The organism is Mesorhizobium sp. M1C.F.Ca.ET.210.01.1.1 (assembly GCF_004791585.1).
GTDB lineage: Bacteria > Pseudomonadota > Alphaproteobacteria > Rhizobiales > Rhizobiaceae > Mesorhizobium.
Window position 1 is genome coordinate 111,131 of sequence record NZ_SRUU01000006.1, and the last position, 55,624, is coordinate 166,754.

Below are 55,624 nucleotides of genomic sequence, written 5' to 3' on the forward strand. Positions count from 1 at the left end.
CGGCCGCCGCGCGGTCGAGACCTACGACATCGCCAGCGTGCTGATGCATCTCGAAAACGGCGTCGCCGGCACGCTCTTGGTCAACCGCTCGGCCTGGGGCCGCAAAGGCCGCATCGCCATCCAGATCTTCGGCTCGAAGGGGTCGATCCTCTACGACCAGGAGCGGATGAACGAGTTCCAGCTCTACCTCACCGCCGACCGCCCGACCGAGCAGGGCTACCGCACCATCCTGGTGGCGCCGCACCACAAGCCCTATGATTCCTTTCTGCCGGCGCCCGGCCATGGCCTCGGCTTCAACGACCTCAAGATGATCGAATGCCGCGAGCTGTTGATGCGTATCGCCGGCAAGCCGGCACGGATCATCGATTTCGACGAAGGTCTGGAGATCGAGCGCACGGTGCATGCGATGGCGCGCTCATTCCAGGAACAGCGCTGGGTGGATGTGCGGTAGGCTGGCTCCGACGATTTAGACGAACATTGCAGCCGACCTAACACCCTCCTTCCCCAGGCAACGATACTAGCGTTCCTGCATAAATGAATATTATACTTAGGACGCCGGGTCGCAATGGAGCGACAGGGCAGAGCATCGCAAGCTAGACAAATATTACGGCCAGGCCGACGCATGACAAGAATCTCAGCAAAATCAGCGTCATGGGCACTGATTTTCATCCTTTATATGTCGGTCGCTTTTACTGCAACGATTTCGCACGCTGAAGACGTCAAGACCAATCCCAAGCATACCGCCGCAGAATATCTTTCATCTCTGGATAAATATGAACCAATTCTTGTGTGGCCTACTATGTCACGGCCATATGAGGTAGTCGGCAAAAACTCCGAAATAGCTGGCTCGGTCGCTTCGTACATAGAAAACCGGCGAAATACATTCCATCTTGTCCAGTGGCCCGTCACCACTCAAATTTCTATTGTCGAAGTGAATTACACCACATTTTCGAACGACATCGTTCACATTTTAGATAATTCTCACCTACTGCCATCATATAAGTCTTTCGCTTATAAAGCGGCTCTCAGCAGGGATGGCTGCACCGCATACAAGTTTATTGACCGAGGGACTTGGGTTTCGGTCGGCTTGATTTTTGTTGATCAAGCCAAATTCGGGATAGGCAATGAGGTGGAGACTAATTCGTGCGTCTTTGGAGCACTTGACTACGTTAACGGCTTTCCAACCAAAGATACGTATTTCGAGTACATGTCGCTCCCCAAAGAGCCTGTTAGAGCGCTCATTTTAGACGCTATTTATCGCTGCGCTGCTGAAGGCGACAATAAATCCCGACAGGACGAAACAACGATGGATGGAATCACTCCACTGCCATCATTGGAGTGCGTAGCAGCTAAAATAGGGCAATAGAGCGTCTCACGGGCCGGTAACCGGAGCATTAGTCTTCCAGCCGTCGACCCAGATCTGCCGCAGTCGATCGCCTTCGCCCTTGAACGACAGGCCGGCCGGCTGACACTCCTCGATGCGGTCGCTGCGGAAATTGCGGATCGCCTGGCGCAGTTCGCACCAGGCGACGATGTTGGCGGTCTCGGCATAGTAGATCAGCGCGATCGGCCGGATGACGCGCTGCGTGTCACGCCCCGCTTCGTCGCGATAAGCAAGATCGAGCTTCTCCTCGTCGCGGATGGCGCGGCGCACCAGGGCGAGATCGACCGCGGAAGCCGAAGGTGCGGCAAAACCCCATGCATGCAGAGCGTTGGCGTCGAGCGTCTGGCGCAAGGGCGGCGGCACTCCACCGGCAATCTTGGCGCCGACGCGTTTTGCGGCCCGCTTGAGCTCGTCGTCGCCGGTGCGCTCGAGCAGCGCCAGCGACAGCACGATCGCCTCCATCTCCTCGATCGAAAACATCAGCGGCGGCAGGTCGAAGCCGGGCCGCAGGATATAGCCGATGCCGCGCCCGCCCTCGATCGGCACGCGCATCGCCTGCAGCGCGGCTATGTCTCGATAGACCGAGCGCACCGTCACTTCCAGCTGCTCGGCGATCGTCGCCGCCGTCACCGGCTTTTTGGCCAGCCGCAGGATCTGGATGATCTCGAACAGGCGCGAGGCCTTGCGCATTTCCTCACCCGGCTGAAACGCAACTGACACACCCTCGTCAGTTGGGATGCCCTATAGGGCCGCCTAGCGGTTTGAAAATCAACAGATTCCTGAACTCCTTGGCCGACGGAGCGACAAGCAACTGACATGAGCTATAGCGAAAACCTCTGGCTCTTCTTCATCCTGCTGTTCGGCATCATCGCCGTGCCCGGCATGGACATGCTGTTCGTGCTGGCCAATGCGCTGACCGGCGGACGCGACAGAGGACTGGCGGCGACCGGCGGCATCATGCTTGGCGGCGCGGTGCATACGCTGAACGGCGCCATCGGCGTCGGCCTGCTGATGCATTTCGTGCCGGTCCTGTTCAAGCCGCTGCTGATCGCCGGCGCCGCCTATATGGCCTATATCGGGATTTCGCTGATGCGCAGCTCGATCACAGTCGGCCATGACGGGCCCGTGGGCAGCCGCTCTGCCTGGAAGGCGTTTCGGCAAGGATTGGTCACCTGCCTGATCAACCCGAAGGCCTATCTGTTCATCATTGCCGTCTATCCCCAGTTCCTGAAGCCGGCTTACGGTCCGATCTGGATGCAGGCGACCGTGATGGGATTGCTGACGATCGCCACCCAGGCGGGAATCTATGGCGGGCTCGCCATCACCGCCGGCCGCAGCCGGGAGCTGCTTATCGACAACCCCCGAGCGACGATCCTTGCGGGGCGCGCGGCCGGGCTGCTTTTGTTCGCGGTTTCTGTGTTCACCGCCTGGGAGGGGCTGAGGGCGGCGTAACTGCCGCCCTCAGCCGACTCATGCCGCGCCCTGTCGAGAGGCGAGCATTTCGCGTTTCACCGACCGGCGCCATTCGACGGCGCCGGCAAGACCGTGCAGCACCGTCTCGGTGGTCGCCCAGTCGATGCAGCCGTCGGTGATGCTCTGACCATAGACGAGCGGCTTGCCCGGCACGACATCCTGGCGACCGGCGACGAGATTGCTCTCGATCATGACGCCGATGATACGCTCGTCGCCCGCGGCCACCTGGCCCGCCACATCGTGCGCGACTTTCGGCTGGTTCTCCGGCTTCTTGCCGCTGTTGGCGTGGCTGACGTCGATCATCAGCCGCGGCGCGACGCCGATGCGGGCGAGTTCCGTCGCGGCGGCGTCAACGCTCGCCGCATCGAAGTTGGGCACAACGCCGCCGCGCAGGATGACGTGGCAGTCCTCGTTGCCGGTGGTCGCGGCAATCGCGCTGCGTCCGCCCTTGGTCACCGCCATGAAATGATGCGGCTGGGCAGCCGACTTGACCGCCTCGGCGGCGATTCTCAGATTGCCGTCGGTGCCGTTCTTGAAGCCGACCGGGCAGGACAGGCCCGAGGCCAGCTCCCGATGGATCTGGCTTTCGGTCGTGCGCGCGCCGATGGCGCCCCAGGCGACGAGGTCGGCAATGTATTGCGGGGTCGTCATGTCGAGGAACTCGGTCGCCGCCGGCAGGCCGAGATTGTTGACGGCGGAAAGCACGTTGCGCGCCATGCGCAACCCCTTGTCGATGTTGAAGCTGCCGTCGAGATCGGGATCGTTGATCAGGCCTTTCCAGCCGACCGTGGTGCGCGGCTTCTCGAAATAGACACGCATGACGATCTCGAGCCGGTCGGCCAGGGCCTCGCGCAGCGCCGCCAGACGGCTGGCGTAGTCCACGGCGGCGACCGGATCGTGGATGGAACAAGGGCCGACGATGACTACCAGTCGATCGTCGGCCCCTGCCAGGATCGAATGGATGGCGTTGCGTGACGCGGCAACGGTGCGCGTCGCCGTGAGCGAGCGCGGTATCTCGCGCATCACCTCTTCCGGCGTGCTCAGGACTTTGAGTTCCTTGACCCGAAGGTCGTCTGTGGTGGTCAACACGGCTTTCTGCTCCTGGTTAGGAGACCTGCCGGCTGAAACGAAAAAGCCGCCAGGTCTGGCGGCTTTTCGGATTTAGGTGCTACAATCTTCAGATCGAGCGCAATCCTCCCGCCGCCAGCGAGCTGTCGTAATAAAAGTACCAAAACGAGGCGGTCAGGTGGATCATGCGGCTCATATAGTCGATGCCAGGGCGCTTGTCACGTGGAGAGATTCTACTCCCCGACAACACCGGCTATGTTCTGGTCGTAGTCGACCAGCGAGCCGGTCATGACGCCGGCTTGCGGGCTCAGCATATAGGTGATCAGCCGGGCGAGCTGCGCCGGCTTGACCAACTGGCCCATCGGCTGCGCGGCCTCGGCCTTTTCCAGCCAGTCGTCCGGCGCGTCGTGCCACTTCTTCTGCACGATCGCCTCGCCTTCGGTGTCCATCCAGCCGGGCAGCACGGCGTTGCAGCGGATGCGGTTGCGCCGATAGGAGCTGGCGACATTCTTGGTCAGCGTCATCAGCGCGCCCTTGCTGGTCGAATAGGGCGTCAGGAAGGACTGGCCGGCATGCGCCGACATCGACAGCACGTTGACGATCGAGCCCGGCGCCCTGCGTTCGAGCAGATGCGCGACAAGGCCCTGCATCAGGAAGAAGGGCCCGCGCACATTGGTGTCGAAGATCTGATCGAAGACCTCCTCGGTGGTTTCGATCAGCGAGCCGCGCGCCGAGGTGGCGGCGGCGTTGACCAGCGCGTTGAGCGTGCCGAAATGCTTGATCGCGGTTTCGACGGCGCGCTTGCAGTCGGCGACCTTGGCGAAGTCGGCGCTGATGAAGATGGCGTCGACGCCGCTCTTCTTCAACGCGGCGACCGCTCTGTCGCCCTTCTCCTGCGAGCGGCCGACGAGCGCCAGCGCGCGGCAGCCCTCGTCGGCCAGCGCCTCCGCAACCGCGAAGCCGATGCCCTGCGCGCCGCCGGTGACGATGGTGCGCGTTTCTGAATTGCGACCGGCCAAACCGCTCATCGCTCTGCTCCTGTAGTCGAATCCAAACAGTTCAGTCGACGCGGACGGCTTTGCCGGTCTTGGCCGATTGCAGCGCCGCGTCGGCCAGCTTCAGGGCGACCAGCCCATCCTTGCCGCTCGGTGCCGCCTTCTTGCCCGCGGTCGCAGCGGCGATGAAAGCCGCGATCTCGTTGGCATAGGCGTCGATGTAGCGGGTCATGAAGAAGTCGTGCAGCGGCGGGCGGGTGTAGCCCTTGTCGTTGGCGAGCTCGATCGACACCGGCCGCTGGTTCTCGGCCGCGACCATGCCCTTCGAGCCGTGCACCTCGATGCGCTGGTCGTAGCCATAGGTGGCGCGGCGCGAGTTGGAGATGACGGCCTGCTTGCCGGACGCGGTTTCCAGGATGACGCTGACCGAGTCGAAATCGCCGGCTTCGCCGATCTTCTTGTCGACCAGCACCGAGGCATGGGCGCTGACCGCGACAGGCTCCTCGCCAAGCAGGAAGCGCGCCATGTCGAAATCATGGATGGTCATGTCGCGAAAAATGCCGCCCGAGCGGGCGATGTAGTCGAGCGGCGGGGCGCCCGGATCGCGCGAGGTGATGGTGACCATCTCGACCGTGCCGATGGCGCCGTCGTCGATCGCCTTGCGGACGGCGGCAAAATGCGGGTCGAAGCGGCGGTTGAAGCCGACCATCAGCGTTGCGCCGGCCTTCTCGACGACCGCCAGGCACTTCTCGACGCGCTGGACGTCGAGGTCGATCGGTTTCTCGCAGAAGATCGCCTTGCCGGCGTTGGCGAAGCGCTCGATGAGATCGGCATGGGTGTCGGTCGGCGTGCAGATGATGACGGCATCGATGTCTTTGGCCTGCTCGATCGCATCGGTCGTGCGCACTTCGGCGCCGTAGGCGGTGGCCAACTCCGTCGCGGCTTTCTCGAAGGCGTCGGCCACGGCCACCAGTTTGGCCTGCGGGTTGGAGGCAACGGCGCGGGCATGCACCTTGCCGATACGGCCGGCGCCGAGAAGAGCGAAGCGGAGAGTCATGGAAGGTCCTTTGAGGGTGGTTCAGAATGCTGTCCGCGCCTTCCGGCGCGGACGATTGGTTGGTCCCGTCGTGGCGCCCGTCAGGCGGCCTGGAGTTCGGCCTGTCCGGTCTTGGCGCCGGTGATGTAGGCGACGATGTCGTTGCCGTCGGTGTCCTGCTTGCGCAAATTGGCGACGATGCGGCCGCGCCGGAAGACGACGATGCGGTCGACCAGGTCGAACACCTGGCGCATGTTGTGGCTGATCAGGATCAGCGGCTCGCCGTTCTCCTTCAGCGTGCGGATGATGTTTTCGACCTGCGCCGTCTCTTGCACGCCGAGGGCCGCCGTCGGCTCGTCCATGATGATCAGCTTGGAGGCGAAGGTCGCGGTCCTGGCGATCGCCACGCATTGACGCTGGCCGCCAGACATGTGGCGGATGGTGCTTGAAAGGTTGGGGATCTTCACCGCGGTGCGGACAAGCGCCGCCTCGGTCGCCTTGCGCATCGCCTTGCGGTCGAGGATCGAGAACGGGCCGAGGTTGAACAGCACCTTCTCGCGGCCGAGGAAGAGGTTCGACGGCACGTCGAGATCGTCGGCCAGAGCGAGGTTCTGGAACACGGTCTCGATGCCCGCCTCGCGCGCCTCGATCGGGCCGGCGAAGTTCACTTCCTTGCCGTCGAACCAGATCTTGCCGTCGGTGCGCTGCTCGACGCCGGTGATCTGGCGTACGAAAGTCGACTTGCCGGCGCCGTTGTCGCCCATGATGGCGACATGCTCGCCCTTGCGCAGCTCGAAGTTCGCCTCCTGCAGCGCGTGCACGCCGCCGTAATGCTTGGTGAGGTTTTCGGTCTTCAGAACGATGTCCGACATGGTCAAGCTCCTATCGCCCGGCGGCGCTGGCGCCATTGATCGAGAACGACTGCGCCGACGATGATCACGCCCTTGACCATCTCCTGGTAGTAGGCGTCGAGGCGCAGGAAGGTGAAGCCGGAGATGATGACGCCGAAGATCAGCGAGCCGATCACGGTGCCGATGATAGACCCGCGGCCGCCCGAGAGCGAGACGCCGCCGATGACCGCCATGGCGATGGCGTCGAGCTCGTACATGACGCCCATGCCGGCCTGGGCAGTGAGGTTCTTGGAGGAGAGCACCACCGCGGCGATCGAGGCGAGGATGCCGGCAATCACATAGACCAGCACCTTGTGGTTGGCGATCTTGATGCCGGACATGCGCGCGGCATCCTCGTTGGAGCCGATGGCGTAGCAGTGCTTGCCGTATCTGGTGTAGCTCAGGATGAGTTGGAACAGGATCGCCAGCGAGATGAAGATGATGACCGGCATCAGCCCCTTGCCGATTGCGGCGAAGCTGTCGGTCGGGAACGAGATCGGCTGGCCCTTCGACCACCATTTGGCGATGCCGCGCGCGGTGACCATCATGCCCAGCGTGGCGATGAAGGGTGGAATACGAGTGAAGGCTATCAATGATCCATTGATGAGACCGGCCAAAAGCCCGCAGCCGACGGCGACCAGCAGCGGCACGATGACCGGCAGGTCGGTCCAGCCATAGGCGATGAACATCGCCTTGGGGTTGGGATTGCCGTTGACGGTCGCGACTTGCGCGAAGCTCATGGCGATCATGGCGGTGGCGCCGACGATCGAGCCTGAGGACAGGTCGATGCCGCCGCAGATGATGACCTGGGTGACGCCGATGGCGATGATGCCAACGATCGAGACCTGCAGGATGATGATCTGCAGCCGCTGCTCGTTGAAGATCGCGTCGACGTTTTCGCGGGTGTTGAACAGGAAGCTGTCGCCGAGGAAGACGCGGCCGATCAGCTCGAACGCGCCGACCAGGATGACGAGCGCAAGGAACACGTTGAACTCGGCCGGCCAGGGGCGCTTCTTGGCGTCATAGCTCAGTCCGCCAATGCCATGCGATGTTTGTGACACGTCTTCTTCCTCCGAATGACCGCGCCCGCTCTCCCGCCCGGTGGGGGCGGGAGAAAGAAGGGAGCGACGCCGCTCAATCAGCAGCCGATTTCAGCCAGTCCGATTCATCGGAGCGCCGCTCCTCGAGAAGCGCAGCCTCAGTTCTTCTTCAAGAACTTGTCGATGTTCGCCGGCGTGACGAGCTGGAACGGGATATAGACCTTGTGTTCCACCTTCTCGCCCTTGGCGAGCTTCAGCGCCGCATCGAGCGCGCCGGCGCCCTGGCCGGCAGCATCCTGGAAGACGCTAACGTCGAGATCGCCCGCCTGCATCGCGGCCAACGCGTCCTGGGTGGCGTCGACGCCGCCGACCACGACCGACTTCATGTCGATGTTGGCGGCCTTCATCGCCTGGATGGCGCCGATGGCGCTTTCGTCGTTGTTGGCAATAACGCCGTCGAACGGCTTGCCGGACGACAGCCAGTTGGTCATCAGGTTCTGCGCTTCGTCACGCTTCCAGTTCGAGGTCTGCTTGTCGATGATCTTGATGAAGCTGCAGTCCGGCGTGGCGATCACTTCCTCGATGTCCTTGGTGCGCTGCACCGCGGCCTGGTTGGAAAGCTCGCCCATGATCACGTAGACGTTGGCTTCCTTCTTGCCGGCTTCCTTGAAGAGGCGGCAGGCTTCCTTGGTCTCGAGCGTGCCGGATTCAGCCTCGTTCGAAGCGACGAAGGCCTGGTTGTCGGGCAGCGAGTCGACATTGACCGGCTCGCGGTTGACATAAACCAGCGGGATCTTGGCCGCGGCGGCCGCGTCCGACATCGCCTGGGTGGCCGAGGTGTCGACCGGGTTGACGATGATGGCATCGACGCCCGAAGCGGCGAAGTTCTTGATCTGGTCGAGCTGCTTGGCGACGTCGTTCTGGGCGTCCTCAACCTGCAGCTCTACGCCATCCATGCCCTTGGCCTGGGCGATCATGCCGTTGCGCAGCACGGTCAGGAAGTTGTCGTCGAAAAGAGCCATCGAGACGCCGATCTTGGCGGCGAAGGCGGACGAACTCATCAGCGCCGAAAGCGCGACGCCCAAAAGCAGTTTCTTCATTTTAGTTTCTCCTCCACTTGGTGTCCGGTTGCACCGAATTGAACCGGAATCCCCGATCTGTCCGGGGAAACTCTCCCTTCGGCCGTTCCGACGGCGCTTCCCTTGCGCAAATGGAACGCCTGGTCCTCTGTTTGAAACAGACGTTCCGGAACGAAAGAACCAAAATACCCAGTTGGTGAAATATTTATTCCATTTCGCTTGGTGACGTCAAGGGAGATTCGGAACGGACATGCCGGATTTTCATTCACGGCTGCGCTGGGACGGAGGCATGGCCGGAGGATCGCAGGGCTTTGGGTCGCATTTTGGCCGCGGCTGCAACCATGACAAAATCTTATCAGCCTGATGGATCACATCATCTCGGGCGGAAGCCGCCTAAAGCGTGTCGCGATCTTTCAGATTCGCTCCATGCGCTTTAGGTTTTGATTTAGGCATGTCTTTGTCCCGCAACCGGTTCCCACTTTCGGGAGACATGCTTTAGATGTTCTCGGGCAGATAGATGTCGAAGGGCAGGAAGGTCTGCCCGGGCGCATTGGCGGCGCCGCTCTCGATGGCATGCGCCATGAGCGCCACGAGCTCGCGGCAAAGCGCTGCGAGCGGCGTCGAGATCACCATGGTGAGGATGTTGTCGGCGAGGGCTGCGCGCGACTCGGCGTTGATCTCGTTGCACACGACCGCGGGCATGTTCGCCGGCTTCGCTTCCCTCAACGCCGCGACCGCGCCTTCCATGCCGCCGCCGGCGACATAGCAGCCGGCAAGATCCGGATGCCGCGCCAGGAGCTCGAGCATCGCATTGTGCGTCACCTGGTTGGCTTCCAGATTGACCAGCGTCTCCAGCACGGTGAAGTCCGGCGCGTGCTCGCGAAAATAGGAGCGGAAGCCGATCTCCCGCAGCTCGTGGCCATGGAAGCGGTGGCTGCCGACGAAGAGCGCGACCTTGCCCGGCTTCCTGGCGGCCGTGGCGATCATCCAGGCCGCGGTGCGACCGACCTTGCGGTTGTCCAGCCCGACATAGCCCTCGCGGATGCCGGCGGCGAAGTCGGACAGCAGCGAAAAGACCGGCTGCCCCCTCGCCTTCAGCGTCTCGACCACCGCCGTCAGCGTCGGGTGGTCCGGGCCGACAACGGCGATGGCCCTGGATTTCGCCGCCAGCCTGCGCATCTGGGCGGCGATCTCGTCAGGCGCCAGCGAGGCGGCGAAATCGATCGTCGCGGCGCCACGGAAGCGTTGCGACTGCGAGACCGCCAGTTCCAATTCGCGCGCGAAGTCGCCGTAGAAGACATCATTGCCCCGCAGAAGCAGGAAGCCGAGGCGGTATTCCGGCAATTCCTGGCGCATGCGCTGCTTGATCAGCCCGGCGGCGTGGTAGCCGATATCGGTCGCCGCCTCGTAGACCCGGCGCGCCGTTTCCTCGCGCACGGGCAAGCGATTGTTCAGCACCCTGTCGACGGTGGCGACGCTGACGCCGGAAACGCGCGCAAGATCAGTGATTGTCGGCCGCTTTGCCATGAATGCTCCCATTGCCTGTCCGGCTCAGAATAGCTCACTCTGATATGAAATGATAGAATCTATCTTTGTGATGTTGAGGCTATCATGGCTTGGAGCTATGGTGAAGTGGAAGTCAGCCATGCGCGAGCCCGGCATTGCCGAGGACCGCTCGCCGGGTGGCGACGGAGGAACCCGCAATGACGGCAATCATGTCTCCGGCACTGTCCGGACGCGACTACAGCCTGACCGGCCGCGACGCCAAGCTCGCGGTCGAGAACGGGCTGGCGGCGGCCGAGTGGTACCACACCGAGATCCCGCGCAAGCAGATGAAGGAGCTGATGCAGCGCTCCGACCAGCCGGCGATCCGCGACACCGCCATCTGGCTCGGCGCGCTGATCCTCAGCGGCGCGGGCGGCGCCTGGTTCTGGGGCAGCTGGTGGTGCGTCCCTTCCTTCTTCGTCTATGGCACGCTCTACGGCTCGTCGACAGATTCCCGCTGGCACGAATGCGGCCACGGCACGGCCTTCCGCACGCAGTGGATGAACGACGCCGTCTACCAGCTCGCCTGTTTCATGATCATGCGCAATCCGGTGACCTGGCGCTGGAGCCATACGCGCCACCACACCGATACCATCATCGTCGGCCGCGACCCGGAGATCGCCGTCATGCGGCCGCCGGACCTTGTGCGCCTAGTCCTGAACTTCTTCGGCATCCTCGACGCGTGGCACGCGATGGCCGACATGGTGCGCAATGCCGCTGGCGTCATCAGCGCCGCCGAAAAGACCTTCATCCCGCCACAGGAGCAGCCCAGGGCCATCCGCGCCGCACGCATCTGGCTGGCCATCTACATCGCGACCATCGCCCTGGCGCTCTACCTGCACTCATGGCTGCCGCCGATGCTCGTCGGCCTGCCCCGCCTCTATGGCGCCTGGCATCATGTCATGACCGGACTGCTGCAACATGGCGGCCTTGCCGAGAATGTCATCGACCACCGCCTCAACAGCCGCACCGTCTACATGAATCCGATCAGCCGGTTCATCTACTGGAACATGAACTACCATGTGGAGCACCACATGTTCCCGATGGTGCCCTATCATGCGCTGCCGAAGCTGCATGAGCTGATCAAGCACGATCTGCCGGCGCCGACGCCGTCGATCCTCGCCGGCTACCGCGAGATGATCCCCGCCTTCCTGCGCCAGTTGCGCAACGAGGACTATTTCATCAAGCGTGAGCTGCCGCCGACGGCGAAGCCCTATCGGGAAGAGCTGCACAATCCGGTGCCGGCCGCGGCCGAATGACCGGTAGCGACATACCATACAACTAAGAATTTCGCCGGAGGACGACATGAGCGACTGGGTCGAGGCCTGCGCGGCCGAGGACATCGACGAAGAGGACGTGATGCGGTTCGATCACGCCGGCCGCACCTACGCCATCTACCGCAGCCCGGACGACGAGTATTTCGCGACCGACGGCCTGTGCTCGCATGAGAAGGTGCATCTGGCCGACGGGCTGGTGATGGATGACATCATCGAATGCCCGAAGCATAACGGCCGCTTCAACTACAAGACCGGCGACGCACGCGGTGCGCCGGTTTGCGTCAACCTCAAGACCTATCCGGTCAAGGTCGACGCCGGCAAGGTCCTTATTCAGCTCGGGTGACGGCGATGGCGGGAGGAATGGTCATTATCGGCGCCGGCGAGTGCGGCGGGCGCGCCGCGCTCACCCTGCGCGACCTCGGTTTCGAAGGACCGGTGACGCTGGTCGGCGACGAGCCGCATCTGCCCTACGAACGGCCGCCGCTGTCAAAGGAAGCGATGACCAGCGAGGCGCCATTCATCAAGGCGATCGCCAGCGACGAGCTTTTGGCCGAGCGCTCGATCCGCCATATCCATTCCCTTCGCGTCGTTGCCATCGACCGGGTCGCGCATATCGTGAGCCTGTCCGACGGCTCTTCGCTTGCCTATGACAAGCTGTTGCTTGCCACGGGGTCCGTGCCGCGCAAGCTGCCGATGCCGGGCCTTGGGGGGCGCTGCGTATATCTGAGGACCTTCAACGATGCGCTCGCCATCCGCGCTCATCTCAGCGCTGGCAACCGGGTCGCCATCATCGGTGGCGGCTTCATCGGCCTCGAGCTTGCCGCCTCGGCGCGCAAGCTCGGCGCCGCGGTCACGGTCATCGAGGCACAGCCGCGCATCCTGATGCGCGGCGTGCCGGCAGAGATCGCCGAGATCATCCACAAGGCGCATGAAGCGGAAAGCGTGAGGGTGCTCACCGGCCAGGGCATCGCTTCGATTGCCGACGATGGCGCCGAGGTTCGCATCACGCTTGCCGACGGGCAGCAGGTCGTCGCCGATCTGGCGGTGATCGGCATCGGCGCCGTGCCGGTGACGACGCTCGCCGCCGAGGCGGGGCTGGCGATCGACAACGGCATCGCCGTCGACGGGCACCTGCGCACCGAAGATCCCGACATCTTCGCCGCCGGCGACTGCTGCTCGTTCCCGCTCGCCATCTATGGCGGGCGGCGCGTGCGGCTCGAGGCCTGGCGCAACGCGCAGGAGCAGGGCGCGCTCGCCGCAAGGAACATGCTCGGCGCCGACGAGGCGCATGCCGCGGTGCCATGGTTCTGGTCGGACCAGTACGGGCTCACACTGCAGATCGCCGGGCTTTCCGACGAAGGCAAAAGCATCGTCCGGCGCGACCTCGACGACGGTGCCTTCATCCTGTTCCACCTGGCCGAGGACGGCAGGCTGGTCGCCGCCAGCGGCATCGGTCCCGGCAATGCGGTGGCGCGCGACATCCGGCTGGCCGAGATGCTGATCGCCAAGCGGGCAAGGCCGGCGCCGGAGGCGCTCGGCTCGCAAGCGGTCAAGCTGAAGTCGCTGCTGGCGGCATAGGCTGCTCGGTCATGCAATCAAGGTTTTGAGGGGACGAAGATGGCACGCAGCAGACCGACCGTCGCCGATTTGCAGTCGCTGAAGGGCAAGCGCCAGCTTTCCAAGCTGCGCGTCTTCTCGCTGGAAGAGGCCGAGGCCGCCGAGCGGGCCGGCATCGACCTCATCTCGGTCCCCTATGACGTGATGTTCGATCCGCGCTTTCGCGACGCCGCGCCCACCTGCTTTGCCATTCCCGGCGACGAACGAATAAAGCTGGGGGCCACCACCGACGAGATTTTGCGCATGGCGGTGAAGCTGCGCGCGGCAAGCGCCGACGCCATGTATTGCTCGGCCAGCCTGCAGACGATCCGCCGCCTGCGCGACGAGCACATCCCGGTCTGCGGTCATGTCGGCCTGATCCCGGCGCATGCGACCTGGACAGGCGGCTTCAAGGCTGTCGGCAAGACCGCCGAGAGCGCTGCCTTCGTGTGGAAGCAGGTCAAGGACCTCGAAGCCGCCGGCGCCTTCGCCGCCGAGATCGAGGTGGTGCCGGCGGCCGTCGCCGGCGCAATCTCGCGCCGCACGCCGCTGATCATGATCTCGATGGGCGCCGGTGCCGGCTGCGACGCGCAATATCTGTTCTCGGAGGACCTGCTCGGCAGCAATCGCGGCCATTATCCGCGCCACGCCAAGCGCTACCGCGACTTCGCGGCGGAACTCGACCGCCTCCAGAACGAGCGCATCGCCGCCTTCCGCGAATATGCCGACGACATCCAGTCAGGCGCCTATCCTGAGCCGCGCCACATGGTCGAGGCAGACCCCGAGGAAATGCGCAAGTTCGAGGCGTTTCTCGCCTCGGAGGGTTAGTGATCGACCTGATTGGAGCCGCTAGAACAGCGCCTTCAACTCGTCCAGCTTGTCGTTGACCAGCCAGCCGTAATAGTTCTCCTCGGGCAGCTTCTCCGGTTCCCCGGCGGCGCGCCGCTTCCCATTCTCTGCCTTCAGCGCATAGGCACGCTGCTCGGGATTGCCGACATTGTAGAGCGTGGCGGTCAGCCCTGGATTTTCCGAGATGTCGAAGCCGGCGATGTTCCGGTAGGCATCGATCGACTTCCTGATCGTGGCGGCGACGTAAGGCAGCGTCAGGTCCGGATCCATGATGGTCTTGTAGACCGTGTTCGGATCCTTGACGTCGAGCTCGGGCAGGCCGGAGACCTTGTGCACGATGTCGCTCATCTGCAGCGCCGTCAGCGGGTTGAGCTGGCCCAGCCCGAATGTCTGGCCGGCGTAGTAGGGCTGGAAGAAGGTGGCGCCGAAACGGTCATTGGGAAAGCTTGTGCCGCCGACGGTCTTGCCGCGGAAGGAATGGTTCCACACCTGCTCGCGGCACTCCCAAAGATCGTAGCTGTCGTCCAGGCCCGCACATTTCTTGAACTCCGGCCGCTGGACGAAATCGCTGACGTCCTCGCCTTCATAGGCGAAGGTGAGCCTGCTCGAGAGATACGACATCGCCTTGACGTAATAGGTCTGCAGCCGGTCGTAGGCATCGACATTGTAGGTATGCTCGCCGACGATGGCGCCGACGATGTGCATCGGATCGATGCCATAGGCAGCAGCCGCTTTCCTTATCTTGGCGCGCAGCTCGGCATCGTTCTGCAGCAGCGCATAGACCTTGCGATACTTGGCCTGGAAGGTGGTGCTGGTGGCCTGGGTGCGCCGGCTGGAGGCGCCGGGTATGTCGGGCTGCATGCCGTTGCGATTGCCCGGCGGCACCATGGTTGCAGCATCGGCCATCGTTATGGCCGATGCCAAAGCCAGGCCGAGAAAGAGGAATATGCGCTTCTTCATGCACCGCCGCCCTGGACCGGCCCAGCTGTCGCTGATCCGCTCCAACCACTTATTTTTACACAATTTCGGACGGAAAACCGCTGCGCACTTTTCCTGAAATTGCTGGTCGAAATCGGCGGCAACCTAGGTAAAGGCGGCAGGAGAGTCGAGAGAAGGCAGCGGCCTGCCGCCAAGAATGGTGGCCGGTTGCTTCCATTTGGCCACACTTTGGATTTCGGGCCGACACATGTGCCGGCCCGAGATGCACGGCCGTTAGCTTTCACCGTTTCACGGAAACGTCGAACCGCTCTATCTTTTTGTTTTGACGCAATTCCGGACGGAAAACCGAGTCGCACTTTTCCTGGAATTGCTCTAAAGGATGAACCGCGACAGGTCCGTGTTGCGCGACAGGTCGCCGACATGCTTCTGCACATAGTCGGCATCGATGGTGACCTTCGTGCCGTTGCGGTCCGGCGCGTCGTAGGAGATTTCGTCCAGCACGCGCTCCATCACCGTCTGCAGGCGCCTGGCGCCGATGTTCTCGACACTGGCGTTGAGGTCGACGGCGATGCCGGCCAGCGAATCGATGGCGTCGTCGGTGAAGGTGAGATCGACGCCTTCGGTCTTCATCAGCGCGATATACTGCTTGATCAGGCTGGCCTCGGTCTCGGTGAGGATGCGGACGAAATCCTCCTTCTCCAGCGCACGCAGCTCGACGCGGATCGGCAGGCGGCCCTGCAGCTCCGGCAGCAGGTCCGACGGCTTGGAGACATGGAATGCGCCCGAAGCGATGAACAGGATGTGGTCGGTCTTGATCGGCCCGTATTTGGTCGCGACCGTCGTGCCCTCGACCAGCGGCAGCAGGTCGCGCTGCACGCCTTCACGGGAAACGCCTGCGCCGACGCCGCCTTCGCGCGAGGCGATCTTGTCGATCTCGTCGATGAAGACGATGCCGTCATTCTCGGCCGATTCAAGCGCCCGGCGCACCACCTCGTCCTGGTCGAGCAGCTTGTCGGACTCGTCGTTGACCAGGAGCTCGTAGGAATCGCGCACCGTGGTCTTGCGGCTCTTGGTCCTGCGGCCGCCCATGGCCTTCGACAGCATGTCGTTGATGTTGAGCACACCGATGTTGGCGCCGGGCATGCCGGGGATCTCGAAGCCGGGCATGCCGCCGGTGCCGGTGTCGGCCACCTCGATCTCTATCTCCTTGTCGTCGAGCTCGCCGTCGCGCAGCCTCTTGCGGAAACTATCGCGGGTGGCCGGGCTGGCGGTCTTGCCGACGAGCGCCTCCAGCACGCGCTCCTCGGCGTTGACCTGGGCGCGCGCGCTGACGTCCTCGCGCATCTTCTCGCGCGTCAGGCCGATGGCGACCTCGACGAGGTCGCGCACGATCTGCTCGACGTCGCGGCCGACATAGCCGACCTCGGTGAACTTGGTGGCCTCGACCTTGACGAAGGGCGCGCCGGCGAGCCGCGCCAGACGGCGCGAAATCTCGGTCTTGCCGACGCCGGTCGGGCCGATCATCAGGATGTTCTTCGGCATCACCTCTTCGCGCATCTGGCCTTCCAGCTGCTGGCGGCGCCAGCGGTTGCGCAAGGCGATCGCCACGGCGCGCTTGGCGTCCTTCTGGCCGATGATGAAGCGGTCGAGTTCCGAAACGATTTCGCGGGGAGAGAAGGTGCTCATAATACTCAAATTCCACTTTGCCACTGCTTGATGGACTCGAACGGATGCAGCAGCATGATCACGTTGAGCGTCAGATTGTCCCGGATGATGTAGCCCGTGCCGAACTCGAAGATGAGCGCCAGGGCCACGATCACCCATATAGGGAGCTTTCGCGCCATCACAAATCCCAGCGCCATGAACAGCGTGTCGGACACCGAGTTGATGATCGAGTCGCCGTAATAATTGAGCGAGATGGTGCCGGCGCGGTAGCGGTCGATGATGAAGGGGCTGTTTTCCAGGAGCTCCCAGCCGCCTTCGATGAGAACGGCGAAAGCCAGCCTCAGCCCGACCGGCGAGCGCGGGAACAGGAACGCGGCCAGCGCATAGAACAGGAAACCGTGGATGATGTGCGAGAAGGTGTACCAGTCGGCGATGTGCTGTGAATTCTCCGAACTGTTCACCACGCCGTGCCAGAGCTTGACGTAGCCGCAGGTGCAGATCGGCGGATGGCCCATGCCATAGAGGGCGCCGGCCTGGAAAATGACCAAGGCGAGCACCAGAAGCAGCCCCATGCGCCAGCTGTCTTCATAGGCGGAAAGCGTCTTGTCCTCTTCGGGCGCAATCATCCGTTCAGTCCCCCTCTTCCATATCGTCCTCGGCCGCATCGACGGCCATCAGCACGACGTCCCCATATTGCGATTGCCGGCGGCCGCTCGGCCTGAAACCGGCCTTTTCATAGGCGCGGATGGCGCGGCCATTGTCCGGATGCGGATCGATGATGACGCGCGGCGCGCCTTCCTCGAACAGCGCCTCGACGAACTGGCGCACGATCGCCGAGCCATGACCGATGCCGACCAGGTCCGCTGGGCCGATCGACAGATCGATGCCCAGCGTGCCGAATGGCTGGTCGGCATAGGGATGGTCGTCTTCCAAATGCGGATCGTAGCTCTGCAGATAGGCGATCGGCCTGCCGTCCAGTTCGACGATCAGCGGCTCCACCGAAACCGAATCGAGATGCTCGCGGATTTCGGCGATCTCCTTTTGCGGATCGTCCCACCATTCGGCGACATGCGGCTCGGCAAGCCAGCGGGCGATCATCGGCAGGTCCTTTTCGGTGACCGGCCGAAAATCGTAGCTGTCTTCCCGTTCGACCATGATCTTTTCCAAAAACCGGCTCCCACCTTTGGGACCATGGTCAGGCTTCGCCTCAGGCGGCATCGAGCATTTCGACGACGAAGTTGCCGTTGGTGTAGACGCAGATATCGGCCGCGATCTGCATCGCCTTGCGGGCGATCTCCTCGGCGTCCTTGTCGGTATCCATCAGCGCGCGGGCAGCCGCCAGCGCATAGTTGCCGCCGGAACCGATGGCCATGACGCCATGTTCGGGCTCGAGCACGTCGCCGGTGCCGGTCAATGCCAGCGAGACCGACTTGTCAGCCACCAGCATCATCGCTTCCAGCCGGCGCAGATAGCGGTCGGTGCGCCAGTCCTTGGCAAGCTCGACGCAGGCGCGCGTCAGCTGGTCCGGATATTGTTCGAGCTTGGCTTCGAGGCGTTCGAGCAGGGTGAAGGCATCGGCAGTGGCGCCGGCAAAACCGGCAATGACGCTGCCGCCCTTGCCGATGCGGCGCACCTTGCGCGCGTTGCCCTTCATGATGGTCTGGCCAAGGCTGACCTGGCCGTCGCCGGCGATCACAACCTTGTTGCCCTTGCGCACGCTGACGATGGTGGTGGCGTGCATGGTCAGTTCATTCGACATTTACGGCTCCGATTCGCGCTATCCCTTGGAAAGGCGATTGGCGCGGTACGAGTGACTTTTGATTGCCATATGTATGCATGAGGCGAGTGAATGCAAACCGCCTCCGGCAAGGCCGATACCGCCTGGAATGGCAACTGGCAATCGCCGGATCATGCTGATAGAAGGCTCTCGTTTTCAAGCCCGTGCCCCTGAACAGGACTGACTGATGCCGCCCCGTTCCGCCGAAATCAGCCGCAAGACCAAGGAAACCGAGATTTCGGTGTCGATCCATGTCGACGGCAAGGGTAAATCCGACATCGCGACGGGCGTCGGCTTCTTCGACCATATGCTCGACCAGCTGTCGCGCCATTCGCTGATCGACATGACGATCAAGGCCAAAGGCGATCTGCACATCGACGACCACCACACGGTCGAGGACACCGGCATCGCGATCGGCCAGGCGCTGGGCAAGGCTCTGGGCGAGCGGCGCGGCATCATGCGCTACGCCTCGATCGACCTTGCCATGGACGAGACGCTGACACGGGCGGCGATCGATGTTTCCGGCCGGCCCTTCCTGGTCTGGAACGTCGCCTTCTCATCGCCGAAGATCGGCACCTTCGACACCGAGCTGGTGCGTGAGTTCTTCCAGGCCCTGGCACAGAATGCCGGCATCACGCTGCATGTGACCAATCACTGCGGCGCCAACAACCATCATATCGCGGAAACCTGCTTCAAGGCGGTGGCACGAGCGCTGCGCGCGGCGCTGGAGCCCGACCCGCGCCAGCCTGACGCGGTGCCGTCCACCAAGGGATCCCTGAAAGGATAGCCCTATGGCCATCTATGTTGTGATGGAGCCGCCTGCGGGCGGCAACAAGGCCGACGATGCGATGCTGGTGCGCGACGGCTTCACCTGGCTCGGTTTCCTGTTCCCGCCGGTCTGGCTCGCCTGGCACCGGCTGTGGATCGAGGCCTTGCTGACCTTTGCGGTCACGGCGATCCTGTCCGCGCTCGGCGAAAAGCTCGGCCTTGGATGGGCCGGATCGGCCCTGTCGCTCTTGGTGTCGCTCTATATCGGGCTCGAAGGGCAAGACCTGCGGATATCGGCGCTGCGCCGCCGCGGCTGGCGGGAATGGGGCGTGGTCGAGGCCGGCAATCTTGGCGGCGCCGAGGCGCGCTACGTGCTGGAAGCCGACGGACGCGAGGAAGAGCCGGCACCCATGCCGCGCATCGTTCCCGACACGAACCTGGCGCGGCCCGCCCAGACAGGCATGGCGCTGGGGCTGACGCATACGCCGGGAAGGCCCTGACATGCGGGTAGCAATCATCGACTATGGCTCGGGCAATCTGCGCTCGGCCACCAAGGCCTTCGAGCGCGCCGCGCATGAGGCAGGCATCGCGGCGACCATCGATCTCACCGCCGATGCCGAGCGGGTGCGCAGCGCCGACCGCATCGTGCTGCCGGGCGTCGGCGCCTATGCCGACTGCGCCGCCGGCCTCAATGCCGTCCCCGGCATGTGGGAAGCGGTGGAAGAGGCGGCGCTTCGCAAGGCGCGTCCCTTCCTCGGCATCTGCGTCGGCATGCAGTTGATGTCGGAACGCGGGCTGGAAAAGACGATCACCAAGGGGTTCGGCTGGATCGCCGGCGACGTCAAGGAGATCACGCCGACCGATCCGGCGCTGAAGATCCCCCAGATCGGCTGGAACACGATCGAGCTCAAGCGCCAGCATCCGCTGTTTTCGGGCATCGAGACCGGTCCGAAGGGGCTGCATGCCTATTTCGTTCATTCCTACCACCTGGAAGCGAGGAACCCCGCCGAGGTGCTGGCCGTCGCCGACTATGGCGGGCCGGTGACGGCGGCCGTCGCCCGCGACAACCTCGCCGGCACGCAGTTCCATCCCGAAAAGAGCCAGGCGCTGGGCCTGGCGCTGATCACCAATTTCCTGAGGTGGAGGCCCTAGATGAGCAAGAAGGGCTATTGGATCGCGATGATCGACGTCCACGATCCTGAGGTTTGCAAGCAATATATCGAGGCCAATGCGAAAGCCTTCGCCAAATACGGCGCGACGTTTCCGGTGCGGGCTGGACGCCATGCAAGTCCCGAGGGAGCGACCGGGAACCGCCACGTGGTGGTGGAGTTTTCGTCCTACGAGACGGCGCTCGCCTGCTACGACTCGCCCGAATATCAGGAAGCCTTGAAATTCCGACTGGCGGCATCGAGCGGTCATTTTGTCATCGTCGAGGGCGCCTGATCGTGATCCTGTTTCCGGCAATCGACCTCAAGGATGGCAAATGCGTGCGCCTGAAGCACGGCGACATGGCGACCGCCACCATCTACAACGATGATCCGGCAGCCCAGGCCAAGGCCTTCGAGGAGCAGGGCTTCGAATGGCTGCACGTCGTCGACCTCAACGGCGCCTTCAAAGGCCAGAGCGTCAATTCCGCGGCGGTCGGCGCCATCCTCAAGGCGACGAAGAACCCGGTGCAGCTCGGCGGCGGCATCCGCACGCTGGCGCAGATCGAGGACTGGCTGGACCGCGGCCTGGCGCGCGTCATCCTGGGCACCGTAGCGGTGCGCGAGCCGGAGCTGGTGAAGGACGCCTGCAAAGCCTTCCCCGGAAAGATCGCCGTCGGCATCGACGCCAAGGGTGGCAAGGTTGCGGTAGAGGGCTGGGCCGAAGCCTCGGAACTCGGCGTCATCGAGCTGGCGAAGAAATTCGAGGGCGCGGGCGTCGCCGCCATCATCTACACCGACATCGACCGCGACGGCGTGCTTACCGGCATCAACTGGGATTCGACGATCAGCCTTGCCGAAGCGGTGACGATCCCCGTCATCGCGTCCGGCGGGCTGGCCTCGATCGCCGACATCGTGCGCATGACCATGCCAGATGCCAGGAGGCTCGAAGGCGCGATCTCCGGCCGCGCGCTCTATGACGGGCGCATCGACCCGGCGGAGGCGCTGGCAGTCCTGCGTGGCGAGGGGATGGAGGCAGAACGGTGAACATCTCGATCATCCTGGCGTCCTACGACAGCGGCCACTTTCACGGCGGCTGCGGCCAGGGCCCCGACGCGCTGATTTCCGGCGGACTGGCGGACGCGCTCAAACTCGCCGGCCACGACGTCGAGGTGCACGACATCGGCAGGGTGGTCGAGGATGGAGAGGAGCGCGAGATCAGCACCGGATTTGCCGTCTGCAACGCCGTTTCGGGCGAGGTCCGCATCGCGCTGGACAAGGGGCGGTTTCCGATCGTGCTGGCCGGTAACTGCCTGACCAGTGCCGGTGCCGTGGCCGGCGGAGGCGCGGACGCGATCATCTGGGCCGACCAGCATGGCGACCTCAACACGCCCGACACCTCGGCCACGGGCTTCCTCGACGGCATGGCGCTGGCGACCGTGCTTGGCCTGTGCTGGCGGCCGATGGCGGCGCAAATCCCAGGCTTCAAGGCGATCGATCCGTCCCGCTGCGTTCTGGTCAACGCGCGCGACCTCGACACGGCGGAGAAGGAGCTGCTGGAAAAGCTGCCGATCATCCGCACCGAGTGCCCGGGATGGTCACCCGCGGCGCAGAGGCTCAAAGCCGATGGCGCAAGCCGTGTCCACATGCACATCGATCTCGACGTCCATGATCCCGAGAAGCTGCAGGCCAATCGCTACACCACACCCGGCGGCCCGGCGCCCGAGCAAATGCGCAGCGCAATGTGCGGCCTTGCCGGCCCGCTGGACATCGCCGGACTCACCATCTCAGCCTACGATCCGGCGTTCGACCCGAAGGGCGACGTGCCGCCGCTGGTGGGCGAGCTGGTGGTCGACCTGCTGTCGACGATGGAGAGGCGCTGATGCTGAAAGCCCGCGTCATTCCCTGCCTCGACGTCAAGAACGGCCGTGTCGTCAAGGGCGTCAATTTCGTCGATCTGGTCGACGCCGGCGATCCGGTCGAGGCCGCCAAGGCCTATGACGCGGCGGGCGCCGACGAGCTCTGCTTCCTCGACATCACCGCCTCGTCCGACAACCGCGAGACGATCTTCGACGTCGTCGCCCGTACGGCCGAACAATGCTTCATGCCGCTCACCGTCGGCGGCGGCGTGCGTCAGGTGGCCGATATCCGCAAGCTGCTTCTGGCCGGCGCCGACAAGGTGTCGATCAACACGGCGGCGGTGAAGAATCCGGATTTCGTCGCGGAAGCCGCCGACAAGTTCGGCAACCAGTGCATTGTCGTGGCCATCGACGCCAAGAAGGTGTCGGCGGCCGGCGAGGCCGACCGCTGGGAGATCTTCACCCATGGCGGGCGCGAGAAGACAGGCATCGACGCGGTCGCATTCGCCAGACAGATGGTCGATCGCGGCGCCGGCGAGATCCTGCTCACCTCGATGGACCGCGACGGCACCAAGGCCGGCTACGACATCGCGCTGACCCGCGCCATCGCCGACGCGGTGCGCGTGCCGGTCATCGCCTCAGGCGGCGTCGGCACCCTCGATCATCTGGTCGAGGGCATCCGCGACGGCCATGCGGGCGCGGTGCTTGCCGCCTCGATCTTCCATTTCGGCACCTACACCATCGCCGAGGCCAAGGCGCATATGGCCACAGCCGGCCTGCCGATGCGGCTGGACTCGGCCGTCCATCGGACTTAAACCACTGCTATGGCTCAATTTTCGCTCGCCGAGCTGGAAACGATCATCCATCAGCGCGCCCGTTCCGGCGACCCGGAGTCGTGGACTGCGAAACTGTTCGCCAAGGGCATGGACAAGGCGGCGCAGAAGCTCGGCGAGGAAGCGGTCGAGACCGTGATCGCCGCCATTCGCGGCGACCGGCAGGCCCTCGTTTCGGAAAGCGCCGATCTCCTATATCATTGGCTCGTCGTCCTCGGCATCGCCGGCGTTCCCCTGGACGATGTGCTTAAGGAGCTCGAGGGCCGCACCGGCCGCTCGGGCGTCGCCGAGAAGGCGTCCCGGCCCCGGGGCTGATCGAAAGAGACGGATAGAGCATGATGTCGCCCGAAAACCGCTTCGCACTTTTCGGCATCATGCTCTAGGAGGGCAGGAGACTCGATGGACCAGCTCGCTCCTACCGAGAAATATTCACCCTATCGCTTCTTCTCGGCCGAGCAATGGTCGCAGTTCCGCGCCGACACACCGCTCACCCTCACCGAGGACGAGATCGACCGGCTGCGCTCGCTCAACGACCCGGTCGACCTCGAAGAGGTCAAGCGCATCTATCTCTCGCTGTCGCGCCTGCTTTCGGCGCATGTCGAGGCAAGCCAACTGCTGTTCAGGCAGCGGCAGGCCTTCTTCAACGCGCAGGACGTGGTCAAGACGCCGTTCATCATCGGCATCGCCGGCTCGGTCGCGGTCGGCAAATCGACCACGGCGCGCGTGCTCAAGGAATTGCTGGCGCGCTGGCCTTCGAGCCCGAAGGTCGATCTCATCACCACCGACGGCTTCCTCTTGCCCAACGAGATCCTGCGCCGCGACAATCTGATGGAGCGCAAGGGTTTTCCCGACAGCTACGACGTCGGCGCGCTGCTCAGGTTCCTGTCCGGCATCAAGTCGGCGCAGCGCAATGTCCGCGCGCCGGTCTATTCGCACCTGACCTACGACGTCATCCCCGGCGAGTTCGTCACCATCGACAGGCCGGACATACTGATCTTCGAAGGCATCAACGTCTTGCAGCCGGGCAAATTGCCGAAGGACGGCAAGATCGTACCGTTCCTGTCGGACTTCTTTGACTTCGCCATCTATATCGATGCCGACGAGAAGCTGATCCACCAGTGGTACATCCAGCGCTTTATGCGCCTGCGCGAGACCGCCTTCCGCAATCCGGACTCCTTCTTCCACCGCTATTCGCAGCTTTCGGAGGATGCCGCGCGCGCCATCGCCGAGGGCCTGTGGAGCAACATCAACCTGAAGAACCTGCGCGAGAACATCCTGCCGACCAGGGCGCGAGCCGACCTGATCCTGCGCAAAGGCGCCAACCACCTGGTCGAGGAAGTGGCGCTACGGAAACTTTGACCATCGTGCCCGGACGCCGGCCGGACCGAAGCAATTCCGGGAAGATTGCGCTGCGCCCCGCCCCGGGCTCACGAAGTCGCGAGTGCCGTCTCGGGACGAGCAGCGGATTGCGTGCGCGGCGCCGGCAACCGGCGATCGGCCGGGATCAGCTTGCGCGCTGCGAAATAGATCAGGAGCGTCACCAAAGCGGCAACATAGCCGTCGATCGCATAGTGCCAGGCCAGATAGACCGAGCTGGCCGCGACGAAGGCCGCATAGAGGAACGCCAGCGCGCCGAGATAGCGATTGTATTCGCGCAGGAACAGTGCGTTGAGCGTCACCAGCCCGACATGGACGCTGGGGAACGCCGAAATGCCTGTCGCAAAACCCGTCCGCCCGGCTTCATTCAACGACCACAGATAGTTCTGATAGGAAGCAGCGGAGTTGGGCGCTCCAAGCCCCTTGGCCAGGAAAGCGAGCTGTTGGCCAAACCGCGCGGTGTCTCCCGTGACGAGGCCGTAAAATGCCGGGCCAGCCGAAAGGAACAGTGCGGCCAGCACGTTTCCGACAATAATCCAGACCGCCATGAAGCAGACCAGATAGCGCGTCCGAATTGACGCCACCTTGGGCGATGTCGCGACAAAGAACAGGGCGCTGAAATTGAACAGGAACCACAGGACGTTGTAGTTCCACTCCACCGCGACGCGCACCCAATCATCTTTGGCCACCGCATAGAGCCAGCGCCACGGATCAACGCCAAAATGCAGGACGCTATCGATGTTGGCCTGCACGACATCGAAGCGAAAACCGCCCTGCCAGACAGGCATGACGTTTTTTACCGACGTGAATGTGCCCTGGAAGATCATCAGCGCCACGAGAAGGCATAGGCCGGACAGGAAATAGGCCAACCGGCTATTGGAAAACGTCGTTTTCACAACAAGAAGCCGCCGGGAATTGAAACGGTGCAAGATGAGGATCGCGTCAAAAATGACGACGAATATGGGAAATATCAAACAGTTGAGTTTTATCCAGTCCTCAAAATAAATCGAGTACGCGCTGCGGTCATCCGCGCCGACGGCGTGAAGAAAAACAAGTCCGGCCAGGGTGTAGGCGGCTATTATTAGGTAAAGGCCCGAATCCCTGCGGACAAGCTGTGCCGCTGCGGCGACGATCGCCCCTGAGCCAATAGAAAATGATCGCCCTATAGCCATTGCCCAAGCCCCAATACTGGAATGCCTTAAGCGACTTCGCTCCAGCTGGAATCGCTCTTTCCGGCTCCGGGTATTTTCTATCTTCGCAGTTCCAAGCGAGCCGCCGCCGCACGGCTTCCATGGAATTGCCCCAGGTTCTTATGGGAGAAATCTGTAGATTCAGTTAGCTTGCGGCGGGGTCGGATCAGTCGACTTGACGCTCCGCCCCACCTCTCAGAATTGCCGAACCGCCCTAGCTATTTGTTTTTACGCATTCCGGACGGAAAACCGTTTCACACTTTTCCTGGAATTGTTCTAGCCCGGCACCGTCACCCGCCGCAGCGTCAGATTGATGCGGCCGCCATTCTTCAACAATGCCGATGTCGCGGGGTAGATGCGGTCGACGCCGTGGAAGGAGAGACGCCCCTCGCCGCCGAGCACGACGACATCGCCGCTTTTCAGCCTGAATGACTTCGTGCCGCCTTCGCGCGTGGTCTGGCCGACCCGGAACAGGCAGTCGTCGCCCAGCGACACCGACACGACCGGCGCGGCGAAATCCTCCTCGTCGCGGTCCTGGTGCAGGCCCATCCTGGCGTCCGCCGAGTAGAAATTGACGAGGCAGGCTTCCGGCGGATGCGCGTAGGCCGAGACCTCGCGCCACACTTTCAGCAACGCCTCGGGAATCGGCGGCCACTGCTGACCTGTCACCGGATGCGTCGGCTGGTAGCGATAGCCGCGCTCGCGGTCGGTCACCCAGCCGAGCGCGCCGCAATTGGTCATGCGCACGCTCATCTCCTTGCCGGTGCGCGGCATGGCCGGCACGTAGAGCGGTGCCGCCTGCACGACGCGCCTGATCTCCTCGACCAGCGCTTCCTGCGCGGCGCGCGGCAGATAGCCCGGCATATGGCGAACGCCCTTGGGCAGAACGAGCATGAGATTCGATCCGATCAATTCGCCCGAGCATGCCATCGATAAGATGGCTCCGCGACCCGAAAGCGGATCCGCCGGCTGATCTCGGCCTCAGTCGCTCTCGACCCGGCCGCGCAGCTTCTTCACCGTCGAGCGCCCGGCCTTGGTCTTGAGGCGCCGCTCGACGGCACCCTTGGACGGCTTCGTCTTCTTGCGCGGCGGCGGAGGCGGCTCGGCCGCCTTGGCGACTAGTGCCGTCAGCCTCGCCCGCGCATCAGCGCGGTTCTGCTCCTGGGTGCGGAAGCGCCCGGCTTCGATGACAATGACGCCATCCTTGGTGGCGCGCTGGCCGGCGAGCCTGATGGCGCGCTCCCGCACCCGCTCCGACAGCCCAGAAGCGTTTGCCGCGTCGAAGCGCAGCTGCACGGCCGTCGCCACCTTGTTGACGTTCTGCCCGCCCGGACCAGACGAGCGGATGAAATCCTCATGCAGGTCACCCGGATGGATGACCGCTTCACTGGCGATGATGATCTTTTCGTCGGCGTTCATACCGCAGTCATGACGCGACAGGCGCGAAAAGAAAAGGCCCGGCCTGGGCCGGGCCATAGCAGTCCCTCTGGCGGTTATTCTGCCGCTTCCTGCAGGCGCGGAGCCGCGCCGAGGATGGCCGCGTCGACATGCGTTTCGAATTTCTCGAAGTTGACGGCGAACATGTTGACCAGCTTTGCGGCCTGCCGGTCGTAGGCCGCCTTGTCGGCCCAGGTCGAGCGCGGATCGAGAATGGCACCGTCGACGCCCGGAACCGCCACCGGGACCTCGAAACCGAAATTGGCGTCGGTGCGGAATTGGGCGCCATTTAGCGAGCCGTCGAGCGCAGCACCCAGCAGGGCGCGCGTCACCTTGATCGGCATGCGGCGGCCGGTGCCGTAGGCGCCGCCGGTCCAGCCGGTGTTGACCAGCCAGCAGTCGACGCCGTGGCCGGCGATGAGCTCGCGCAGCAGCTTGCCGTATTCGGAGGGATGGCGCGGCATGAAGGGCGCGCCGAAACAGGTCGAGAACGTCGCCTCGGGCTCGGTGACGCCCTTCTCGGTGCCTGCGACCTTCGCGGTGTACCCGGACAGGAAGTGGTACATCGCCTGCGCCGGCGTCAGCCTGGCGATCGGCGGCATGACGCCGAAGGCGTCCGCCGTCAGCATGATGATGTTCTTCGGATGGCCGGCGCGACCGGTCCTCGAGGCATTGGGAATGTAATCCAGCGGGTAGGCGCAGCGCGTGTTTTCGGTGAGGCTGCCGTCATCGAAATCCGGCACGCGGCCGGCGTCGAGCACGACATTCTCCAGCACCGTGCCGAAGTGCTGCGTGGTGGCGAAGATCTCCGGCTCCGCCTCGGCCGAGAGCCTGATGGTCTTGGCGTAGCAGCCGCCTTCGAAGTTGAAGATGCCGTGCGGGCCCCAGCCGTGCTCGTCGTCGCCGATCAACGTGCGCGACGGGTCGGCCGACAGCGTCGTCTTGCCGGTTCCGGACAGGCCGAAGAAGACGGCCGCGTCGCCGGCGGGTCCCTCATTGGCCGAGCAATGCATCGGCATCACGCCCTTCTCCGGCAGCAGGTAGTTCAGCATGGTGAACACCGACTTCTTCATCTCGCCGGCATAGGACGTGCCGCCGATCAAAACGATCTTGCGGGTCAGATCGACGGCGATCACCGTCTCGGTGCGTGTGCCGTGGCGAGCCGGGTCGGCGCGGAAGGACGGCAGGTCGATGATCGTCATCTCCGGCACGAAGCGCTCGAGCTCGGCGGCTTGCGGGCGGATCAGAAGATTGCGGATGAACAGCGAATGCCAGGCGAATTCGGTGACGACCCGAACGGGCAGCTTGAGATCGTCGTCGGCGCCGCCGACGAGGTCCTGCACATAGAGATCCCTGGCGGCCGCATGGGCGCGGAAATCAGCGTAGAGCGTCTCGAACTCGGCCGGGGAGATCGCCTTGTTGTTGTCCCACCAGACATGCGGACCGGTGTTGTCGTCGCGCACGACGAACTTGTCCTTCGGCGAGCGGCCGGTGTGCTGGCCGGTCTGGGCAACCAGCGCGCCCTGCGCCGTCAATCTCGCTTCGCCGCGGCGGATCGCTTCCTCGTAGAGTTCGGCGGGGCCGAAATTGTAACGCACCGTGCCCGTGGTTTTCAGGCCGATCGCGTCAATGGCGCAGTCGGGGTTGCGTTTGCCGGCTTCCGACATCAAATTTCCTCTCTGGATTCTGGCCGCGTCTGACCGGTGGATTTCCGGGAGCCGCAAAGGGGACGACAGGTTCAGAAACAGAAAAGGCGAATGATATCAAATCATTAATCGATTTAAAAAATTTGAAAGTTGTTTAAATCGTTTATATGTGCAAAAAATCACAGAGGTTGCCCAAAGGATTGGCAGGCTTCGTTCGTCCAATCCCGGTATGGGTGCGATCGTGTGTAGCGGCCGGCCGCCCGTGACTTCGAACTGGGCCTGTGCCACATTTTGTACCCAATTTGTCCTGCAAAAGCCCCTTCTCGACGACAGAAGGGACCGCTCATGAGGGAGCCGCTTGAAATGGCAACAATCGCGCTTGTCGATGACGACCGCAATATCCTGACTTCGGTGTCGATTGCGCTCGAATCCGAAGGCTACCGCGTCGAAACCTATACGGACGGTGCGTCGGCGCTGGAAGGTCTTGCGGCGCGGCCGCCGAATCTCGCCATCCTCGACATCAAGATGCCGCGCATGGACGGCATGGAACTCTTGCGCCGGATGCGGCAGAAGTCCGACCTGCCGGTGATCTTCCTGACATCGAAGGACGACGAGATCGACGAATTGTTCGGCCTCAAGATGGGCGCCGACGATTTCATCCGCAAACCGTTCTCGCAGCGCCTGCTGGTCGAGCGGGTGCGCGCGGTGCTGCGCCGCACCAGCGCCCGCGAAGCGGCCGCCAAGACGCCCAGCCAGCAGGCCCGCTCGCTCGAACGCGGCCAGCTGGTGATGGACCAGGAGCGGCACACCTGCACCTGGAAGGGCGAGCCGGTGACGCTGACGGTGACCGAGTTCCTGATCCTGCATTCGCTGGCGCAGCGCCCCGGCGTGGTAAAAAGCCGTGATGCGCTGATGGATTCGGCCTATGATGAACAGGTCTATGTCGACGACCGAACCATCGACAGCCACATCAAGCGGCTGCGCAAGAAGTTCAAGGCCGTGGACGACGACTTCGAGATGATCGAAACCTTGTACGGAGTCGGATACCGGTTCCGCGAAGCATGAGTTGATGCGTGTCGCCCAACAGTGCATGGAGGGCGACATGCATAGGAACAGGCCGGGAGCTGCTATTCGATGGCAGTGGACGTAGAGCGAGGCAGGCGGACGGGCGCGGCGAGGCGGCCGTCGCGCATGGTGCCCGCATTCGTGTCGAAGATCACGGTGCCGATGCGCCGGTTTCTCGGCCATCACATCTTCTCCAGCCTGACGCGGCGCATCCTGTTCCTCAACCTGGCCGGCCTCGCCGTGCTGGTCACTGGCATCCTTTACCTCAACACCTTCCGCGACGGACTGATCGACGCCCGCGTCGAAAGCCTGATGACGCAAGGCGAGATCATCGCCGGCGCTATCGCGGCCTCGGCGACGGTCGAGACCGACTCGATCAGCATCGATCCGGAAAAGCTGCTCGAGCTGCAGGCCGGCGAAAGCCTGGGGCCGGGGTCGGACCAGCTCGACAACCTCGACTTCCCGATCAATCCCGAGCGCGTGGCGCCGGTGCTGCGGCGGCTGATCTCGCCGACACGCACGCGCGCCCGCATCTATGACCGCGACGCCAACCTTCTGCTCGATTCGCGGCATCTCTATTCGCGCGGCCAGATCCTGCGCTACGACCTGCCGCCGGTCGACGACGAACAGCCCGACCTCTTGGAGCGCGTCGAGAAATTCGTCTTCGACTTCTTCCGCAACAAGGACCTGCCCGTTTATCACGAGCAGCCCGGCGGCAACGGCGCGGCCTTCCCCGAAGTGGTCAAGGCGCTGACCGGCGGCCCTTCGACCATCGTGCGGGTCAGCGAGCAGGGCGAGCAGATCGTCTCGGTGGCGGTGCCGATCCAGCGCTTCCGCGCCGTGCTCGGCGTGCTGATGCTGTCCACCGAGGGCGGCGACATCGACAAGATCGTCGCGGCCGAACGCAAGGCGATCCTGCGCGTGTTCGGCATCGCGGCCCTCGTCACCGCCATCCTCTCGTTGCTTCTTGCCTCCACCATCGCCAATCCGCTGCGGCGGCTTTCCGCGGCCGCCGTCCGGGTGCGGCGCGGCGTCAAGAGCCGCGAGGAGATCCCCGATTTCTCCGACCGGCAGGACGAGATCGGCAATCTGTCGATCGCCGTGCGCGACATGACCAACGCGCTCTATGCGCGCATCGAGGCGATCGAAAGCTTCGCCGCCGACGTCTCGCACGAGCTCAAGAACCCGCTGACCTCGCTGCGCAGCGCGGTCGAAACGCTGCCGCTGGCCAAGAACGACACCTCACGCGCGCGGCTGATGGAGATCATCCAGCACGATGTGAAGCGGCTCGACCGGCTGATCACCGACATTTCCGACGCGTCCCGTCTCGACGCCGAATTGGCGCGCGAGGATGCCTCGACCGTCGATCTGAAGAAGTTCATCACCGACCTCATCGCGGTCTCGCGCGAGACGACGCGCAACAAGAAGGCGGTCGAGATCGAGCTCAAGGTCGCCAAGCTGCCGCAAGGCGTCAAAGGCTACGTCGTCATCGGCCATGATCTCAGGATCGGCCAGGTCATAACCAACCTGATCGAGAACGCCCGCTCCTTCGTTCCCGAGGGGCACGGCCACATCGCCATCTCGCTGGCGCGCGCCGGCAAGTTCAACATCGTCACCGTCGACGACAACGGCCCGGGCATCAGGGCCGAGAAGATCGACCGCATCTTCGAACGCTTCTACACCGACCGGCCCGCCGGCGAGGCCTTCGGCCAGAATTCCGGCCTCGGCCTGTCGATCAGCCGCCAGATCGTCGAGGCGCATGGCGGCACGCTGACGGCGGAGAACATCCCCGGCACCAAGCCCGGCGAGATCAAGGGCGCGCGCTTCGTGGTGACGCTGCCGGCCGAAGGCTGATCAAGATACGATCATGCCCGGTCCTGCTGAAAACATCCACGGAACGGCGATCCTCATCGGCGAGCGCGGCGTCCTCATCACCGGGCCGTCCGGCGCCGGCAAGACGACGCTGGCGCTGACGCTCATCGATCATTGCCGGGCGCGCGGGCTGTTTTCGCGCCTGATCAGCGACGACAGGCTGCTTGCCGCCGCGCATGGCGGGCGGCTGGTCTGCCGGGCGCCCGCCATCATCGCCGGCCTCGCCGAAGTGCCGGGCTTCATGCCGCGACCGCTGCCGTTCGAGCCGGGCGGCGTGATCGACCTGCATATCCGGCTGGTGCCGAAGGCAGAGATGGCCCGTTTCCAGGAAGAGATCAGCGAGCCGGTCGCGGGCTGCCCGGTGCCCCGCGTCGATCTTGCCGAGCGCAATGCCGTCACAGCATTGCCGGCCGTGATGGCGCGGCTGTCGATCCTGCCTTTTTCGTGATCCGGTCCGGCTTTTTTGCTGCAATGCGTCAAAATGGCCCAGGCCGTCGCAATTTTGGGCTTGTCAACCGGCCGTGCGTCGACAAGATAGCGCTCCCGCCGCCTGGAATGGCCGGCGAACATAAGATACGCCTGTAAAGCGGCGATGACGGGAGCCACCAACGAATGATCGGACTCGTGCTTGTGACGCACGGTCAACTCGCCACCGAGTTCCGGCATGCCGTAGAACATGTGGTGGGGCCACAGGACAATTTCGAAACGGTCGCGATCGGCGCCGACGACGACATGGAGAAGCGTCGGGCCGACATCGTCGACGCGGTGGCGCGCGTCGACACCGGGGCCGGCGTCATCGTGCTCACCGACATGTTCGGCGGCACGCCGTCCAACCTCGCCATCTCCGTCATGGAATCCGGCCGCACCGAGGTCATCGCCGGCATGAACCTGCCGATGCTGATCAAGCTCTCCTCGGTCCGCAAGGGCGACAACATGGCCGCCGCGCTCGACGAGGCGCAGGCCGCCGGCCGCAAATACATCAACGTCGCCAGCCAGCTTCTGAGCAGCAAATGAACGCACTGTCGCCGGACAAGGACGAGGTCGTGCGGGAGTTCCCCATCGTCAACCAGCGCGGCCTGCATGCCCGCGCCTCGGCCAAGTTCGTCCAGGTCGCCAGCGGTTTCGACGCCACCATCCATGTCGAGAAGGACGGGGTGAAGGTCGGCGGCACATCGATCATGGGCCTGATGATGCTGGCGGCAAGCCCCGGCTATTCGATCCGCGTCACCGCCATCGGCCCGCAGGCCGGCCCGGCGATGGACGCGCTGGAGCAGCTGGTCGCCTCTCGGTTCGGCGAGGAAATCTGAACTTCTTGTTTTGGTGCATGTCGTTATCCCAAAACCGCAACACGCTTTTGAGCGACATGCGCCACGTCACCAAAGACATGCGCGCATAAAGATTTCTTTATATCCCATTGTCGTTTGGCGACCGATCTGCTAGTCAGGCCGGCAATCCGCGCCCCTCCATGCGCCGTCCCGGCGCCGGCGCGCTTTTTGAGACAATCACACCGGAGCACTGCCATGACGGGTAGCAAGGACTTTGTGGTCGCCGACATTTCGCTTGCCGGATGGGGCCGCAAGGAGATCGAGATCGCCGAAACCGAAATGCCGGGCCTGATGGCCTGCCGCGAGGAGTTCGGCGACAAGAAGCCGCTCAAGGGCGCGCGCATCACCGGCTCTCTGCACATGACGATCCAGACGGCGGTTCTGATCGAGACGCTGAAGGCGCTGGGTGCCGATATCCGCTGGGCCTCCTGCAACATCTTCTCGACCCAGGACCATGCCGCCGCGGCGATCGCCGAGGCCGGCATTCCGGTGTTCGCCATCAAGGGCGAGACGCTCGAGGACTATTGGGACTACACCGACCGGATCTTCCAGTGGGCCGACGGCGGCACCTCCAACATGATCCTCGACGATGGCGGCGACGCCACCATGTACATCCTGCTCGGCGCGCGCGCCGAGGCCGGCGAGGACGTGCTGTCCAATCCCGGCAGCGAAGAGGAAGAGATCCTGTTCGCCCAGATCAAGAAGCGCATGAAGGCCTCGCCCGGCTTCTTCGCCAAGCAGAGGGAAGCGATCCGCGGTGTCACCGAGGAGACGACCACCGGCGTCAACCGTCTCTACCAGTTGCAGAAGAAGGGCCTGCTGCCCTTCCCGGCGATCAACGTCAACGATTCCGTCACCAAGTCGAAGTTCGACAACAAATACGGCTGCAAGGAATCGCTGGTCGACGGCATCCGCCGCGGCACTGACACGATGATGGCCGGCAAGGTCGCCGTGGTCTGCGGTTACGGCGACGTCGGCAAGGGCTCGTCGGCCTCGCTGCGCGGCGCCGGCGCCCGCGTCAAGGTCACCGAAGTCGACCCGATCTGCGCGCTTCAGGCGGCCATGGACGGCTATGAGGTGGTGACGCTGGAAGACGCCGCACCCACGGCCGACATCGTCATCACCACCACCGGCAACAAGGACGTCGTCACGCTCGACCATATGCGGGCGATGAAGGACATGGTGATCGTCGGCAATATCGGCCACTTCGACAACGAGATCCAGGTGGCCTCGCTGCGCAACCTCAAATGGACCAACGTCAAGCCGCAGGTGGACATGATCACCTTCCCGGACGGCAAGCGGATGATCCTGCTGTCCGAAGGACGCCTGCTCAATCTCGGCAACGCTACCGGGCATCCGAGCTTCGTCATGTCGGCCTCCTTCACCAACCAGGTGCTGGCGCAGATCGAGCTTTTCACCAAGCACGGCCAGTACCAGAACCAGGTCTACGTGCTGCCGAAGCACCTCGACGAGAAGGTGGCGCGGCTGCATCTCGACAAGCTTGGCGCCAAGCTCACCGAGCTGTCGGGCGAACAGGCCGCCTATATCGGCGTGACGCCGCAGGGTCCGTACAAGCCGGAACACTACCGCTATTAACCAAAGCTAAAATATCTACAATATATTGAAGCCGGGCGTTGACTTTCCGCCCGGCTTCATTTTTTGCGCCCGTGATTCTTCACGCCGATTCCTGCAGGCGTTATTGTTGTGATTCGCGGTCCGGGGACAGTTGGGCCGGGGACGCATTCAGGGCGGTCTTGCATTCAAGCGGCGAAGAGGACCAAGACATGCCGGGGGAAAACCCGCCACGAGCGGGAAAGGCCGTTTCCGGCGGCCACGAGGATTCGATCGGTACCGGCTCCGTCGCGTCAGGCGGCGGTTTTCCGTGGCGCGCCGCCGCTCGCCTCGGCGCACTGCTCGCCACCTCCACACTTGCCGGCCCGCTGCTTGGTCTTGCCGCGCATGCCGACACCGGCATCACGCAAAGGATGGCCCCGGCGGTCAGCACCGTCGAGGTGATGCAGCTCGCCATGTTCGTCGGCGTCATGGGCGCGGCGCTCGTCTCGGCCATCTTCCTGATCCGCGAGCGGGCACGGACGGCATCGCAAAATGTCGAGCTGAGGGCGCGCATCGCCGACGTGAACGCGGCCCTGCAGCGTTCCGAGGCCCTGCTCAATTTGCGCGACCAGCGCGTCGTCGTCTGGACATCCGAGAACAAGAAGCCGGAGCTGATCGGCAGCCTGCCGCTCGAAAGCGGCGCGCCGGACGAGAGGTCCGCCTTCCTCGCCTTCGGCCGCTGGCTGATGCCGCGCTCCGCCGCGGCGCTCGAGAACGCCATAGCGGCGCTCCGCGACCAGGCGAAGGCCTTCGACCTCGTCATCGAAACGCAGGCGGGCATGCCGTTGGAAGTGCACGGCCGCAAGAGCGCCGCACATGTGCTGGTCCGTTTCGTGTCACTGTCGGAAACGCTGCGCAGCCAGGCTCGATTGAAGATCGAAAACCAGCGGCTCGGCGCCGATTACGACACCATGCTCGGCCTGCTCGACGCGCTGAAGATGCCGACATGGTTGCGCGCGGCCGACGGGCGGCTGAAATGGGTCAACCGCGCTTATGCCGAGGCAGTGGAAGCGGAAAGCGCGGAAGCCGCCGTGCGCGAGGCGAAGGAGTTCCTCGGCGGCCAGGCGCGTGAGCAGATCGCCGAGCAGCACAAGTCGAGCCCTGTCTTTGAGCAGAATTTGTCGACGGTGATCGAGGGTGACCGCCGGATGTTTTCGGTCACCGACTTCGCCAGCACCGACAGCTCGGCGGGACTAGCCTGCGACATCAGCGCGATCGAGACGATCCGCGCCGAATACGAGCGGACCGTGCGCAGCCATGCCGACACGCTCGACCAGCTCAACACGGCTGTGGCGATCTTCGACACGGACGAAAAGCTGCGCTTCTTCAACCAGGCATTCCAGAAGCTGTGGGGCCTCGACAGCGGCTTCCTGCACAGCGCGCCCGACAATGCGCTGCTGCTCGACCGGCTGCGCAGCGAAGGCAAGATCGCCGAGCAGCCGGAGTGGCGGCGCTGGAAGGAGAACCTGCTCGGCGCCTATCGCGCCGTGGAATCGCAGGAGCATTGGTGGCACCTGCCGGACGGCAAGACGATCCGCGTGGTGGCCAACCCGCAGCCCAAGGGCGGCGTGACCTGGGTGTTCGAGAACCTGACCGAGAAGATCGATCTTGAAAGCCGCTACCGGACCGCGGTGCGCGTGCAGGGCGAGACGCTGGACAATCTGGCGGAAGGCGTGGCGGTGTTCGGGCCGGACGGACGGCTTCGCCTGTCCAACCCCGCCTTCGTGGCGCTGTGGGGGCTTGAGCCGGATGCGATCAAGCCCAACGTGCATGTCTCGGCGATCCGCGACCTTTGCGACCGGCGCGCTGCCGACAGCCCGTGGGGCGGCTTCGTCGCCGCCATCACCGGCTTCGACGACGAACGACGCGACCGCCACGGCCAGACCGAGCTCGTCAACGGCACCGTGCTGAGCTATGCCGTGATCCACCTGCCCAACGGCCAGGTGATGATGACCTTCGTCGACGTCACCGACACCGTCAATGTCGAGCGGGCGCTGAAGGACAGGAACGAGGCGCTTGAGAAATCCGACCAGTTGAAGAACGAGTTCGTGCAGCACGTCTCCTACGAGCTGCGCTCGCCGCTGACCAACATCATCGGCTTCACCGAGCTTCTGTCGCTGCCGGCGACGGGACCGCTGACGCCGAAGCAGCGCGAATATGTCGAGCATGTCGGCTCGTCGTCCTCGGTGCTGCTGACCATCGTCAACGACATACTGGACCTGGCGACGGTCGACGCCGGCATCATGCAGCTCGACATTTCGGAGATGAGCATCGACCGAACCATCGCGGCGGCGGCCGAGCTCGTCGCCGACCGGCTGGAGGAACACTCGATCAAGCTAAGGATAGACGCCGCAGCGGCGCCGAAGAGCTTCCATGGCGACGAGACCCGTGTTCGCCAGATCCTCTACAATCTGTTGAGCAACGCCGCGAACTACGCGCCGGAGGCGAGCACCATCACGCTCACTTGCCGCCAGCTTGCCGAAGGGGTTGAATTCTCCGTGCATGACGACGGGCCCGGCATGCCGCCGGACGTGCTGGAATCGGTCTTCCGCCGCTTCGAGCCGCGCGCCAATGGCGGCCGCCGGCGGGGCGCCGGGCTGGGGCTGTCGATCGTCAAAAGCTTCGTCGAGTTGCACGGCGGAACGGTGCGCATCGAAACCGGCATGGATAAGGGAACGACGGTCATCTGCACCTTCCCCGACACGCCCTCCGGCGGCATCCGCGAAGCGGCCGAGTAACGCGCTTTGGCAGAGACTGTTCTGGAACGTTTTCTCGCCGACGAGGCGGCGACGGCTAGGCTTGGCGAAGACCTCGCCATGGCGCTGCGCGCCGGCGACGCGATCGCGCTCAAAGGCGATCTCGGCGCCGGCAAGTCGACGCTCGCCCGAGCGCTGATCCGGGCGCTCGCCGACGACGCCAACCTCGAAGTGCCGAGCCCCACCTTCACGCTGGTGCAGAGCTACGAGACGCGGGTGCCGGTCCACCATTTCGACCTCTATCGCCTCTCCTCGCCGGACGAGCTCGACGAGCTCGGCCTCGACGACGCGCTGGCCCAGGGCGCGGCGCTGATCGAATGGCCGGAACGCGCCGGGGATCGGCTGCCGCGGAATGCGCTTTGGGTCGAACTCGCCGAACACGGCGAAGGCCGGATCGCGAAGCTCTCCGGGCAAGGGGCGGCATTCGAGCGCGTGGCGCGCTCGCTCGCCATGCGCGACTTTCTGGCCGCCGCCGGCTGGGGCGAGGCGAGCCGCCGGCATTTCGTCGGCGATGCGTCCGCCCGCTCCTACGAGATCGTCTCGCTGCCCGGCCAGGCGCCGCGCGTGCTGATGAACTCGCCGCGTCTCGTGCTCGGTCCGCCGGTGCGCGACGGCAAGCCCTATGCGGTGATCGCCCACACGGCGCAATCCGTCACGGCCTTCGTCGCCATCGACCGGGCGCTGCTTGCCGCCGGCGTCAGCGTGCCGGTGATCAATGCGCAGGATCTCGACCAGGGTTTTCTGCTGCTCGAACATCTGGGCTCCGAGGGTTTCCTCGGCAGCGACGGCCAGCCGATCGCCGAACGCTATGAAGCGGCGGCGGAACTGCTCTCCATGATGCACGGCAAGGCCTGGCCAAACCCCATGGAAGCAGCGCCGGGCGCGTTCCACGAGGTGCCGCCCTTCGACCGCGACGCCATGCTGATCGAGGCCGACCTTCTGGTCGACTGGTATGTGCCGTGGATCACGGGCAAGCCGGCAAACGATGAATTGCGCGCCGGCTACCACAAGGAATGGAACGCAGTGCTCGACCGGCTCTCGGGCAGCGAATACACGCTGATGCTGCGCGACTTCCATTCGCCCAACATCATCTGGCGCGGCGAGCGCTCCGGCCTCGACCGGCTCGGCATCGTCGACGTGCAGGACGCGCTGATCGGCCCGGCGGCCTATGACGTCGCTTCTTTGGCCATGGATGCGCGCGTCACCGTCTCGACCGAGATCGAGCGGCGGACGGTGGCGGCCTATGTCGCCGCGCGGCGCGCGGCCGGCGCTTTCGACGACGCCGGCTTTGCCGAGGCCTACGCGATCATGGCGGCGCAGCGCAATTCGAAGATCCTCGGCATCTTCGTGCGGCTCGAAAAGCGCGACGGCAAGCCTTACTATCTGAAGCACCTGCCGCGCATCCGCGACTATCTGAGGCGGGCGCTAGCGCATCCGGCGCTCGGCAGCCTGAAGGAATTCTACGTGGCCCACGGCCTGCTGGAGGAACGCTCGCCATGAAGCCGAAGACCGCGATGGTGCTTGCGGCCGGGCTCGGCAAGCGCATGCGGCCGATCACCGACACGATACCGAAACCGCTGGTGAAGATCGCCGGCAAGACCTTGCTCGACTGGGGGCTGGACAGCCTGGAAGCCGCCGGGGTCAGAGAGGCGGTCGTCAACGTGCATTATCTGCCGGAGCAGATCATCGCCCATGTCACCGGCCGGCGCGCGCCGAAGATCGTCATCTCCGACGAGCGCGAGGCCCTGCTGGAGTCGGCGGGCGGCATCGTCAAGGCGCTGCCGCTTTTGGGCAATGAGCCCTTCTACATCATCAACGCCGACACCTTCTGGATCGACAGCGGCGAGCCAAGCCTCGAACGGCTTGCCCTTGCATGGGACGCCGCCAGAATGGATATTCTGCTGATGCTCACCGATCTCGACTCAGCGACCGGGCACTGCGTCGGCACCGATTTCCTGGTCGCGCCGGACGGCGCGTTGCGGCGCTCGAAGGGCGATCCGACCGGCCTCATCTATGCCGGCGCCGCGATCATCCATCCGCGCATTTTCAAGGGCGCCTCGACGGGTTCACATTCCCTCAACGTTTATTTCGACAAGGCGATCGCCGCCGGCCGCCTGTTCGGGATGGCGATGAGAGGCCGCTGGATCACCGTCGGCACGCCAGACGCCATTCCGGCGGCCGAAGCGGCGGTCGCCGGCGCGCTCGCGAAAGCGGTATGAGCGGCTCGCGCCGCGTCTTTTCCATCCCGCCCGGAGCGCCGTTCCTGCCGACGCTGGCCGAGGCGTTGCTCGATGGCCGCCTGATCCCCGGCTTCCGCTTCGACGGCGACCCGCTGGCGCTGGCCGACGCCACCATCTACGTGCCGACGCGGCGCGCGGCGCGTGCATTGCGCGGCGTCTTCGTCGAGGTGCTCGGACGTCGCTCGGCCATCCTGCCGACGGTGCGTCCGCTCGGCGAATTCGACGAGGATGAAGCAGCCTTTGACGCTGAGGCGGCACCGGCAATAGACCTCGCGCCGCCGATCGCGGCGCAGGAGCGGCTGCTGTTGCTGGCGCCGCTGGTGCGTGCCTGGAAGGAGAGCCTTCCGGCGCATGTCAGGGAGCGGTTCAACGAGGAATTCGTCGTGCCGACCTCAGCCGCCGACGCCATCTGGCTGGCGCGCGACCTCGCCCGGCTGATGGACGAGATCGAGACCGAGGGCACGGATTGGGCCACGCTTGCCACGCTGGTTACCGGAAACCTCGCCGGCTGGTGGCAGGTGACGCTCGATTTCCTCGGCATCGTCACCGACAACTGGCCGGAGCTGCTGAAAGAGCGCAACCGCTCCAATCCAGCGGCGCACCGCAGCACGCTGATCCGGCTGGAGGCGGGGCGGCTGAAGCGCAATCCGCCGGCCGGACCGGTGATCGCCGCCGGCTCGACCGGCTCCATTCCCGCGACCGCCGAGCTGCTCGGCGTCATCGCCGCCCTGCCCAACGGCGCCGTCGTGCTGCCCGGCCTCGACCCTGAGCTGGATGACGCATCCTTCGCCGCGATAACGGCGCCCGGCGCGCGCCCTGCGACGCTCGGCCACCCGCAATACGGCCTGGCGAAACTCATCGGCGGCATCGGCGTGCCGCGCCGCGATGTCGAGGAGATCGGCGCGGCGGCGCGGCCGCTTGCATTGCGCGCCGCCCTTGTCGGCGAGGCGCTGCGGCCGGCCGAGACCACCGAGCGCTGGACCGAGACGCGGCCACGTTTCTCGGCCAACGACGTCGAGCAGGCACTGGCCGGCGTGACGCTGGTGGAAGCCGCCAACGAGCGCGACGAGGCCGTTGCGATCGCGATTGCGCTGAAGCGCGCCGTGGAATTGCCCGGCAGGCGCGCGGCGCTCGTCACCGGCGATCGGGCGCTGGCGCGGCGGGTCTCGGCCGAGTTGCTGCGTTTTGGCGTCGTCGCCGACGATTCCGGCGGCACGCCGCTCGCCAACACGCCGGCGGCCAGCCTGCTCAGGCTGGCGCTGAACGCTGCGTTCCGGCCCGGCGATCCGGTGGGTCTGTTGTCGCTGCTCAAGCATCCGCTGCTTGGCCTCGGCCTCGATCGCCAGGTCATGCGCCGGGCCGCCGAACTTGTGGAACTGGTGGCGCTGCGCGGCGGAACGGGCCGGCCAGACATTGCCACGCTCGGCGCGCTTTTCGAGGCGCGGCTCGCCGGTCTCGGCGGCGACAGCCGTCCGCCGTTCTGGTTCCCGCGCCTCACCGTGCGCGGTATCGAGCAGGCACGCGATGTGCTTGGCCGTCTTGCCGATGCGCTCTCCCGGGTTACGGCGATGCGCGAAGACAAGGATGCCGATATCGCGACCTTGACGCGGGCGAGCGTCGCGGCGCTGGAAGGTCTTGGCCGATCGGCCGACGGCAGCCTGACTGAACTCTATGCCGGCGATGCCGGCGAAAAGCTGGCTGAGCTGCTGCGCGGACTGGTCGCCGTATCCTCGCCCTTCACCTTCGCGGCAGACGAATGGCCCGACGTGATGGAGGCGCTGATCGCGCCGGAGACGGTCAAACCGGCGCAAGGCACCGACCGCAACATCGCCATCTGGGGCGCGCTGGAGGCCCGCCTGCAAGGTGTCGACACGCTCGTCATCGGCGGCCTCAACGAAGGGGTGTGGCCACGCAAGCCCGAGAGCGACCGCTTCATGTCGCGGCTGATGAAGACCGGCATCGACCTCGAGCCGCCCGAACGGCGTATCGGCCTCGCCGCGCATGATTTCCAGATGGCGATGGGCTCTGAAACGGTGGTGCTGACGCGCTCGGCGCGATCCGGCGACGCGCCGGCGGTGCCGTCGCGCTGGCTGCAGCGCATCCTCACGTTCATCGGCAAGGATCCGGCGACGGCCATCAGCCGGCGCGGCGATGCCTTGCTCGGCTGGGCCAGAGCGCTCGACGCCGGCGACAGGAAGGACTTCGCGGCGCGCCCGCAGCCGAAGCCGCCGCTGCGGCTCAGGCCGCAGCATTTCTCCGTCACCGAGATCGAGACGCTACGCCGCGATCCCTATGCGATCTATGCCAGGCGCATTCTGAGCCTGATGCCGCTAGACCCGGTGATCCGCGATCCGGGCGCCGCCGAGCGCGGCACGCTGTTCCACGAAATCCTGCATCTGTTCTCGCGAAGGGTCGAGGATCCAAGAACGCCGGGCGCACTGGCAAGCCTGATCGAAGCCGGCCGTATCTGCTTCGCCGACGCAGCGCTGCCGCCCGACATCGAAGCGGTGTGGTGGCCGCGTTTCGAAAAGCTCGCGGAAAACATCATCGAATGGGAGCATACCCGCGCCGAGGCCGTCGCCAGGCGCTATGCCGAGGAGCGCGCCGAAAGAACCGTCGTCGGACTCACCGGCGTCACGCTCTCCGGCTATGCCGACCGCGTCGACCTGCTCGCCGGCGGCATGGCCGATATCCTCGACTACAAGACAGGTTCCTCGCCCTCGAAGGCGCAGGCGCACACGCTTCTGTCGCCGCAGCTCGCGCTTGAAGGCGCGCTTCTGCGGCGCGGCGCATTCAAGGAGCTCGGGATTTGCGAGCCTTCGCAGCTTGCCTTCGTGCGGCTGAAGCCGAACGGCGAGGTGTTCGAGGAATCGATCCTGGAATACAACCGCAAGCCGAAAACCGCCAACGAGCTTGCCGAAGAGGCCTGGGCGCGGCTTGAGCGGCTGCTGTTCCATTATGCGGATCCTGCGACCGGCTATCTGTCGCGGGCGCTGCCGTTCCGCGAGGGCGAGGCCGACGGCGACTACGACCATCTAGCCCGCGTGCTCGAATGGTCGGCCGGCGGCGCAAGCGAGGACGAGGCGGAAGGATGAAATATCCGATCCCCTCCGACACCGCCGCCAGCCAGGCGCGCGCCTCCGATCCGCAGAATTCCGCCTGGGTGTCGGCCAATGCCGGCTCGGGCAAGACGCATGTGCTGGCGCAGCGCGTCATCCGGCTTCTGCTCAACGGCACCGATCCGTCGAAGATCCTGTGCCTCACCTATACCCGCGCCGCCGCCGCCAACATGTCGAACCGGGTGTTCTCGACGCTGTCGGAATGGACCGCGCTGCCCGATGCCGAGCTTGCGGTGAGGATCGCGGCGCTCGACGACCGCGACGCCGACCGCGACACAATGCGCCGTGCGCGCCGGCTGTTCGCCGAGGCGCTGGAGACGCCGGGCGGGCTGAAGATCCAGACCATCCACGCCTTCTGCGAATCGGTGCTGCACCAGTTCCCGCTGGAAGCCAACATTCCCGCGCATTTCGAGATGCTCGACCCGCAGATGGAGGCCTCGCTGTTCGCCGATGCCCGCCGCGACATGATTTCGGGCGCGGGTGCCGGCGTCGAAGGCCTGGCGGAAGCCTTCGCCACAGTGCTGGAGCGCGGCGGCGAGTTCGGGCTCGACATGCTGCTGTCGGAGATCGTCGGCAAGCGCGACGCGTTGCGTCGCTTTATCGCCAGGCTCGGCAGAAGCCGGGATTTCCGGCCGCTCTTCGCCGAATTCGGCTTCAGGCCCGGACAGGCGGCCGAGGACATCGCCGCCTCCGTCTGGCCGCTGCCGGGCTTCGCGCCCGGTCAGTTCGCCGAATTCGCCCGTGCCGCCGAGGCTGCCGATGCGCGGCAAGTTCTGAACAACGTGCTGCCTTACGCGCAGAGCGCCTTTGCCGAGGCTGATCCGATCCGGCGGCTGCGGCTTCTCGCCAAGGCATTCCTGCGCTCCGACGGCGACCCTTACGATCCTCCTAAAGTCTTCAAGAAGGCCCTGGTCGACCGGCTGCCCGACCTGCCCGAGCGCTATCTGGCGGCGGCCAAGGCGATCCTCGACGTGTCGGACCGGCTGGCGCTGTTCCGCATGCTGGAAGGGACGGCGGCGGCGCTCACCGTCGCCGGCTGGCTGATCGAGCGCTATGAGCGACTGAAGCGCAGCCGCGGCTTCCTCGACTTCAATGACCTGATCACCCGCACCGTCAGCCTGCTGTCGCGGCCGGACGCCGGGCCGTGGGTGCAGTTCAAGCTCGACCAGGGCATCGACCACATCCTGCTCGACGAGGCGCAGGACACCAGCCCGGACCAGTGGGAGGTGGTGAAGAAGCTGACGGAGGAGTTCTTCGCCGGGCTCGGCCAGCGCGAGGCGGTCAAGCGCACGGTGTTCGCCGTCGGCGACGAGAAGCAGTCGATCTATTCCTTCCAGGGCGCGGCGCCCGATTCCTTTGCCGAAAGCCGGCTCCTGTTTGCGGGCCGCGTGCGCGACGCCGAAGCCTCCTTCGCCGATCTGAAACTCACCTGGTCGTTCCGCTCCAGCGACGATGTGCTGGCCGCCGTTGACCGCGTCTTCGCCGAGCCGGCCGTGCGGCGCGGCATCAGCCACGACCCCGATCCGCTCAGCCACAAGGCGATCCGCAACGATGCGCCGGGCTATGTCGAGGTATGGCCATCGATCGGCGCAGAAATGGTCGAGGAGCCGGACGACTGGACCTTGCCGGTCAACCACGCCAGCGCGCCGGCCGTGCGCGTGGCGGAGCATGTCGCCACGACCATCCAGAACTGGCTGCGGAACGGCGAGGTCATCGAAGGCAAAGGCCGGGAACTGACGGCCGGCGACATCCTCGTGCTGGTGCGCAAGCGCGACCGCTTTGTCCATGCGCTGTCGCGCAGCCTCAAGAACCGGCAGATCCCGGTCGCCGGCGCCGACCGGTTGAGCCTGCCCGGCCATATCGCGGTGCAGGACCTGATCGCGCTTGGCCATTTTTTGATCCAGCCGGAGGATGACCTGTCCCTGGCCGCCGTGCTGCGCAGCCCGATCTTCGAGGTCTCCGAGGAGACCTTGCTGGCGCTCGCCGGCGAGAGACCGAAGGACCAGTCGCTGATCGCCTCGCTCCGGCAACATGCGGCCGGGGACGAGGCCCTGGCGGCAATCGTTAGCCGGCTTGATTCCTGGGCGAACGAAGTCGCCTTCAAGCCGGTGTTCGAATTCTACGCCGCGGCGCTTTCGCGCGACGGCCTGCGCCGCAAGATGACGGCGCGGCTCGGACCGGAGGCGGGCGACATCCTCGACGAATTCCTGAGCTTTTGCCTGGCCGAGGAGCGCACCGGCCTGCCGGGACTCGAATCCTTCCTCTCGACGCTCGAGAACAGCGGCCCCGAGATCAAGCGCGAGATGGACCAGACCCGCGACGAGGTACGCGTCATGACCGTGCATGCGGCCAAAGGCCTGGAAGCGCCGGTCGTCTTCCTGGTCGATGGCGGTTCGGCGCCGTTCAGCGACCAGCATCTGCCCAGGCTGATGGCCTTCGAGAGCTCGGGCGCGCAGTGGAGGGGCAAGGGCTATCTGTGGCGCTCGGCAAGTGACGTCGCCAACGGCGTTTCGCGGGCGGCCTCGGCGCGGGCGCGCGAGCTTGCCGACGACGAATACAGGCGGCTGCTCTATGTCGGCATGACGCGCGCCGAGGACCGGCTGATCGTCTGCGGCTATCACGGCAAGCGCGCGCCAAGCACCGGCACCTGGCATTCGATCGTCAGCCGGGCGCTGCTCGGCGCGCCGGAAAGTGCAGAGCGCCGGCACCCGGCGGCGGCCGAGGTGGCCGTGCACCGTTTCCACATGACCAAGCTGCCGCCGCTGGCGCTCACCCCGGCGCGCGAGACGGCCCTGTTCGAGCAGGTAGCGCCGCTACCGGACGGCCTGTTCCGGCCATTGCCGCCCTATGAGGACCTGCCGCGGCCGCTCTCGCCCTCCGGTGCCTCGGCGTTGATCGACGAAGCGAACGAAACCCTGCCCGACACACGCTCGCCGGTTCTCGATGCGGAGGCCGAACCCGGCTTTGCCGTCATGCGCGGGCTGGCGCTGCACAAATTGCTGCAGATGCTGCCGGGGATCGCCGAGCACGAAAGGCGCAATGCTGCGGAGCGCTATCTGGCGCGCGCCGGCGCCAATTGGCTGGCCGAAGAGCGCGGCAAGGCGCTGGAAGCGGTGCTCTCGATTCTCTCCGACGGCCGGTTCGGCGATCTGTTCACGCCCTCGTCGCGCGCCGAAATCGCGGTCATGGGCAGCCTGGAGGTGAAGGGCAAGCTGCGCTCCATCTCCGGCAAGATCGACCGGCTGGCCGTCACAGCGGAAAAGGTCTCGATCATCGACTACAAGACCAACCGTCCGGCGCCGGCCAGCCTCGCCGAGGTGCCGCCGGCTTATGTGCTCCAGCTTGCGCTCTACCGCGCGCTGCTGAAGCCACTCTATCCCGGCCGCGAGGTGACGGCTGCGCTGCTCTTCACCGAGGCGCCCAGGCTGATCGAGCTGCCGGCCAGGGCCATGGACGATGCCCTTGCCCGACTCACGGGAGCGTGACACAAGAACTGCTTGAACATCGCCGCTACAACCACCACATTTGGTGCAACCCGAGTTTTCGAAAGGATTTCAGCATGGCCACCGTCAAGGTCGACAAGGGGAATTTCCAGGCCGATGTGCTCAACGCCAAGGAGCCGGTCGTGGTGGATTTCTGGGCGGAATGGTGCGGCCCGTGCAAGATGATCGGCCCGTCGCTGGAAGAGATCGCAAACGAGCTGGGCTCCAAGGTCAAGGTCGCCAAGCTCAACATCGACGAGAATCCCGAGTTGGCCGCGCAGTATGGTGTGCGCTCGATCCCGACGCTGATGATCTTCAAGGGCGGCGAGGTGGCCGACATGAAGGTGGGCGCCGCGCCGAAGACCGCGTTGTCGCACTGGATCAACGGCAGCCTTGCCTGAGCCAAGCCAGAAGATTTCAAGATCGAGCCCGGCCGTCGCGCCGGGCTTTTTCTTTGGCGTTATCGCTGACAGCGTCCTGGCCCTGACGTGATGGCGTTCCATCGCCTTCTCTACGAGAAAGGGAGAAGCCCATGACCGGAACAGCCAAGGCCACCGTCTTCATCGACAATGAGCGGGTCATCGTCACCGAGTACCGCTTCGCACCGGGCGCCAACACCGGCTGGCACCGCCATGGCCACGACTACGTCGTGGTGCCGCTGATGGACGGCAAGGTGAAGCTGGTGACCAAGGACGGCGAATCCTTCGCCGAGATGAAGAAGGGCGCGCCCTATTTCCGCAAGGAAGGCGTCGAGCACGACGTCATCAACGCCAATGAGGGTGAATACGCCTTCATCGAGATCGAGCTGAAGTAGGCTTGCCGTGGTTGCCGGCTTGCACGGTTCCATCCCGGCGTCGTGCAGGATGTCATGGGTGTAGCACCTGTCGTCGCCTTTGCCGGCCTTGCGGCGGTCGCCGCTTATGTCCAGACCCTGACGGGTTTCGCCTTCGGTCTGGTGATGATGGGCGCGATCGCGCTTGTCGGCCTGCTGCCGCTCCCGGACGCAGCCGCGATGGTCGGCATGCTGACCTTGGTCAACGCAACGCAAATGCTGATCCAGGGCGGCTGGCGCGAGGTTGCGCAGCGCGAGCTGCGGCTGATCCTGATCGCAAGCCTGCCTTCGCTGTTCCTGGGTTATGCCGTGTTGGAATGGCTGGCGGACACGCGGGCCGATCTGCTGAAAGTCGGATTTGGCCTAGTCATCATGATGTCCAGCCTGCAACTGGCAATCAGGCCTGCCGGCTTGGCAAAACGGTCGTCGGACGCGAGTTTCGTCGGCTTCGGCGTCATTTCGGGCCTGATGAGCGGGCTGTTCGCGACTGGTGGCCCGCCGCTCGTCTATCATCTCTTTCGCCAGCCAATGCCGCACGAACGCGTACGGAAACGCTGGTTACCGCCTTCGGCGCTGCGCAGGTGGTTCGGCTCATCCTCGTGGCCGCAAGCGGCAACCTGCCGACCATGTCGCCTATCGCGCTCGTCCTCGCCATACCGGCTGTAATGCTGATGACCTATGCGGCGCGCCGCTGGCCGCCGTCATTGTCGCAAGGGACGATGCGAAAGATCGTCTTTGTCCTGCTTTTCCTGTCGGGCCTTTCGCTGGCGCTGCCCGCCGCGATGCATCTTGCTGCCTAAACGTCAAATTGCTCACGTCGGCGACGTGCCGCTCCGATCACCAGTCGGCGATACGGTCGCCGCCGGCGAACTGCGCGCTCTGGTCCGTGTATTCGAACAGCTCGATCTTCACACCGTTCGGATCCTTGATCCACGCCTGGTAGGTGTCGTCGCAGGCGAGCTTCTTCGGCGCCACTTCGACGCCTTTCGACCGGATATGGGCAATCGCGGCATCGATGTCTTCCACCTCCAGGCAGAAATGGTTGATCTGGTTCGCCTCGCTGTAGCGGGCCTCGCTCTTCTCGAACACCTCGACATGGCTGCGACCGCCGCAGTCGAGGTAGAAGCCGAAAATCCTGCCGTCGCGCAGGAAGTTGAACCTGGTGTCCATGCCGAGCACCTCGCGGTAGAAGCTGCGCGTCGCGTCCAGGTCATGCGCGAAGATGCAGACATGGGCGAGTTGCTTCACTTTGATCATGGACATTCCTTTCGGCCCCCGCCGAAATCCGCTGCGCGATCCCGAACTCGCTTCCTGCGCAACTCCGGGCGGAAAACCGCTACGCACTTTTCCTGGAATTGCTTAAGTCGGCGGCGTGCCGTTCTCGTCCAGCACCGCGCCGGCGAAATAGAGCGAGCCGCCGATCAGGATGCGCGGCGCCGGGCCATCCCAGCTGTCGCGCAAGAGCATCAGCGCGCTGGCGACCGAGCTGACCGGCTCGGCCGACAGGCCGGCTTCGGTGGCGCGCAGCGCCAGCTCGTCATTCGGCACGCCGGCATCGCTCATGCTCACCGGCACCGTGTAGACATGTCGGGCGAGCCCCTTGAAGGCACTGAAATAGCCGGTCTGGTCCTTGGTGTTGATCATGCCGGAAATGAGGACCAGCGGCCGCGGGTTCTTCTCCTCCTGCTCGGCCAGCGCTTCTGCGATGACGACGCCGGCGCCAGGATTGTGGCCGCCGTCGAGCCAGATGTCGGCGCCCTTGGGCGCCAGGTCCACCAGCTTGCCCTGCGTCAGCTTCTGCATCCGGGCCGGCCAGGCAACATGAGCCATCGCCCGTTCGGCGGCGCGGTGACCGATCTCGAAGCCGGCCGCCTTGACCGCGGCGATGGCCGCGGCGGCATTGGCGAATTGATGGCGTCCGGGCAGGCGCGGCAGCGGCAGGTCCATCAGCCCGTCCTCGTCCTGATAGACCATGCGGCCGTTCTCCTCGAAGGCAAGGAAGTCCTGGCCGTAGACGACGGTCGGGCAATCCAGCCGCTCGGCCGTCTCGATCAGCACCTCGAGCGCCGTCTCGCTTTCCTGCGCGCCAATCACCACCGGGCAGCCGCGCTTCATGATGCCGGCCTTTTCGGCCGCGATCAGCTCGACGCGGTCGCCGAGATAGGCTTCGTGATCCATCGATATCGGCATGATCACCGAGACGGCGGGCCGCGCGACGACATTGGTGGCGTCGAAGCGGCCGCCGAGGCCGACCTCGATGATCGCGGCTTCGGCCGGATGCTCGGAAAACAAGATGAAGGTGACGGCGGTCAGGATCTCGAAGACGGTGATCTTCTGGCCCTGGTTGGCTTTGGCGACGCGCGCGATGGCCTCGGCAAAGACCTGGTCGTCGACAAGCTTGCCGCCGCCTTCGGCGGCCAGCCGATAGCGCTCATGCCAGTTCACCAGATGCGGCGAGGTGTGCACGTGGACGAGGTGGCCCGCCGCCTCCAGCAGCGCCCGCGAGAAGGCGGCGCAGGAGCCCTTGCCGTTGGTGCCGGCGATATGGATGACCGGCGGCAGCCGGTCCTGCGGATTGCCCAGACGCTCGAGCAGCCGGGTGATGCGGTCCAGCGAAAGGTCGAAGCCTTTCGGGTGGAGCGTCATCAGATGTTCGATTTCGCGGTCGGCGGCGAGTGTGGTCATGGCGGAATCCTAGAGCATTTGCGGCGAAAGAACAGGATCGCCTTCAATGCTCTACCATTTTTGTTCTTGCGCAATTCCGGACGCAAAACCGCTGCGCACTTTTGCTGGAATTGCTCTGGCGCATGACCTCGAAAACCGGAAATCGGTTTTCGGAACGGATGATGCGCAAATCAAACAGCTACCGCGCACCACAGCTGGCGCGCAATCGCGGTTCGCGGCGAACGATGTCGCGTCAAGCCGATATCGCGTCAGGCTTGCGGCCGCGCCTCGGCATTGACAACCGCCGGCGGCAGGATCTCCGCCTCAGCCGGCTTCTCGGCCGCCGGGACCTTGAGCAGCATCTTCAACAGCCTGGCGACGGTGGGGCGCATCTCCAGACGCGAGACCACCATGTCGACCATGCCGTGCTCCATCAGGTATTCGGAGCGCTGGAAGCCGTCCGGCAGTTTTTCCCGAATGGTCTGCTCGATCACGCGCGGGCCGGCAAAGCCGATCAGCGCGCCGGGCTCGGCAATATGGACGTCGCCAAGCATGGCATAGGACGCGGTGACGCCGCCGGTGGTCGGGTTGGTGAGCACGACGATGTAGGGCAGGCCGGCTTCCTTCAGCCGGTCGACGCCGACGGTGGTGCGCGGCAGCTGCATCAGCGAAAGGATGCCTTCCTGCATGCGGGCGCCGCCGGAGGCGGCGAACAGGATCAGCGGCCGCCTGCGCTGCAGGGCAACCTCGAAAGCATGCACGATGGCATCGCCCGCCGCCATGCCGAGCGAGCCGCCCATGAAGGCGAAATCCTGCACCGTGACGATGACCGGCAGGCCTTCGATGGTGCCGGCGGCGTTGAGGATTGCATCTTCGAGGCCGGTCTTGGCCTTCGCCTCTTTCAGGCGATCGGTGTAGCGCTTCTCGTCGCGGAACTTCAGCGGATCCTGGACGACCTTGGGGTTCTCCAGCGTCTCGTATTTGCCGTCGTCGAAGAAGTATTTCAGCCGCTCCCTGGCCGAGATCTTCATGTGATGGCCGGAGGACGGGATGACGAACTGGTTGGATTCGAGATCCTTGTGGAAGATCATCTCGCCCGTCTCGGGATCCTTGATCCAGAGGTTTTCCGGCATGTCGGTGCGCCGGCCGAGCATCGAATTGATCTTCGGGCGAACGTAGTTCGTGATCCAGTTCATCGCTTCGGCTCCTGTCCTGACGAAGAAGAGGTAGGAAAACTATTCGGCGGCAGCAAGGCGGGCCGAACGCACGCCCTGGGCAAGGCCGCTGACCAGCGTGGCGACCGCCTCGGCCGGATCGGCGGTCTTCTCGCCCTTGGGTCCGAGCACGTTGGCGACCGCGTTGACGATGGCGGTGCCGACGACGACGCCGTCGGCAGAGGCGCCGATCACCCGCGCCTGCTCGGCGGTCTTGACGCCGAAGCCGACGCAGACCGGCAGCGCGGTATGACCCTTGATGCGCTTGACCGCCGCCGCAACCTTGGCGGTGTCGGCAAGGGCGGAGCCGGTGATGCCGGTCATCGAGACGTAATAGACGAAGCCGGAGGTGTTCTCCAAAACCTTGGGCAGGCGCTTGTCGTCGGTGGTCGGCGTCGCCAGACGGATGAAGTTGATGCCGGCCCTCAGCGCCGGGATGCAAAGCTCCTCGTCCATCTCCGGCGGCAGGTCGACGACGATCAGGCCGTCGATGCCGCTCGCCTTGGCATCGACGAGGAAGCGGTCGACGCCGTAGATATAGATCGGGTTGTAGTAACCCATCAAAACGATGGGCGTCTCGTCGTCGCCGGCGCGGAATTCGGACGCCATCTTCAATGTCTTGACCAGCGTCTGGCCGCCTCTCAGCGCCCTGAGGCCCGCAGCCTGGATGGCCGGGCCGTCGGCCATTGGATCGGAGAACGGCATGCCGAGCTCGATGACATCGCTACCGGCGCCGGGAAGCGCCTTCATGATGGCTAAGGAGGTGTCGTAGTCCGGATCGCCGCCCATGAAATAGGTGACGAGCGCCGGGCGGCCTTCGGCTTTGAGCTTCGCCATGCGGCGGTCGATGCGGGTGGTCATTGTCAGATCTCCATGCCCAGCATCTTGGCCACCGTGTGCACGTCCTTGTCGCCGCGGCCGGACAGGTTGACGATGACGATCTGGTCCTTGTCCATTGACGGCGCGATCTTCATCGCATGGGCGATGGCGTGCGCCGATTCCAGCGCCGGAATGATGCCTTCGACGCGGGTCGTCAGTTGGAAGGCTTCGAGCGCTTCGTCGTCGAGGATCGGCTCATATTGGACGCGGCCGGTGTCGCGCAGCCAGGAATGCTCGGGCCCGACGCCGGGATAATCGAGGCCGGCCGAGATCGAGTGGCCGTCGAGGATCTGGCCGTCTGCGTTCTGCAGGAGATAGGTGCGGTTGCCGTGCAGCACGCCGGGCTTGCCGGCATTCATCGAAGCGCAGTGCTCGACGCCGTCAAGTCCGTGTCCACCCGCCTCGATGCCGATGATGCGGACATCCTTGTCGTCGAGGAAGGGATGGAACAGGCCGATGGCGTTGGAGCCGCCGCCGACTGCGGCGATGATCACGTCGGGCAGGCGGCCTTCCTGCTCCAGTATCTGGGCCCGTGCCTCGGTGCCGATCACCGACTGGAAGTCGCGCACCAGCTCGGGATAGGGATGCGGGCCGGCGGCGGTGCCGATCAGGTAATAGGTATCCTCGACATTGGTCACCCAGTCGCGCAGGGCTTCGTTCATGGCGTCCTTCAGCGTGCCGTGGCCGGCGGTGACCGGACGCACCTCGGCGCCGAGCAGCTTCATGCGGAAGACGTTGGGGCTCTGGCGGGCGACGTCGGTGGCGCCCATGTAGACAACGCAAGGATAGCCGAAGCGGGCCGCCACGGTTGCCGAGGCGACGCCGTGCTGGCCGGCGCCGGTCTCGGCGATGATGCGCTTCTTGCCCATGCGCTTGGCGAGCAGGATCTGGCCGAGGCAGTTGTTGATCTTGTGCGAGCCGGTGTGGTTCAGGTCCTCGCGCTTGAAATAGACCTTGGCGCCGCCGAGATGTCTTGTGAGGCCCTCGGCAAAATAGAGCTTTGACGGCCGCCCGGCATAGTGGGTCGACAGGTTCTGCAACTCGGCCTTGAACTCCGGATCGTTCTTGGCCTTGTTCCACTGTTCTTCGAGATCGAGGATCAACGGCATCAGCGTCTCGGCGACGAAGCGGCCGCCGAAGATGCCGAACATGCCCTGCTCGTCGGGCCCGGTGCGGAAGGAATTGGGCATGGCCGGCTTGTTCATCGCCGATCTCCTAAATCTTGGCCTTTGAGTTGTTCAGGCGGCGCGGTCGTCGCGCGCAGCCCTGACGGCCCGGAAAAACTGCTCGATCAGCGCCGGATCCTTGACGCCCGGAGCGCTTTCCACGCCCGACGAGATGTCTATTGCGGGCGGATTGGCCAGTCTCAGGGCATCGCCGATATTGGCGGCGTTGAGCCCTCCGGAAAGCATGTAATCGAGGCCGGCGTCAAGGCCGGCAAGGATGTGCCAGTCGAAGGCGACGCCATTGCCGCCCGGCAATTGCGACCCCTTGGGAGGCTTGGCGTCGAACATGATGCGGTCGGCAATGCCGATATAGGGTTTCAGCCGGTCGAGATCCGCCGCCTCGCTGACCGACAGCACCTTCATGACCGGCAGCCGATAGCGGGCCTTCAGCTCCGCAACCCGCGCCGGCGTCTCCGCGCCATGGAGCTGCAGCATGTCGGGCCGCATCCCGGCGACGATCTCGTCCAGGAAGGTGTCGTCAGCGTCTACGGTGACAGCGACCGCCTTGGCCTTGCCGGTGGCCGCCTGGCGCAGACGGCCGGCCTCGGCCGGATCGACATAGCGCGGGCTTTTGGCGAAGAAGATGAAGCCGACATGGCTGGCGCCGCCGGCAAGGGCGGCGGCCATCGCGGCGTCAGTCTTCAATCCGCAGATCTTGATGTCGAGCGTCATGGCGCGGGATTGGCACGAAACGGCCGAAGAGTCGAGAAAAAGCATGCTGTTGCCGGTCGATCAGAAAGCGCTAACTTGAATCTGAGGCAATGCAGGCGGGAGCAGACAAATGGCCGACCAGACCGTCGCCGAACTCAAACAGAAGATCGCGCAGGCGCGCGAGGTGATCGTCCATCTGATGGCGAAGTCCGACTTCAACGGCGCCGAGGCGCACCGGGCGCTGGACTATTTCGGCAGCGATGCCTTCGACCCGAATTTTCTGCCCTGGCCGCATCCGGGCAAGGAAGGGTTGCGGCCCGAGGAGCTGAATGCCGCGAATGATGATTGAGGGGTTGCGTCCTGAACCCGGCGGACGCCGGCGGGACAGCGCCCCCCTCTGTCCTGCCGGACATCTGCCCCACTTGGGGGGAGATCGGACGTCGCGCCGGCTTTCGCCAATTAAACCAACGTTGCAAAAGAGGCGCCGCGGGAGAAACCGGTAATCTCCCCCCTCGTGGGGGAGATGTCCGGCAGGACAGAGGGGGGCGCGAAGGAACGCTGCCTAACGGTCTGATCCTATCGGCGTCAGCTTTATTTACTCAAACACGATCGCCTGCAGCGCGCCGCCGTTGCGCTTCAGCCAGTCCTTGCAGCGGTCGGTGTCCGGGCAGAGCTTTTCGCACAGCTTCCAGAATTTCGGGCCGTGGTTCATCTCTTTGAGATGCGCGACCTCATGCGCCACCAGGTAATTGATGACCGGCGGCGGGGCCATCATGATGCGCCACGAGAAGGAGAGATTGCCCTCCGAGGTGCATGATCCCCAGCGGCTGGAGGTATCCTTGTACCGGATCGCCTTCGCGCGCTTGCCGATCGCCTCGGTGTGCTTCACCACCAGTTTCTCGATCTCGCGCTTGGCCTCGCGCTTCAGATAGTCGGCGATGCGGCGCGGCAGATGCACGCGCTCGCCATGGACGATAAGCAGCGGGCCGCGATCGTCGCGCGCAACGGTGACGGTGCCTCGCTTTGCCGGCTCATGGACGATGCGGTGCGGCACGCCGCGGATCGGGATTCTGATGCCGGGCCGCACCTGCGGACGCGTCGGCACCTTGGCCAGGCGCTGCTCCAGCCAGTCCTGGTGGCGGTCGAGGAATTTCTCCACCTCGCCGCGCCGCAGGCCGGGCGGCACGGTGATGCGCAGGCCTTGGCCGCCGGAATCGATGCGCAGCGTCAGCCGCCGGGCCCTGGCGCTCTCGACGATCTTGAGCGGCAACGTGCGGCCGGCGACGCAGTGCTCGCGCTCGACGACGGGCTTGGGCTTAGGCTTGGTCAGGTTGCGAAAGAAGCCGATGGACATGGCTGGACGATACGCGATTCGAGGAAAACGGCCAGAGGGAGGGAAGCCACATGGAGAACAAAAAAGAAACGGCGCCGCTTGCGCGACGCCGCATAACATACCGAGACCTGTCGCGCGGCCTCAGTCGTCGAGCAGGTTCGTACCCTTGCCGCGCTTCGGACCGGTCTTTCCGGTCGTGTCGTTCGTGGTGGTCGGCGCGCTCGGCTTGTTGCGCTGGGCCATGAAGCGGTCGAACTCTTCCTGGTCCTTGGCGCGGCGCAGCTCGCGAGCATACTCGTCGAATTCGGTCAGCATCTCGTCGAGCTTGCGGCGCTCCTCGGCGAGGCGCTCAAGCTCCTTCTCGCGCCAGTCGTCGAAAGCGACGTTGCCGGTGCGGGACGAACCGTGGCCCCAGCGGGCGGCCTTCTCGGAACCGCGGCGGCAGCCGGCGAAGACGCCGTCCGTGGCGCGGTTGACGTCGCGC

Annotated in this window: 57 protein-coding genes (2 of these 57 cut by a window edge); 32 read left to right on the top strand and 25 right to left on the bottom strand. The window is 64.7% G+C overall.

Translation table 11 applies throughout. The features are described 5' to 3' along the window. Positions 1-451 carry the 3' end of a Gfo/Idh/MocA family oxidoreductase gene (locus EN853_RS08965; protein ID WP_127859444.1) on the top strand. The gene continues 659 nt to the left of window position 1, outside the view, so only the last 451 of its 1,110 coding nucleotides appear in the window; the start codon falls outside the window, past its left edge; its stop codon occupies positions 449-451. A 171-nt stretch (positions 452-622) separates the two neighbouring features. Further along, positions 623-1,366: a hypothetical protein gene (locus EN853_RS08970; RefSeq protein WP_127859443.1), complete on the top strand. Its 744-nt coding sequence runs from the start codon at positions 623-625 to the stop codon at positions 1,364-1,366. Positions 1,367-1,372: 6 nt separating this feature from the next. Here the strand turns inward: EN853_RS08970 and EN853_RS08975 are convergent, their stop codons facing one another. Continuing rightward, the gene (locus tag EN853_RS08975) at positions 1,373-2,074 is read right to left on the bottom strand and encodes a YafY family protein (RefSeq protein ID WP_127859442.1); all 702 of its coding nucleotides are present in this window, start codon (positions 2,072-2,074) and stop codon (positions 1,373-1,375) included. Positions 2,075-2,200: 126 nt separating this feature from the next. On the opposite strand from EN853_RS08975, the gene EN853_RS08980 reads away from it, so the two are divergent. Then, positions 2,201-2,836 (top strand): LysE family translocator, encoded by a 636-nt coding sequence (locus tag EN853_RS08980; RefSeq protein ID WP_127859441.1) that lies wholly within the window; start codon positions 2,201-2,203, stop codon positions 2,834-2,836. Between the two features lie 18 nt (positions 2,837-2,854). Here EN853_RS08980 and EN853_RS08985 read toward each other — a convergent pair whose 3' ends face one another. The 7 genes from EN853_RS08985 to EN853_RS09015 form a co-directional block, all read right to left on the bottom strand. Continuing rightward, positions 2,855-3,946: a 3-deoxy-7-phosphoheptulonate synthase gene (locus EN853_RS08985; RefSeq protein ID WP_127859440.1), complete on the bottom strand. Its 1,092-nt coding sequence runs from the start codon at positions 3,944-3,946 to the stop codon at positions 2,855-2,857. A 212-nt stretch (positions 3,947-4,158) separates the two neighbouring features. After that, positions 4,159-4,953 (bottom strand): SDR family oxidoreductase, encoded by a 795-nt coding sequence (locus EN853_RS08990; RefSeq protein WP_127859439.1) that lies wholly within the window; start codon positions 4,951-4,953, stop codon positions 4,159-4,161. Positions 4,954-4,984: 31 nt separating this feature from the next. After that, positions 4,985-5,977 carry an inositol 2-dehydrogenase gene (gene iolG / locus EN853_RS08995; protein ID WP_127859438.1) on the bottom strand — a complete coding sequence of 331 codons (993 nt, stop codon included), beginning with the start codon at positions 5,975-5,977 and terminating at the stop codon, positions 4,985-4,987. An 80-nt stretch (positions 5,978-6,057) separates the two neighbouring features. Beyond that, positions 6,058-6,828 (bottom strand): ATP-binding cassette domain-containing protein, encoded by a 771-nt coding sequence (locus EN853_RS09000; protein ID WP_127859437.1) that lies wholly within the window; start codon positions 6,826-6,828, stop codon positions 6,058-6,060. Positions 6,829-6,830: 2 nt separating this feature from the next. Beyond that, a complete protein-coding gene (locus tag EN853_RS09005; RefSeq protein ID WP_127859436.1) occupies positions 6,831-7,907 on the bottom strand; it encodes an ABC transporter permease in 1,077 nt (358 codons plus the stop codon). Positions 7,908-8,044: 137 nt separating this feature from the next. After that, positions 8,045-8,986, bottom strand: coding sequence for a sugar ABC transporter substrate-binding protein (locus EN853_RS09010; protein WP_127859435.1), 942 nt, complete (start codon positions 8,984-8,986; stop codon positions 8,045-8,047). Between the two features lie 474 nt (positions 8,987-9,460). Then, positions 9,461-10,492, bottom strand: coding sequence for a LacI family DNA-binding transcriptional regulator (locus tag EN853_RS09015; protein ID WP_127859434.1), 1,032 nt, complete (start codon positions 10,490-10,492; stop codon positions 9,461-9,463). A gap of 188 nt (positions 10,493-10,680) precedes the next feature. On the opposite strand from EN853_RS09015, the gene EN853_RS09020 reads away from it, so the two are divergent. Genes EN853_RS09020 through EN853_RS09035 form a run of 4 tightly spaced genes read left to right on the top strand, consistent with a single transcriptional unit; the run spans position 10,681 to position 14,211 of the window. Next, complete coding sequence (locus EN853_RS09020; protein ID WP_127859552.1) at positions 10,681-11,769, top strand: fatty acid desaturase family protein; 1,089 nt, start codon at positions 10,681-10,683, stop codon at positions 11,767-11,769. 46 nt (positions 11,770-11,815) lie between these two features. After that, complete coding sequence (locus tag EN853_RS09025; protein ID WP_127859433.1) at positions 11,816-12,130, top strand: MocE family 2Fe-2S type ferredoxin; 315 nt, start codon at positions 11,816-11,818, stop codon at positions 12,128-12,130. Between the two features lie 17 nt (positions 12,131-12,147). Next, complete coding sequence (locus EN853_RS09030) at positions 12,148-13,365, top strand: FAD-dependent oxidoreductase (protein WP_189343873.1); 1,218 nt, start codon at positions 12,148-12,150, stop codon at positions 13,363-13,365. A 39-nt stretch (positions 13,366-13,404) separates the two neighbouring features. Continuing rightward, positions 13,405-14,211 (top strand): 3-methyl-2-oxobutanoate hydroxymethyltransferase, encoded by an 807-nt coding sequence (locus EN853_RS09035; protein WP_127859431.1) that lies wholly within the window; start codon positions 13,405-13,407, stop codon positions 14,209-14,211. A gap of 21 nt (positions 14,212-14,232) precedes the next feature. Here EN853_RS09035 and EN853_RS09040 read toward each other — a convergent pair whose 3' ends face one another. The 5 genes from EN853_RS09040 to hslV all read right to left on the bottom strand — a co-directional run bounded on the left by EN853_RS09040 (position 14,233) and on the right by hslV (position 18,595). Further along, entirely contained in the window at positions 14,233-15,192 is a 960-nt protein-coding gene (locus tag EN853_RS09040; RefSeq protein ID WP_127859430.1) for a DUF1402 family protein, read from the bottom strand. A gap of 351 nt (positions 15,193-15,543) precedes the next feature. After that, a complete protein-coding gene (gene hslU / locus EN853_RS09045; protein WP_127859429.1) occupies positions 15,544-16,857 on the bottom strand; it encodes an ATP-dependent protease ATPase subunit HslU in 1,314 nt (437 codons plus the stop codon). 5 nt (positions 16,858-16,862) lie between these two features. Further along, positions 16,863-17,462 carry a DUF2585 domain-containing protein gene (locus tag EN853_RS09050; RefSeq protein ID WP_127859428.1) on the bottom strand — a complete coding sequence of 200 codons (600 nt, stop codon included), beginning with the start codon at positions 17,460-17,462 and terminating at the stop codon, positions 16,863-16,865. A gap of 4 nt (positions 17,463-17,466) precedes the next feature. Continuing rightward, positions 17,467-17,991 (bottom strand): GNAT family N-acetyltransferase, encoded by a 525-nt coding sequence (locus EN853_RS09055; RefSeq protein ID WP_127859427.1) that lies wholly within the window; start codon positions 17,989-17,991, stop codon positions 17,467-17,469. Positions 17,992-18,043: 52 nt separating this feature from the next. Beyond that, a complete protein-coding gene (hslV, locus tag EN853_RS09060) occupies positions 18,044-18,595 on the bottom strand; it encodes an ATP-dependent protease subunit HslV (protein WP_127859426.1) in 552 nt (183 codons plus the stop codon). Positions 18,596-18,800: 205 nt separating this feature from the next. Here hslV and hisB point away from each other — a divergent pair, with 205 nt between their 5' ends. The 9 genes from hisB to coaA all read left to right on the top strand — a co-directional run bounded on the left by hisB (position 18,801) and on the right by coaA (position 24,577). Continuing rightward, positions 18,801-19,400: an imidazoleglycerol-phosphate dehydratase HisB gene (gene hisB / locus EN853_RS09065; RefSeq protein ID WP_127859425.1), complete on the top strand. Its 600-nt coding sequence runs from the start codon at positions 18,801-18,803 to the stop codon at positions 19,398-19,400. A 4-nt stretch (positions 19,401-19,404) separates the two neighbouring features. Further along, positions 19,405-19,881, top strand: coding sequence for a DUF2628 domain-containing protein (locus EN853_RS09070; RefSeq protein ID WP_127859424.1), 477 nt, complete (start codon positions 19,405-19,407; stop codon positions 19,879-19,881). A gap of 1 nt (position 19,882) precedes the next feature. Then, entirely contained in the window at positions 19,883-20,533 is a 651-nt protein-coding gene (gene hisH / locus EN853_RS09075; RefSeq protein ID WP_127859423.1) for an imidazole glycerol phosphate synthase subunit HisH, read from the top strand. Then, positions 20,534-20,824: a DUF1330 domain-containing protein gene (locus tag EN853_RS09080; RefSeq protein WP_127859422.1), complete on the top strand. Its 291-nt coding sequence runs from the start codon at positions 20,534-20,536 to the stop codon at positions 20,822-20,824. A gap of 2 nt (positions 20,825-20,826) precedes the next feature. Further along, complete coding sequence (gene hisA, locus EN853_RS09085) at positions 20,827-21,573, top strand: 1-(5-phosphoribosyl)-5-[(5-phosphoribosylamino)methylideneamino]imidazole-4-carboxamide isomerase (RefSeq protein ID WP_127859421.1); 747 nt, start codon at positions 20,827-20,829, stop codon at positions 21,571-21,573. Beyond that, positions 21,570-22,409, top strand: a complete 840-nt coding sequence (locus EN853_RS09090; protein WP_127859420.1) for an arginase family protein — start codon at positions 21,570-21,572, stop codon at positions 22,407-22,409. Before hisA ends, EN853_RS09090 begins: the two co-directional genes overlap by 4 nt. Then, positions 22,406-23,200 (top strand): imidazole glycerol phosphate synthase subunit HisF, encoded by a 795-nt coding sequence (hisF, locus tag EN853_RS09095; protein ID WP_167524435.1) that lies wholly within the window; start codon positions 22,406-22,408, stop codon positions 23,198-23,200. The genes EN853_RS09090 and hisF overlap by 4 nt, the downstream gene beginning before the upstream one ends. A gap of 9 nt (positions 23,201-23,209) precedes the next feature. Then, entirely contained in the window at positions 23,210-23,533 is a 324-nt protein-coding gene (locus EN853_RS09100) for a phosphoribosyl-ATP diphosphatase (RefSeq protein WP_127859418.1), read from the top strand. An 84-nt stretch (positions 23,534-23,617) separates the two neighbouring features. Further along, positions 23,618-24,577, top strand: a complete 960-nt coding sequence (coaA, locus tag EN853_RS09105; protein WP_127859417.1) for a type I pantothenate kinase — start codon at positions 23,618-23,620, stop codon at positions 24,575-24,577. A 68-nt stretch (positions 24,578-24,645) separates the two neighbouring features. Here the strand turns inward: coaA and EN853_RS09110 are convergent, their stop codons facing one another. The 4 genes from EN853_RS09110 to EN853_RS09125 form a co-directional block, all read right to left on the bottom strand. Continuing rightward, on the bottom strand, positions 24,646-25,767 hold the full coding sequence (locus EN853_RS09110; RefSeq protein WP_127859416.1) for a phosphatase PAP2 family protein: 1,122 nt from the start codon (positions 25,765-25,767) through the stop codon (positions 24,646-24,648). A gap of 294 nt (positions 25,768-26,061) precedes the next feature. After that, positions 26,062-26,679 carry an alpha-ketoglutarate-dependent dioxygenase AlkB gene (locus tag EN853_RS09115; protein WP_127859415.1) on the bottom strand — a complete coding sequence of 206 codons (618 nt, stop codon included), beginning with the start codon at positions 26,677-26,679 and terminating at the stop codon, positions 26,062-26,064. An 87-nt stretch (positions 26,680-26,766) separates the two neighbouring features. After that, the gene (arfB, locus tag EN853_RS09120; RefSeq protein ID WP_127859414.1) at positions 26,767-27,204 is read right to left on the bottom strand and encodes an alternative ribosome rescue aminoacyl-tRNA hydrolase ArfB; all 438 of its coding nucleotides are present in this window, start codon (positions 27,202-27,204) and stop codon (positions 26,767-26,769) included. Positions 27,205-27,278: 74 nt separating this feature from the next. Continuing rightward, on the bottom strand, positions 27,279-28,889 hold the full coding sequence (locus EN853_RS09125; RefSeq protein ID WP_127859413.1) for a phosphoenolpyruvate carboxykinase: 1,611 nt from the start codon (positions 28,887-28,889) through the stop codon (positions 27,279-27,281). A 342-nt stretch (positions 28,890-29,231) separates the two neighbouring features. Between EN853_RS09125 and EN853_RS09130 the strand changes: the two genes are divergently transcribed. The 15 genes from EN853_RS09130 to EN853_RS35100 all read left to right on the top strand — a co-directional run bounded on the left by EN853_RS09130 (position 29,232) and on the right by EN853_RS35100 (position 47,973). Further along, on the top strand, positions 29,232-29,933 hold the full coding sequence (locus tag EN853_RS09130) for a response regulator transcription factor (protein WP_127859412.1): 702 nt from the start codon (positions 29,232-29,234) through the stop codon (positions 29,931-29,933). A gap of 69 nt (positions 29,934-30,002) precedes the next feature. Further along, the gene (locus EN853_RS09135) at positions 30,003-31,787 is read left to right on the top strand and encodes a sensor histidine kinase (protein ID WP_127859411.1); all 1,785 of its coding nucleotides are present in this window, start codon (positions 30,003-30,005) and stop codon (positions 31,785-31,787) included. A gap of 13 nt (positions 31,788-31,800) precedes the next feature. Continuing rightward, positions 31,801-32,253, top strand: coding sequence for an HPr kinase/phosphorylase (locus EN853_RS09140; protein WP_127859410.1), 453 nt, complete (start codon positions 31,801-31,803; stop codon positions 32,251-32,253). Positions 32,254-32,417: 164 nt separating this feature from the next. Beyond that, positions 32,418-32,819, top strand: a complete 402-nt coding sequence (locus EN853_RS09150; protein ID WP_067002921.1) for a PTS sugar transporter subunit IIA — start codon at positions 32,418-32,420, stop codon at positions 32,817-32,819. After that, complete coding sequence (locus EN853_RS09155) at positions 32,816-33,112, top strand: HPr family phosphocarrier protein (protein ID WP_127859408.1); 297 nt, start codon at positions 32,816-32,818, stop codon at positions 33,110-33,112. The genes EN853_RS09150 and EN853_RS09155 overlap by 4 nt, the downstream gene beginning before the upstream one ends. 213 nt (positions 33,113-33,325) lie before the next feature. Further along, positions 33,326-34,726 carry an adenosylhomocysteinase gene (gene ahcY, locus EN853_RS09160; protein ID WP_127859407.1) on the top strand — a complete coding sequence of 467 codons (1,401 nt, stop codon included), beginning with the start codon at positions 33,326-33,328 and terminating at the stop codon, positions 34,724-34,726. A 188-nt stretch (positions 34,727-34,914) separates the two neighbouring features. After that, a complete protein-coding gene (locus tag EN853_RS09165; RefSeq protein WP_127859406.1) occupies positions 34,915-37,482 on the top strand; it encodes a PAS domain-containing sensor histidine kinase in 2,568 nt (855 codons plus the stop codon). A 6-nt stretch (positions 37,483-37,488) separates the two neighbouring features. Continuing rightward, positions 37,489-39,000, top strand: a complete 1,512-nt coding sequence (gene tsaE / locus EN853_RS09170) for a tRNA (adenosine(37)-N6)-threonylcarbamoyltransferase complex ATPase subunit type 1 TsaE (RefSeq protein WP_127859405.1) — start codon at positions 37,489-37,491, stop codon at positions 38,998-39,000. Further along, positions 38,997-39,719, top strand: a complete 723-nt coding sequence (locus tag EN853_RS09175; protein ID WP_127859404.1) for a nucleotidyltransferase family protein — start codon at positions 38,997-38,999, stop codon at positions 39,717-39,719. Before tsaE ends, EN853_RS09175 begins: the two co-directional genes overlap by 4 nt. After that, positions 39,716-42,835 carry a double-strand break repair protein AddB gene (addB, locus tag EN853_RS09180; RefSeq protein ID WP_127859403.1) on the top strand — a complete coding sequence of 1,040 codons (3,120 nt, stop codon included), beginning with the start codon at positions 39,716-39,718 and terminating at the stop codon, positions 42,833-42,835. Before EN853_RS09175 ends, addB begins: the two co-directional genes overlap by 4 nt. Continuing rightward, positions 42,832-46,344: a double-strand break repair helicase AddA gene (gene addA, locus EN853_RS09185; RefSeq protein WP_127859402.1), complete on the top strand. Its 3,513-nt coding sequence runs from the start codon at positions 42,832-42,834 to the stop codon at positions 46,342-46,344. The genes addB and addA overlap by 4 nt, the downstream gene beginning before the upstream one ends. A 74-nt stretch (positions 46,345-46,418) precedes the next feature. Continuing rightward, on the top strand, positions 46,419-46,742 hold the full coding sequence (gene trxA, locus EN853_RS09190; RefSeq protein ID WP_126086537.1) for a thioredoxin: 324 nt from the start codon (positions 46,419-46,421) through the stop codon (positions 46,740-46,742). A gap of 131 nt (positions 46,743-46,873) precedes the next feature. Continuing rightward, complete coding sequence (locus EN853_RS09195) at positions 46,874-47,155, top strand: cupin domain-containing protein (RefSeq protein WP_127859401.1); 282 nt, start codon at positions 46,874-46,876, stop codon at positions 47,153-47,155. A 54-nt stretch (positions 47,156-47,209) separates the two neighbouring features. Then, the gene (locus EN853_RS09200; protein ID WP_245516877.1) at positions 47,210-47,839 is read left to right on the top strand and encodes a sulfite exporter TauE/SafE family protein; all 630 of its coding nucleotides are present in this window, start codon (positions 47,210-47,212) and stop codon (positions 47,837-47,839) included. Further along, positions 47,839-47,973: a hypothetical protein gene (locus EN853_RS35100; RefSeq protein ID WP_281062253.1), complete on the top strand. Its 135-nt coding sequence runs from the start codon at positions 47,839-47,841 to the stop codon at positions 47,971-47,973. Before EN853_RS09200 ends, EN853_RS35100 begins: the two co-directional genes overlap by 1 nt. Before the next feature lie 37 nt (positions 47,974-48,010). Here the strand turns inward: EN853_RS35100 and EN853_RS09205 are convergent, their stop codons facing one another. From EN853_RS09205 to EN853_RS09230, 6 genes are all read right to left on the bottom strand, one after another. Continuing rightward, positions 48,011-48,430: a VOC family protein gene (locus tag EN853_RS09205; protein WP_127859400.1), complete on the bottom strand. Its 420-nt coding sequence runs from the start codon at positions 48,428-48,430 to the stop codon at positions 48,011-48,013. Positions 48,431-48,532: 102 nt separating this feature from the next. Then, entirely contained in the window at positions 48,533-49,858 is a 1,326-nt protein-coding gene (locus tag EN853_RS09210; protein ID WP_127859399.1) for a folylpolyglutamate synthase/dihydrofolate synthase family protein, read from the bottom strand. 248 nt (positions 49,859-50,106) lie between these two features. Further along, on the bottom strand, positions 50,107-51,033 hold the full coding sequence (accD, locus tag EN853_RS09215; RefSeq protein WP_127859398.1) for an acetyl-CoA carboxylase, carboxyltransferase subunit beta: 927 nt from the start codon (positions 51,031-51,033) through the stop codon (positions 50,107-50,109). 39 nt (positions 51,034-51,072) lie between these two features. Then, positions 51,073-51,912: a tryptophan synthase subunit alpha gene (trpA, locus tag EN853_RS09220; RefSeq protein WP_127859397.1), complete on the bottom strand. Its 840-nt coding sequence runs from the start codon at positions 51,910-51,912 to the stop codon at positions 51,073-51,075. Between the two features lie 2 nt (positions 51,913-51,914). After that, positions 51,915-53,135: a tryptophan synthase subunit beta gene (gene trpB, locus EN853_RS09225; RefSeq protein ID WP_127859396.1), complete on the bottom strand. Its 1,221-nt coding sequence runs from the start codon at positions 53,133-53,135 to the stop codon at positions 51,915-51,917. Positions 53,136-53,168: 33 nt separating this feature from the next. Further along, entirely contained in the window at positions 53,169-53,828 is a 660-nt protein-coding gene (locus EN853_RS09230) for a phosphoribosylanthranilate isomerase (protein WP_127859551.1), read from the bottom strand. Positions 53,829-53,937: 109 nt separating this feature from the next. Between EN853_RS09230 and EN853_RS09235 the strand changes: the two genes are divergently transcribed. Next, a complete protein-coding gene (locus EN853_RS09235; protein ID WP_127859395.1) occupies positions 53,938-54,156 on the top strand; it encodes a hypothetical protein in 219 nt (72 codons plus the stop codon). Between the two features lie 246 nt (positions 54,157-54,402). On the opposite strand, the gene EN853_RS09245 is transcribed toward EN853_RS09235, so the two are convergent. Next, positions 54,403-55,161 carry a M48 family metallopeptidase gene (locus EN853_RS09245; RefSeq protein ID WP_127859394.1) on the bottom strand — a complete coding sequence of 253 codons (759 nt, stop codon included), beginning with the start codon at positions 55,159-55,161 and terminating at the stop codon, positions 54,403-54,405. 120 nt (positions 55,162-55,281) lie between these two features. After that, positions 55,282-55,624, bottom strand: the 3' portion of a protein-coding gene (locus tag EN853_RS09250; RefSeq protein WP_127859393.1) for a DUF2852 domain-containing protein. The gene runs 140 nt beyond the window's last position; the window shows 343 of its 483 coding nt (coding positions 141-483); the start codon falls outside the window, past its right edge; it ends in the stop codon at positions 55,282-55,284.

What these genes read in the sequence shown, in the direction of transcription:
- EN853_RS08990 (WP_127859439.1), bottom strand. Translation starts at nt 4,953, where the DNA reads ATGAGCGGTTTGGCCGGTCGCAATTCAGAAACGCGCACCATCGTCACC.
- ahcY (WP_127859407.1), top strand. Translation starts at nt 33,326, where the DNA reads ATGACGGGTAGCAAGGACTTTGTGGTCGCCGACATTTCGCTTGCCGGA.
- addA (WP_127859402.1), top strand. Translation starts at nt 42,832, where the DNA reads ATGAAATATCCGATCCCCTCCGACACCGCCGCCAGCCAGGCGCGCGCC.
- EN853_RS09205 (WP_127859400.1), bottom strand. Translation starts at nt 48,430, where the DNA reads ATGATCAAAGTGAAGCAACTCGCCCATGTCTGCATCTTCGCGCATGAC.
- EN853_RS08980 (WP_127859441.1), top strand. Translation starts at nt 2,201, where the DNA reads ATGAGCTATAGCGAAAACCTCTGGCTCTTCTTCATCCTGCTGTTCGGC.
- EN853_RS09100 (WP_127859418.1), top strand. Translation starts at nt 23,210, where the DNA reads ATGGCTCAATTTTCGCTCGCCGAGCTGGAAACGATCATCCATCAGCGC.
- EN853_RS09165 (WP_127859406.1), top strand. Translation starts at nt 34,915, where the DNA reads ATGCCGGGGGAAAACCCGCCACGAGCGGGAAAGGCCGTTTCCGGCGGC.
- iolG (WP_127859438.1), bottom strand. Translation starts at nt 5,977, where the DNA reads ATGACTCTCCGCTTCGCTCTTCTCGGCGCCGGCCGTATCGGCAAGGTG.
- hisB (WP_127859425.1), top strand. Translation starts at nt 18,801, where the DNA reads ATGCCGCCCCGTTCCGCCGAAATCAGCCGCAAGACCAAGGAAACCGAG.
- EN853_RS09010 (WP_127859435.1), bottom strand. Translation starts at nt 8,986, where the DNA reads ATGAAGAAACTGCTTTTGGGCGTCGCGCTTTCGGCGCTGATGAGTTCG.
- EN853_RS09140 (WP_127859410.1), top strand. Translation starts at nt 31,801, where the DNA reads ATGCCCGGTCCTGCTGAAAACATCCACGGAACGGCGATCCTCATCGGC.
- EN853_RS09200 (WP_245516877.1), top strand. Translation starts at nt 47,210, where the DNA reads ATGGGTGTAGCACCTGTCGTCGCCTTTGCCGGCCTTGCGGCGGTCGCC.
- EN853_RS09025 (WP_127859433.1), top strand. Translation starts at nt 11,816, where the DNA reads ATGAGCGACTGGGTCGAGGCCTGCGCGGCCGAGGACATCGACGAAGAG.
- accD (WP_127859398.1), bottom strand. Translation starts at nt 51,033, where the DNA reads ATGAACTGGATCACGAACTACGTTCGCCCGAAGATCAATTCGATGCTC.
- EN853_RS09050 (WP_127859428.1), bottom strand. Translation starts at nt 17,462, where the DNA reads ATGATTGCGCCCGAAGAGGACAAGACGCTTTCCGCCTATGAAGACAGC.
- EN853_RS09000 (WP_127859437.1), bottom strand. Translation starts at nt 6,828, where the DNA reads ATGTCGGACATCGTTCTGAAGACCGAAAACCTCACCAAGCATTACGGC.
- EN853_RS09130 (WP_127859412.1), top strand. Translation starts at nt 29,232, where the DNA reads ATGGCAACAATCGCGCTTGTCGATGACGACCGCAATATCCTGACTTCG.
- EN853_RS09175 (WP_127859404.1), top strand. Translation starts at nt 38,997, where the DNA reads ATGAAGCCGAAGACCGCGATGGTGCTTGCGGCCGGGCTCGGCAAGCGC.
- EN853_RS09055 (WP_127859427.1), bottom strand. Translation starts at nt 17,991, where the DNA reads ATGGTCGAACGGGAAGACAGCTACGATTTTCGGCCGGTCACCGAAAAG.
- EN853_RS09110 (WP_127859416.1), bottom strand. Translation starts at nt 25,767, where the DNA reads ATGGCTATAGGGCGATCATTTTCTATTGGCTCAGGGGCGATCGTCGCC.
- EN853_RS09230 (WP_127859551.1), bottom strand. Translation starts at nt 53,828, where the DNA reads ATGACGCTCGACATCAAGATCTGCGGATTGAAGACTGACGCCGCGATG.
- EN853_RS09020 (WP_127859552.1), top strand. Translation starts at nt 10,681, where the DNA reads ATGTCTCCGGCACTGTCCGGACGCGACTACAGCCTGACCGGCCGCGAC.
- EN853_RS08975 (WP_127859442.1), bottom strand. Translation starts at nt 2,074, where the DNA reads ATGCGCAAGGCCTCGCGCCTGTTCGAGATCATCCAGATCCTGCGGCTG.
- EN853_RS08970 (WP_127859443.1), top strand. Translation starts at nt 623, where the DNA reads ATGACAAGAATCTCAGCAAAATCAGCGTCATGGGCACTGATTTTCATC.
- hslU (WP_127859429.1), bottom strand. Translation starts at nt 16,857, where the DNA reads ATGAGCACCTTCTCTCCCCGCGAAATCGTTTCGGAACTCGACCGCTTC.
- EN853_RS09080 (WP_127859422.1), top strand. Translation starts at nt 20,534, where the DNA reads ATGAGCAAGAAGGGCTATTGGATCGCGATGATCGACGTCCACGATCCT.
- hslV (WP_127859426.1), bottom strand. Translation starts at nt 18,595, where the DNA reads ATGTCGAATGAACTGACCATGCACGCCACCACCATCGTCAGCGTGCGC.
- EN853_RS09235 (WP_127859395.1), top strand. Translation starts at nt 53,938, where the DNA reads ATGGCCGACCAGACCGTCGCCGAACTCAAACAGAAGATCGCGCAGGCG.
- coaA (WP_127859417.1), top strand. Translation starts at nt 23,618, where the DNA reads ATGGACCAGCTCGCTCCTACCGAGAAATATTCACCCTATCGCTTCTTC.
- EN853_RS09195 (WP_127859401.1), top strand. Translation starts at nt 46,874, where the DNA reads ATGACCGGAACAGCCAAGGCCACCGTCTTCATCGACAATGAGCGGGTC.
- trpA (WP_127859397.1), bottom strand. Translation starts at nt 51,912, where the DNA reads ATGACCACCCGCATCGACCGCCGCATGGCGAAGCTCAAAGCCGAAGGC.
- EN853_RS09210 (WP_127859399.1), bottom strand. Translation starts at nt 49,858, where the DNA reads ATGACCACACTCGCCGCCGACCGCGAAATCGAACATCTGATGACGCTC.
- EN853_RS09125 (WP_127859413.1), bottom strand. Translation starts at nt 28,889, where the DNA reads ATGTCGGAAGCCGGCAAACGCAACCCCGACTGCGCCATTGACGCGATC.
- EN853_RS09035 (WP_127859431.1), top strand. Translation starts at nt 13,405, where the DNA reads ATGGCACGCAGCAGACCGACCGTCGCCGATTTGCAGTCGCTGAAGGGC.
- EN853_RS09115 (WP_127859415.1), bottom strand. Translation starts at nt 26,679, where the DNA reads ATGCTCGTTCTGCCCAAGGGCGTTCGCCATATGCCGGGCTATCTGCCG.
- hisH (WP_127859423.1), top strand. Translation starts at nt 19,883, where the DNA reads ATGCGGGTAGCAATCATCGACTATGGCTCGGGCAATCTGCGCTCGGCC.
- arfB (WP_127859414.1), bottom strand. Translation starts at nt 27,204, where the DNA reads ATGAACGCCGACGAAAAGATCATCATCGCCAGTGAAGCGGTCATCCAT.
- EN853_RS09030 (WP_189343873.1), top strand. Translation starts at nt 12,148, where the DNA reads ATGGTCATTATCGGCGCCGGCGAGTGCGGCGGGCGCGCCGCGCTCACC.
- EN853_RS09015 (WP_127859434.1), bottom strand. Translation starts at nt 10,492, where the DNA reads ATGGCAAAGCGGCCGACAATCACTGATCTTGCGCGCGTTTCCGGCGTC.
- EN853_RS09135 (WP_127859411.1), top strand. Translation starts at nt 30,003, where the DNA reads ATGGCAGTGGACGTAGAGCGAGGCAGGCGGACGGGCGCGGCGAGGCGG.
- EN853_RS09245 (WP_127859394.1), bottom strand. Translation starts at nt 55,161, where the DNA reads ATGTCCATCGGCTTCTTTCGCAACCTGACCAAGCCTAAGCCCAAGCCC.
- trxA (WP_126086537.1), top strand. Translation starts at nt 46,419, where the DNA reads ATGGCCACCGTCAAGGTCGACAAGGGGAATTTCCAGGCCGATGTGCTC.
- EN853_RS09040 (WP_127859430.1), bottom strand. Translation starts at nt 15,192, where the DNA reads ATGAAGAAGCGCATATTCCTCTTTCTCGGCCTGGCTTTGGCATCGGCC.
- addB (WP_127859403.1), top strand. Translation starts at nt 39,716, where the DNA reads ATGAGCGGCTCGCGCCGCGTCTTTTCCATCCCGCCCGGAGCGCCGTTC.
- EN853_RS35100 (WP_281062253.1), top strand. Translation starts at nt 47,839, where the DNA reads ATGCTGATGACCTATGCGGCGCGCCGCTGGCCGCCGTCATTGTCGCAA.
- trpB (WP_127859396.1), bottom strand. Translation starts at nt 53,135, where the DNA reads ATGAACAAGCCGGCCATGCCCAATTCCTTCCGCACCGGGCCCGACGAG.
- EN853_RS09155 (WP_127859408.1), top strand. Translation starts at nt 32,816, where the DNA reads ATGAACGCACTGTCGCCGGACAAGGACGAGGTCGTGCGGGAGTTCCCC.
- EN853_RS09150 (WP_067002921.1), top strand. Translation starts at nt 32,418, where the DNA reads ATGATCGGACTCGTGCTTGTGACGCACGGTCAACTCGCCACCGAGTTC.
- EN853_RS09070 (WP_127859424.1), top strand. Translation starts at nt 19,405, where the DNA reads ATGGCCATCTATGTTGTGATGGAGCCGCCTGCGGGCGGCAACAAGGCC.